General features: G+C 47.4%; 44 protein-coding genes, 1 tRNA gene and 1 pseudogene (2 of these 46 only partly in view). 14 read left to right on the forward strand and 32 right to left on the reverse strand.

All coding sequences use genetic code 11. The features are described from left to right. A protein-coding gene (locus ACN083_RS04045; RefSeq protein ID WP_419101538.1) for a hypothetical protein crosses the window boundary here: on the reverse strand, positions 1 to 47 show its start. The gene continues 505 nt to the left of window position 1, outside the view; only the first 47 of its 552 coding nucleotides appear in the window; the start codon lies at positions 45 to 47; its stop codon lies beyond the left edge, outside the window. A 153-nt stretch (positions 48 to 200) separates the two neighbouring features. Here ACN083_RS04045 and ACN083_RS04050 point away from each other — a divergent pair, with 153 nt between their 5' ends. Both ACN083_RS04050 and ACN083_RS04055 read left to right on the forward strand, forming a co-directional pair. Continuing rightward, a complete protein-coding gene (locus ACN083_RS04050) occupies positions 201 to 1,016 on the forward strand; it encodes a LysM peptidoglycan-binding domain-containing protein (protein ID WP_419101539.1) in 816 nt (271 codons plus the stop codon). Positions 1,017 to 1,065: 49 nt separating this feature from the next. Next, positions 1,066 to 1,578, forward strand: a complete 513-nt coding sequence (locus ACN083_RS04055) for an Rv3235 family protein (protein ID WP_419101540.1) — start codon at positions 1,066 to 1,068, stop codon at positions 1,576 to 1,578. Between the two features lie 68 nt (positions 1,579 to 1,646). Here the strand turns inward: ACN083_RS04055 and secA are convergent, their stop codons facing one another. The 11 genes from secA to ACN083_RS04110 all read right to left on the reverse strand — a co-directional run bounded on the left by secA (position 1,647) and on the right by ACN083_RS04110 (position 15,416). Next, a complete protein-coding gene (gene secA / locus ACN083_RS04060; protein ID WP_419101541.1) occupies positions 1,647 to 4,271 on the reverse strand; it encodes a preprotein translocase subunit SecA in 2,625 nt (874 codons plus the stop codon). Between the two features lie 308 nt (positions 4,272 to 4,579). Continuing rightward, positions 4,580 to 5,224: a ribosome hibernation-promoting factor, HPF/YfiA family gene (hpf, locus tag ACN083_RS04065; protein WP_419101542.1), complete on the reverse strand. Its 645-nt coding sequence runs from the start codon at positions 5,222 to 5,224 to the stop codon at positions 4,580 to 4,582. A 206-nt stretch (positions 5,225 to 5,430) separates the two neighbouring features. Beyond that, positions 5,431 to 6,204, reverse strand: coding sequence for a ComF family protein (locus tag ACN083_RS04070; protein WP_419101543.1), 774 nt, complete (start codon positions 6,202 to 6,204; stop codon positions 5,431 to 5,433). 113 nt (positions 6,205 to 6,317) lie between these two features. Next, positions 6,318 to 8,042, reverse strand: coding sequence for an LpqB family beta-propeller domain-containing protein (locus tag ACN083_RS04075; protein WP_419101544.1), 1,725 nt, complete (start codon positions 8,040 to 8,042; stop codon positions 6,318 to 6,320). Next, positions 8,043 to 9,752, reverse strand: a complete 1,710-nt coding sequence (gene mtrB, locus ACN083_RS04080) for an MtrAB system histidine kinase MtrB (RefSeq protein WP_419101545.1) — start codon at positions 9,750 to 9,752, stop codon at positions 8,043 to 8,045. It lies immediately after the preceding gene. Positions 9,753 to 9,760: 8 nt separating this feature from the next. Beyond that, positions 9,761 to 10,450 (reverse strand): MtrAB system response regulator MtrA, encoded by a 690-nt coding sequence (gene mtrA, locus ACN083_RS04085; RefSeq protein ID WP_419101546.1) that lies wholly within the window; start codon positions 10,448 to 10,450, stop codon positions 9,761 to 9,763. A gap of 79 nt (positions 10,451 to 10,529) precedes the next feature. Further along, on the reverse strand, positions 10,530 to 11,558 hold the full coding sequence (locus ACN083_RS04090; RefSeq protein WP_419101547.1) for a hypothetical protein: 1,029 nt from the start codon (positions 11,556 to 11,558) through the stop codon (positions 10,530 to 10,532). Between the two features lie 54 nt (positions 11,559 to 11,612). Continuing rightward, positions 11,613 to 12,431: a polysaccharide pyruvyl transferase family protein gene (locus ACN083_RS04095; RefSeq protein ID WP_419101548.1), complete on the reverse strand. Its 819-nt coding sequence runs from the start codon at positions 12,429 to 12,431 to the stop codon at positions 11,613 to 11,615. Between the two features lie 43 nt (positions 12,432 to 12,474). Next, positions 12,475 to 12,855: a chorismate mutase gene (locus ACN083_RS04100; protein WP_419101549.1), complete on the reverse strand. Its 381-nt coding sequence runs from the start codon at positions 12,853 to 12,855 to the stop codon at positions 12,475 to 12,477. A gap of 48 nt (positions 12,856 to 12,903) precedes the next feature. Further along, positions 12,904 to 14,106: a tRNA 2-thiouridine(34) synthase MnmA gene (gene mnmA / locus ACN083_RS04105; RefSeq protein ID WP_419101550.1), complete on the reverse strand. Its 1,203-nt coding sequence runs from the start codon at positions 14,104 to 14,106 to the stop codon at positions 12,904 to 12,906. 74 nt (positions 14,107 to 14,180) lie between these two features. Beyond that, positions 14,181 to 15,416, reverse strand: a complete 1,236-nt coding sequence (locus ACN083_RS04110; RefSeq protein WP_419101551.1) for a cysteine desulfurase family protein — start codon at positions 15,414 to 15,416, stop codon at positions 14,181 to 14,183. 151 nt (positions 15,417 to 15,567) lie between these two features. Between ACN083_RS04110 and ACN083_RS04115 the strand changes: the two genes are divergently transcribed. Beyond that, a complete protein-coding gene (locus tag ACN083_RS04115; RefSeq protein WP_419101552.1) occupies positions 15,568 to 16,035 on the forward strand; it encodes a tRNA (cytidine(34)-2'-O)-methyltransferase in 468 nt (155 codons plus the stop codon). A 101-nt stretch (positions 16,036 to 16,136) separates the two neighbouring features. Here ACN083_RS04115 and ACN083_RS04120 read toward each other — a convergent pair whose 3' ends face one another. Further along, positions 16,137 to 17,579 carry a S1C family serine protease gene (locus ACN083_RS04120; RefSeq protein ID WP_419101553.1) on the reverse strand — a complete coding sequence of 481 codons (1,443 nt, stop codon included), beginning with the start codon at positions 17,577 to 17,579 and terminating at the stop codon, positions 16,137 to 16,139. 376 nt (positions 17,580 to 17,955) lie between these two features. Between ACN083_RS04120 and ACN083_RS04125 the strand changes: the two genes are divergently transcribed. Next, entirely contained in the window at positions 17,956 to 19,812 is a 1,857-nt protein-coding gene (locus ACN083_RS04125; protein ID WP_419101554.1) for a TPM domain-containing protein, read from the forward strand. A gap of 132 nt (positions 19,813 to 19,944) precedes the next feature. Beyond that, positions 19,945 to 20,661 carry a PspA/IM30 family protein gene (locus ACN083_RS04130; protein WP_419101555.1) on the forward strand — a complete coding sequence of 239 codons (717 nt, stop codon included), beginning with the start codon at positions 19,945 to 19,947 and terminating at the stop codon, positions 20,659 to 20,661. A 92-nt stretch (positions 20,662 to 20,753) separates the two neighbouring features. Here the strand turns inward: ACN083_RS04130 and udk are convergent, their stop codons facing one another. Genes udk through ACN083_RS04145 form a run of 3 tightly spaced genes read right to left on the reverse strand, consistent with a single transcriptional unit; the run spans position 20,754 to position 23,361 of the window. Further along, entirely contained in the window at positions 20,754 to 21,455 is a 702-nt protein-coding gene (udk, locus tag ACN083_RS04135; protein ID WP_419101649.1) for a uridine kinase, read from the reverse strand. Positions 21,456 to 21,466: 11 nt separating this feature from the next. Further along, entirely contained in the window at positions 21,467 to 22,582 is a 1,116-nt protein-coding gene (nagA, locus tag ACN083_RS04140) for an N-acetylglucosamine-6-phosphate deacetylase (protein ID WP_419101556.1), read from the reverse strand. An 11-nt stretch (positions 22,583 to 22,593) separates the two neighbouring features. Further along, the gene (locus ACN083_RS04145) at positions 22,594 to 23,361 is read right to left on the reverse strand and encodes a GntR family transcriptional regulator (protein WP_419101557.1); all 768 of its coding nucleotides are present in this window, start codon (positions 23,359 to 23,361) and stop codon (positions 22,594 to 22,596) included. 72 nt (positions 23,362 to 23,433) lie between these two features. On the opposite strand from ACN083_RS04145, the gene nagB reads away from it, so the two are divergent. Beyond that, entirely contained in the window at positions 23,434 to 24,225 is a 792-nt protein-coding gene (gene nagB / locus ACN083_RS04150) for a glucosamine-6-phosphate deaminase (protein ID WP_419101558.1), read from the forward strand. 186 nt (positions 24,226 to 24,411) lie between these two features. Further along, positions 24,412 to 25,455, forward strand: coding sequence for a glycosyltransferase family 1 protein (locus tag ACN083_RS04155; RefSeq protein ID WP_419101559.1), 1,044 nt, complete (start codon positions 24,412 to 24,414; stop codon positions 25,453 to 25,455). 181 nt (positions 25,456 to 25,636) lie between these two features. Here ACN083_RS04155 and ACN083_RS04160 read toward each other — a convergent pair. Together ACN083_RS04160 and ACN083_RS04165 are read right to left on the reverse strand one after the other, a co-directional pair. After that, positions 25,637 to 25,713: transfer RNA gene (locus tag ACN083_RS04160), tRNA-Met, on the reverse strand. A gap of 177 nt (positions 25,714 to 25,890) precedes the next feature. Further along, positions 25,891 to 28,905 (reverse strand): UPF0182 family protein, encoded by a 3,015-nt coding sequence (locus ACN083_RS04165; protein ID WP_419101560.1) that lies wholly within the window; start codon positions 28,903 to 28,905, stop codon positions 25,891 to 25,893. Between the two features lie 239 nt (positions 28,906 to 29,144). Between ACN083_RS04165 and ACN083_RS04170 the strand changes: the two genes are divergently transcribed. Beyond that, positions 29,145 to 30,749, forward strand: a complete 1,605-nt coding sequence (locus ACN083_RS04170) for a helicase HerA-like domain-containing protein (RefSeq protein ID WP_419101561.1) — start codon at positions 29,145 to 29,147, stop codon at positions 30,747 to 30,749. Between the two features lie 105 nt (positions 30,750 to 30,854). On the opposite strand, the gene ACN083_RS04175 is transcribed toward ACN083_RS04170, so the two are convergent. Beyond that, positions 30,855 to 31,958, reverse strand: a complete 1,104-nt coding sequence (locus ACN083_RS04175; protein ID WP_419101562.1) for a PDZ domain-containing protein — start codon at positions 31,956 to 31,958, stop codon at positions 30,855 to 30,857. A 212-nt stretch (positions 31,959 to 32,170) separates the two neighbouring features. On the opposite strand from ACN083_RS04175, the gene ACN083_RS04180 reads away from it, so the two are divergent. Further along, complete coding sequence (locus tag ACN083_RS04180; protein WP_419101563.1) at positions 32,171 to 33,580, forward strand: zinc-dependent metalloprotease; 1,410 nt, start codon at positions 32,171 to 32,173, stop codon at positions 33,578 to 33,580. 8 nt (positions 33,581 to 33,588) lie between these two features. Here ACN083_RS04180 and ACN083_RS04185 read toward each other — a convergent pair whose 3' ends face one another. Together ACN083_RS04185 and ACN083_RS04190 are read right to left on the reverse strand one after the other, a co-directional pair. Further along, a complete protein-coding gene (locus ACN083_RS04185; protein ID WP_419101564.1) occupies positions 33,589 to 34,173 on the reverse strand; it encodes a M48 family metallopeptidase in 585 nt (194 codons plus the stop codon). An 8-nt stretch (positions 34,174 to 34,181) separates the two neighbouring features. After that, positions 34,182 to 36,008, reverse strand: coding sequence for an ATP-dependent helicase (locus ACN083_RS04190; RefSeq protein ID WP_419101565.1), 1,827 nt, complete (start codon positions 36,006 to 36,008; stop codon positions 34,182 to 34,184). A 217-nt stretch (positions 36,009 to 36,225) separates the two neighbouring features. Here ACN083_RS04190 and ACN083_RS04195 point away from each other — a divergent pair, with 217 nt between their 5' ends. Beyond that, positions 36,226 to 37,197 (forward strand): phosphotransferase, encoded by a 972-nt coding sequence (locus tag ACN083_RS04195; protein ID WP_419101566.1) that lies wholly within the window; start codon positions 36,226 to 36,228, stop codon positions 37,195 to 37,197. 74 nt (positions 37,198 to 37,271) lie between these two features. Here the strand turns inward: ACN083_RS04195 and ACN083_RS04200 are convergent, their stop codons facing one another. From ACN083_RS04200 to ACN083_RS04210, 3 genes and pseudogenes are all read right to left on the reverse strand, one after another. Then, the gene (locus tag ACN083_RS04200; protein WP_419101567.1) at positions 37,272 to 40,856 is read right to left on the reverse strand and encodes an ATP-dependent helicase; all 3,585 of its coding nucleotides are present in this window, start codon (positions 40,854 to 40,856) and stop codon (positions 37,272 to 37,274) included. A gap of 18 nt (positions 40,857 to 40,874) precedes the next feature. Continuing rightward, positions 40,875 to 43,235, reverse strand: a complete 2,361-nt coding sequence (locus tag ACN083_RS04205) for a PD-(D/E)XK nuclease family protein (RefSeq protein ID WP_419101650.1) — start codon at positions 43,233 to 43,235, stop codon at positions 40,875 to 40,877. A gap of 78 nt (positions 43,236 to 43,313) precedes the next feature. After that, positions 43,314 to 44,123 (reverse strand): annotated as a pseudogene (locus ACN083_RS04210) (UvrD-helicase domain-containing protein); the annotation flags it as partial. Positions 44,124 to 44,349: 226 nt separating this feature from the next. Between ACN083_RS04210 and ACN083_RS04215 the strand changes: the two are divergent. Beyond that, a complete protein-coding gene (locus ACN083_RS04215) occupies positions 44,350 to 45,036 on the forward strand; it encodes a 3'-5' exonuclease (RefSeq protein WP_419101568.1) in 687 nt (228 codons plus the stop codon). 64 nt (positions 45,037 to 45,100) lie between these two features. After that, on the forward strand, positions 45,101 to 46,453 hold the full coding sequence (locus ACN083_RS04220) for a threonine/serine ThrE exporter family protein (protein ID WP_419101569.1): 1,353 nt from the start codon (positions 45,101 to 45,103) through the stop codon (positions 46,451 to 46,453). Positions 46,454 to 46,567: 114 nt separating this feature from the next. Here the strand turns inward: ACN083_RS04220 and hemL are convergent, their stop codons facing one another. From hemL to hemE, 8 genes are all read right to left on the reverse strand, one after another. Further along, positions 46,568 to 47,899 (reverse strand): glutamate-1-semialdehyde 2,1-aminomutase, encoded by a 1,332-nt coding sequence (gene hemL / locus ACN083_RS04225; protein ID WP_419101570.1) that lies wholly within the window; start codon positions 47,897 to 47,899, stop codon positions 46,568 to 46,570. 55 nt (positions 47,900 to 47,954) lie between these two features. Beyond that, positions 47,955 to 48,953 (reverse strand): porphobilinogen synthase, encoded by a 999-nt coding sequence (hemB, locus tag ACN083_RS04230; RefSeq protein ID WP_419101571.1) that lies wholly within the window; start codon positions 48,951 to 48,953, stop codon positions 47,955 to 47,957. Between the two features lie 55 nt (positions 48,954 to 49,008). Beyond that, positions 49,009 to 49,815: a uroporphyrinogen-III synthase gene (locus tag ACN083_RS04235; RefSeq protein WP_419101572.1), complete on the reverse strand. Its 807-nt coding sequence runs from the start codon at positions 49,813 to 49,815 to the stop codon at positions 49,009 to 49,011. 5 nt (positions 49,816 to 49,820) lie between these two features. Beyond that, positions 49,821 to 50,780, reverse strand: coding sequence for a hydroxymethylbilane synthase (gene hemC / locus ACN083_RS04240; RefSeq protein WP_419101573.1), 960 nt, complete (start codon positions 50,778 to 50,780; stop codon positions 49,821 to 49,823). 5 nt (positions 50,781 to 50,785) lie between these two features. Further along, positions 50,786 to 52,099, reverse strand: a complete 1,314-nt coding sequence (locus ACN083_RS04245; protein ID WP_419101574.1) for a ferrochelatase — start codon at positions 52,097 to 52,099, stop codon at positions 50,786 to 50,788. Beyond that, positions 52,096 to 52,869, reverse strand: coding sequence for a hydrogen peroxide-dependent heme synthase (gene hemQ, locus ACN083_RS04250; protein ID WP_419101575.1), 774 nt, complete (start codon positions 52,867 to 52,869; stop codon positions 52,096 to 52,098). Before hemQ ends, ACN083_RS04245 begins: the two co-directional genes overlap by 4 nt. A 108-nt stretch (positions 52,870 to 52,977) precedes the next feature. Continuing rightward, the gene (gene hemG, locus ACN083_RS04255; protein WP_419101576.1) at positions 52,978 to 54,429 is read right to left on the reverse strand and encodes a protoporphyrinogen oxidase; all 1,452 of its coding nucleotides are present in this window, start codon (positions 54,427 to 54,429) and stop codon (positions 52,978 to 52,980) included. A 5-nt stretch (positions 54,430 to 54,434) separates the two neighbouring features. Next, complete coding sequence (gene hemE / locus ACN083_RS04260; protein WP_419101577.1) at positions 54,435 to 55,556, reverse strand: uroporphyrinogen decarboxylase; 1,122 nt, start codon at positions 55,554 to 55,556, stop codon at positions 54,435 to 54,437. 157 nt (positions 55,557 to 55,713) lie between these two features. Between hemE and ACN083_RS04265 the strand changes: the two genes are divergently transcribed. Together ACN083_RS04265 and ACN083_RS04270 are read left to right on the forward strand one after the other, a co-directional pair. Then, complete coding sequence (locus ACN083_RS04265) at positions 55,714 to 57,018, forward strand: glutamyl-tRNA reductase (protein WP_419101578.1); 1,305 nt, start codon at positions 55,714 to 55,716, stop codon at positions 57,016 to 57,018. 111 nt (positions 57,019 to 57,129) lie between these two features. After that, a protein-coding gene (locus ACN083_RS04270) for a TetR/AcrR family transcriptional regulator (RefSeq protein WP_419101651.1) crosses the window boundary here: on the forward strand, positions 57,130 to 57,671 show its 5' portion. Its footprint extends 121 nt past the window's final position; only the first 542 of its 663 coding nucleotides appear in the window; it begins with the start codon at positions 57,130 to 57,132; its stop codon lies off the right edge, out of view.

The raw sequence follows: 57,671 nt of genomic DNA on the forward strand, positions 1-57,671 counted from the left end.
CGCAGAGAGTCGAGCTGTGCTTCATAATCTCTAAAAATTTTTTCCATTGATACTTGTATATCCCATCTTCGATGTTACATGAGATTATTTTTCTATTTTCTATGAAAAATTATTTAAAACTCTTTACTTTTTGCATAAAAACAGTACATACTCTATCTAGATGTATCAAACAACATCAAACGATATGATAAGAGGTTTTTATGTATCAAGCGAGAACATTAGTTAAGCTTCCAACGAGCTGTTCAAAAACTGATTACCTTCTGAGCGTTGGAACACCTCTCCTGGCAGCATGCAGTATTTGTTGTTCTCTTCTAGCACTATCCACGACAAAGCCAACACGCAGTGATTATCTATATCTTCAACTCGTCCTTTGTCTAAGTGGCTTAGTTCTTCTTTGGTGGTGCACCAGTATCTTCTGTATTCTGCGTTCATACCGTATCCAGCAGAAAACTCATCAACGGTATCTCAACCTTCCATCGTGGATACCTACTTGTCTCAAAAATTGTTCACTAGCGCTTCTTGGTGTCAGCATTATATGCACTCCTGCACAGGCATATTCCCCCAACCCGACAGCAACCGCTATCACCTGTGTAGAACAAGACCATCTAAAACCTCTAGAGCACGAACCAGTTAGTGCACCGTTGACGACACTCTTTACCTCAAAGGCTTCCCAACACTATTCGCCAGAAAAAACGTCTTCTGTCCGCCACACCCAAAATAGCCCTTTGCACCATGTCGTACTCTCAACGTCAGAAAAAGAGTATGTCCCGCTCACACCGCTCTTTGGCGTCACCACATCGACAAGAAATGCAGAGCCTAAAAGCGATTCAAAAGATTATGTTGTTCGCAAAGGAGACACCCTTTGGAGCATTGCACAAACATATTTAGGAGAAGAAGCAACGCCTCGTAACACCATGGAGTATAGCTACCGCATCTACCAACATAATCAAGAACGCCTACGCGGTTATGAAGCACCCATATACCCCGGAGAAATACTCGTTCTTCCCAGCATCTAAAAGCACCCCACCTTACACCTATATACCAACGACGATATAAGGACATATCATGGCCATCCACCACCCCGAATCCACGCCAAACCAACAACGCTTTACCGTCATCTCAGCAGAAGAATACGAACGTTTCCGACAGGCCTTAGCTCAAGAAGAAAACATCAACTTCCGCCCTAAAAAACCTGTTCATCCAAGTAACGCAGAATGTAAAGCTATCGAGATTATGTGTGCAGGTATTAGCGTTGCAATCCTTGAAGTCTTTGCAGGGCGCCGACCACCGCAACACATTGCGCGCTGGCTTAGCCAAGAATGCTATCAACGAGTGACGCAAAGAGCGCAGCTCACCCAACAGCTCCTACGGCAGCAGAACACCAGAACACGTATCAAGCCTTTTGCTACACCCAAAACACAACTACCTAAACCCCGACGTGCTAAAGCACAAAAAGTACGGACAGATACCTTTGAAGTGTGTCTCATCATGGAAGATCTGACACGAGTACGAGCCATAGCCATGAAAGTGGAAAAAGTTTTCTCCAAATGGAAAATCACAGCTCTAGAAATTGCATAAAACAAGTGGTGGAGTGTTTGACCGAATACGGTCAAACACCCCACCACTTCTAATAATAAGAAATAACGTTACTTATTCTCATCGACCAGATCATTCTTACGAATCTCAGTCTCAGTTCCGCCATCTTCTGACGGTGCGGAATATTGTAAGAACTTTGGCTGAGCAGGAATCTTCATACCTAAAGGAGAAGACTGCGTACGCTGTTTTGCTAAATCAACATGATACAAATAGCTAACCGACTCTTCACGAATAGCATCCATCATCGTCTGATACAACGCATAACCTTCACGCTGGTACTCAATGAGAGGATCACGCTGAGCCATAGCACGTAAACCAATTCCCTCTTTAAGGTAATCCATCTCATAAAGATGCTCAGGCCAACGTTTGCCAATCACGGAAAGAACAATACGACGTTCAATCTCACGCATAGACTCAGAGCCAATACTCTCTTCACGCTCTTGGTACACTAGCTCAGCATCAGCAAGAATCTCTTTAACCAGTTGGTCACGAGTAATCTTCGTCCGGTCACCAGCATCCTCAGCCAGATCTTCAGCAGTAATCGTGACAGGATAAATACTCTTGAGAGTGTCCCAAAGCTTGTCGAAATCCCAATCTTCTGCGTGATTATCCCCTACCTGCGCGTCAATTGCAGAGGTAAGAACCTCACGAGTAAAGATTTGAATCTGTTCTTTAAGGTCATCCCCCTGCAAAATCTGGTTACGGTCCTTATACATTGCTTCACGTTGACGATTCAAAACATCATCATATTTAAGGATATTCCTACGCTGTTCAGCGTTACGAGATTCAACCTGCCCCTGAGCCGAAGCAACGACACGAGAAACCAGTTTCGAATCAAGAACAGTGTCATCAGGAGCATTAGCCATAAGACGTGCAGCTGCCTGACCATTGAATAGACGCATCAACTCATCTGATAGAGAAAGATAAAAACGTGATTCACCAGGATCACCCTGACGTCCGGAACGGCCTCGTAGCTGGTTATCAATACGACGAGACTCATGGCGCTCTGTACCAAGAACATACAGCCCGCCAAGAGCAATCACTTCGTCGTGTTCTGCGCGAGCGGCCTCTTCACATTCAGCAAGAACGCTAGGCCATTTCGCCTCATATTCTTCTGTATTCTGCTCTGGGTCTAGGCCAAGCTCTGTCATCTTCTCAACAGCATTAAACTCAGGGTTACCACCTAGCATAATGTCAGTACCACGACCAGCCATATTGGTAGCAACAGTAATAGCTCCCTTACGGCCAGCCTGCGCTACGATAGCAGCCTCACGTGCGTTGTTCTTTGCGTTCAACACTTCGTGACGGATACCTTCACGTTTGAGAAGCTTAGAGAGATACTCGCTCTTTTCCACGCTGGTTGTGCCCACCAGAACGGGCTGACCTGTTTCAAAACGCTCTTTAATGTCTTCAACAACAGCGTTGAATTTAATAATTTCGTTCTTATGTACACGGTCGGGGTGGTCTATACGTTGCACTTCTTTATTCGTAGGAATAGCAACCACGCCAAGCTCATAAGTGCTCATAAACTCTGCAGCTTCAGTCTCTGCAGTACCCGTCATGCCAGAGAGCTTCTCATACATGCGGAAATAATTCTGCAAGGTAATAGTTGCCATCGTCTGGTTCTCAGGCTTAACTTCAACAGCCTCTTTCGCTTCAATCGCCTGATGGATACCTTCGTTATAACGGCGTCCGGGGAGGATACGTCCAGTATGTTCATCAACGATGAGAACTTCACCATTCATGACAACATAATCTTTATTGTTTTTAAAGAGCTCTTTAGCTTTAATAGCGTTGTTTAAGAAACCGATCAGAGGAGTGTTTGCCGGTTCGTAAAGATTTTCAATTCCGAGGTGGTCTTCCACCTTGTCAATACCAGATTCGAGAATGCCGACTGTACGTTTTTTCTCGTCTACCTCATAATCTTTTTCAGGAAGAAGAGTCTGCACGAAACGCGCAAACTCGGCGTACCAGCGGTGCGCCTCCCCTGCAGCAGGACCAGAAATAATCAACGGGGTACGAGCCTCATCAATCAAGATGGAGTCAACCTCATCGACAATGGCAAAATTGTGTCCGCGTTGAACTTGCTCTTCAACACTCCATGCCATGTTATCGCGCAGATAATCAAAACCAAATTCGTTATTTGTACCGTAAGTGATATCTGCAGCATATTGTTTACGACGTTCTTCTGGAGTCTGGTTCGAAAGAATAACACCAGATTCCATACCTAAGAAACGGAATACACGCCCCATCAAATTTGCCTGATACTCGGCAAGATAATCATTGACAGTTACAATGTGCACGCCTTTACCAGATAACGCGTTGAGGTAGGCTGGCGCCGTAGCGACAAGAGTCTTACCCTCACCGGTTTTCATCTCTGCAATATTGCCAAGGTGCAAAGCTGCCCCGCCCATGAGCTGAACGTCATAGTGGCGTTTTCCAAGAGTACGTTTTGAAGCCTCACGCACAACAGCAAAGGCTTCTGGCAAGAGGGTATCAAGAGATTCACCATCTTTAATACGTGCACGGAACGAGTCTGTTTCTGCACGCAGTTCGGCGTCACTCATATTTTCAAAACTGCTTTCGAGCGAGTTCACTGCATCAGTGTACGCACGAAGCTGTTTGAGAATTTTTTTATCCCCTGCGCGAAGAATCTTCTCTAAGAAAGATGCCACGAAAACTGACTCCTTGAGACGAAAACTTTAAATACGGTACCGACACTTTATGTCAGCACATCATCACTATTCTAGGTTAAAAACCGGCTAATATGAGAACGCTTTTCGTATTACTCTCTCAGCAAATCCTTATTTTTAGAGGACATCCCCTAGAAATAAGGCTTTTAGAATACAAAACAGCACCAAATAACTCAACGCCACGTTTTATGAGCCGTCCAGTATTTGGTGCTGTTTCAGCTAGGCTAAAGCACCTGAGCAAAATCCCGAGGCACTCTAAACACTACTTTGATAAAGACTAAATAAGAATCTTACTCAGCATCATTCTCTAAGGAAATAACGCCGTATGTCCATCCTTTACGACGGTACACAGCAGACGGTGCACCCGTTTCTTTATCCAAATAGACGAAGAAGTCATGTCCGACAAGTTCCATATGATCCACAGCCTCTTCTGCTGTTAAATGTGTGGCAGGGAAACTTTTACGTCGAATTTCTACGGGTGAAGAGACTTCATCTTCCAAAGAATATTCTGTAGAAAATGCAATTTCTTCGACCGGCACATCATCTAAATGTATCTCAGAGACAGCAACCTGCTCCGTCACAACGGGGAGAGATCCGGTTGCTTCAGAAACTGAGATAGGACGTTTTGTTCCTGATTTGCTAGGTTTCCGTCGATCTCGAGCTCGCCGTAAACGTTCAAGGAGTTTTCCATAAGTGTCGTCAAAGACCGCGAATTTATCTTCTCCAGTAGCTTCTGCGCGAAGAACAGGGCCTTTGCCGATAACAGTAATTTCTGTACCAATAATTTCTGGGCCAGAATGCCCCTCTTTAGTGAATTTTATTTCGATGGTGCTAACACGGTCACCTAGTTGCTCAAACTTTGCAACTTTATCTTCAACATGTTCACGCAGACGCTCAGTAACTTTAACGTTTCGTCCGATGATGTTAATTTCCACAATTCCCTCCAGTATATTTGGGGGCGTGTACTTAGCTGCGACTCCATCCGAAGAGGAGCTAAGCCGAGGAATTCGTCTTTGATTCCCTATAACTACCCTAATTCAAAACATGTCTTGTGTCACGCAAAATATTCTTTCAGTTAAGAATAAATACACTACCCACAGGTAACATTCACCGTTCTTTCACCCAAAGACATGCCCTAGCGCTACCCATCGTAAGCGGAAGACTCACACCGATACGGGACGTAAGCGAGCGTCGCTGCTCCAATCACCTTGCCACCAGCTGCAGAGACAACACGGTATCCCTCTGCCAACGTCGCCCCTGTCGTCAACACATCATCGAGCAAAATACAGTACACACCACGAACGTCATAATAAGCACCCATAAAAAATAACGGTGGCAAAGCTAAACGCATAGAATGGGCTAAACGTTGATGACGCTGAGCACTTGTCAAAAGTTTCTGCCCAGCCTCGTATTTTCTGCCCCATCGCCTTTTCTTCGCCAAAAGACAATACGATGTACAAGATAAACCAGCGTACTCCTCTACCAGCTGGCACACACGTTCTGCTAATAGTTGAGCAGGAACATAACCGCGTCTTCGCGTTGCACTTGGCTCAGAGGGCATCGGGACAAGAACCACGCGATGAACAACACCTTCTACATGCTGAAGGCAGCTCATCACAGCACGCACCAGCCCCGTAGCAAAAGTATCAAGAAGATCAGTACGTGAACCGTTCTTATATGCCAAAATACTTCGAGCTAACTCATGTTCATAGACCCCAGCAGAATATATTGGACACCCGACGCCATCAGCCCTAGAGCAATGAACATGCACAAGTGAATGACGGACGCAAAAATCACAATGAGAGCATAAAGCTCGAGCAACAGCCTTCGCCCCATATGCCCCACAGCTCGCACAGACTCGAGGACGTATCAGCTCAAGAACATCCTCCCAGAGAACACGTATATAAAAACCCATAGAAAATAGCACACCATCAGTATCTCCCGATAGCGTTCACCATATCCTAGGACATCCGTATATCTGTGGATAAGACGACGAATCATCCTTACACCATGATGACCGTCTAAACGTTATCCCGAATAACTGACATCATGCAGTGGAATGTCGATACGAGACCAGCCACGGTCAACCAAGGTGTAAATACGCCCGTCCTTCGTCTGCGCGATAATCTGATTATTCCCTGCTCCAGAAGCAATAAGGGACAAACTATCTAAGCGTTCAACAGAAGTAATCTCTCCCGACAAATAAATAATCTCAGACTTTCCGGAAACCTCGTCTGCCGCAATGAGGCTCTGGTCGCTCGTCCACGAAACATCAGTAGTATCAAGGGTTGTCCCTAAACGGACAGGAGAGGTCAGCTCAAGTGGTTGATGGTCTGAACTACGGTGAATACCAGAGACCCACACATACGTTTCGCCGTCAAGAGTTGCAACAACCGCCGCACGCGCACCATCACGAGAGACACGAACAGATTTAACGTCGTATCCTTCTAACCATGGAGAACGAACATCAACCTGCTTTTTCTCCTGCGAATTCACGTACGAAACAGCACGCAATCGGCCTGTAGAATCAGCACTCCACAACCACTGGAATTGGTCAAAAGATGGATGGGTTAACCCAACACCATCAAACATATGGGTAACTTTCTGATCAGAGACCCAAAATAGTGACTGTTGCGAAGAATCCAAAAACGCAAAGTTCTTGCGAGTGTAATCCATTGCTAAGTCTCGAGGACTAGCTAACCCAACATCAACAATTTTTTGTTGATCTGCATCATTGAAAATTTCGCTACGAGTCACCAGCTGGTTCCCATCAAGAGCAACAATGTTACCCGATACACTGGGGTTAACTTGCGGGGCAACATAGTTATCAAGAGAGCCAGCTTTCACCTCTTGGTCGTCAAACGTCAATTTAACGGAGTCAATACCACCTAATAACGACAAGGTTTGTGTCAGCTGAGAATTAATCCGTTCAATATCTAACTGTGAAATATCCGCGTCTAGTCCATCTCCATGTAAGCTCACTTGAGCGACAGTCTGCTCAACCGGAACAGAATTGCGAGTTAGTGTTGTGCCCGCAGGAATAGCGCTACTGACAGCACCCTCAAGGTACGGTGCAGCACCTTCAAGAAGAACCTTCGTAATAGAGGTAACAACCGTCGGGCGATCAGCAAACCAACGAATATCAGGTACAGCATAGGTATAGGTGGGATCATAAAAATACAGGGTATATGTTGCAAAAACCTGAATAAAATCATGATGATTCATTACAGTTCCTTGCGGAGCCTGAGCAATACGCCACTGACCGTTGACTTGCACCACTTTAAACTTAAGCTCTTCTGGAGAGACTTCCGCATAAGATGTTGCAATTCCCCGCCGGTCAATAGAAGTTGCGACAGGAACCGTCACAGAATATTCATCGCCATGGTGGACGTCATTGCCTGCAGTATCTGGGCTTATATCTAATGTTGTAGAATCTCGATATACCAAAGTACGTTCATCAGGTATCCACGAATTAGAGAACTCTTCCGTCAGATACTCACGAGCCACCTGATAATCATCTTTCGCACCAGCACCAGCACGCAAAAAGCCTTGAATAATCTCCGTGGGACTTGCCCCGTCCTGAGGAGGATCAAGCACGATACTGCTCCGAGTGTCGGTATTTGTACTTTGAGAATCTGCATAGTGATTCACAGAGCCACTTTGTGGAATACTTGCACAGCCACTTACGCCAACAAGAAAGCATAAGCCCAAACCAAGATAACGAACCTTGGTAGAAGAATATATTTTTTTCATCTAACTTTCACCATGCTGGTTCTTATCATCAGCGTCAAAAACATCGGGATCGGTAGAAGTCGGAACGTCAATATCTAGATACTCATCGGGAGGAAGAGGATCCCCTGATAACCGTACGGGAGATTTTCCCATAGGTTCTCCTTGACGGAGAGGTAAAGTCATACGGAAACAGGCGCCTTCTGCCGGACGTCCCCAACATTCTAAAGTGCCACCGTGCAAACGCACATCCTCAGCAGCAATAGAAAGCCCCAAACCAGTACCGCCAAGAGTGCGTTTACGTGAAGGGTCTGCACGCCAAAAACGATTGAAAACCTGTGTTACGTGTTCTTCGCTAAGACCTACACCGTGGTCACGAACAGCAACACCTAGTGCCGTCTCAGAGGTTGCAATATATACGTCAATCGGCTGGCCTTCGCTATGTTCCACAGCATTAAACAACAAGTTTCTTAACACTCGTTCAATACGGCGGTGATCTATCTCTACAGGTATATCACTATGATCATGATGAACCCTTAGCTCAGTGCCAGTACGTTGCAGGTGAGGTTCTACCGAAAGAAGAACCTCCTCAAGTACTGCCATGAATTGTACAGGCACCGCATCCAACGTCGCAGATCCAGCATCAAAACGAGAAATTTCTAGAAGGTCGGCAAGCAGAGCATCAAAACGGTCTACTTGGTGATAAAGCAATTCGGTAGGACGACGATATGCTGCACCAAACTCATCACGGCCGTCATAAAGCATCTCTGCTGCCATACGAACCGTAGTCAAAGGCGTACGCAGCTCATGAGAAACATCCGATACAAAACGTTGCTGCATCGTAGAAAGTGTTTCGAGACGAGAAATCTGATTTTCAAGGCTATCAGCCATGCGGTTAAAAGAATTACCTAAACGAGCAGTTTCGTTATGCCCTCGAACGATGACACGCTGCCCCAAATCGCCAGATGCAAGCTTTTCAGCGGTGATAGCAGTAGAAGAAATAGGACGAATCACAGAACGCGTAATGTACCAAACAATAGTGACAACGATAAGCAACAAGATAAAAAAGGCCACCCATACCACAAGGTTGATATATTGCAGTGTGGTCTGCGAAGAGGAAAGATCATAGACCAGATACAAACCATATGCAGGATTTTGAGGGATACGGATACTCGTTCCCACAAAGATGACCGGCTGTCGGTGACCATCAATATCAAGACTTGCAGATTGCCAATAAATACCTTCGTTGCGACTTATCGTATCTCGTAATTCTGTAGGAATATCAGAAGTGCTAATCGTGTCATGCTGGCTCTGCTCAGAGATAAACCCTTGAGCAGATGTTCCTTTGTTAGGGGCAAGAACCCATTGTTTCTCAGACTCTTCTCCCCCAGCTTCGAGCACAGTCAAGAACCTCAACACGTTACGGTGGATCTCAGATCGTCCGGTAGCATCGGAGCTATCAAGAAGCGATTGCACATTTGAAAAGCCAGCCGCCGAGTCTTGTAGCGCTTGGTCTACTCTACCTCTAAATAACGAGTTCGCTATCTGCGAGGAGAGGAAAGAGCCAACAAAAATGAAGGTCACAATCAACAACACAATAGCGGCAGCAATTGCACGAAATTGCAAAGACTGATGCCACCGTAAACGAAAACGTCTCAGCGGGCGTGTCCACCGTGCAAAACTGCGGTACTGGCTGATGGTCGTGGGAGGGGCCTGAGGAAAATGTTTAGCCACAACAATGCCTAACGGCGCGTCCTATCGGATACTGCTTTGTATCCTACGCCACGAACAGTTAAAACAATCTTAGGGTTTTCAGGGTCTTCTTCAATCTTTGAGCGTAGACGCTGAATATGGACGTTAACGAGGCGAGAATCTACTGTTTTCTCATAACCCCATACGTTACCTAATAGTGTTTCACGGGTCAGAACCTGCCCCGGTTGCTGTGCAAGGTTAGCAAGAAGCTCAAATTCTAGAGGAGTTAAAGGAATCAATTCACTATCACGAGAAACGGTATGGCCGGCTAAGTCGATAGTTAGACCGCCTACGCGAAGTGGCTCGTTGCTATGCTCTTCACGCGGACGCAGGCGAGCACGGATGCGCGCTAAAAGTTCTGCAGGTTTAAAGGGTTTGGCAATATAGTCGTCGGCACCGGCTTCTAACCCGCGTACAACGTCTTCGGTGTCGCTTTTAGCAGTAAGCATGATGATAGGAACATCTGATTCTTCACGGATTCTAGAACATACCTCGATACCGCTCATCCCTGGAAGCATCAGGTCTAATAGAATCAAGTCTGGCTGGTTGATGTTAAAAGCGTCCCAAGCTTTATCTCCAGCTTCGCAAAAGACGGTTTCATAACCTTCTTGTGCTAGGACGATACCAACCATTTCGGCGAGAGCTTCGTCATCATCAACAATGAGAATTGTAGAGTTCATTTTTCTCCCATAGGGTCACGGCGTCTTCCCTAGTCTATCGTGTTCTTCTCACGAGGTGGGACATCATCATGGAACATTCTTATGAGTCTTGAGCTATCTCGCTCAGTGCCTGAGCTGTTTGAACGAGTTCTTTAAACATTCCGGTAGCATCGTCAACGCTCATGAGGTGAAGAGTTGCATTATCGTAAAGTGTTACCTGTGATAGGTAGTGAGCCGGCAGTCCGATAGTACGCCAACTTTTCCAGAGATGGTATGCATGAGGTGGGACGTCAAAGCTCATGTTATTTCCGGTGACTGCTAACCAGAGTTCTTTTCCTCGTTCGGCGTGAGGAGCAATTTTTTCCCAATCGTGTTGTGTGTAACCGGTGGTATCAAACCATAGCGCGTCAGGTATTGAATCTATTGTATGCAGAGTCTGTATATCGCATCCGGTGATAGCGAGTGAAATGGAACGTTGCTGTAAGTGTTTTTGGACGATGCTATAGGTTTCTTGAAGTTCTTGTTCCGGTAGGTGACGAATGGTTCGATACCCACTTGCGGTAGGGATATTACCTGTCAATGCTGCATTAAGATACGGCTCTTCAAGTTGAAGGTAAAGGTGTTGAGAGCCAGTTGCTGTATCGATGGTATCAATCCAGTTAAAAAGTCCGTTAAGGAAGGAGTCTCGGATATCTCGACGGGCTCCATAGTCGCTGATGGCTCGTTCCCCATTAGGCAAGTAGAGGGATACGGCAAGGGAAACAGGGCCCATCAATTGTAGTTTGAGGTTCTCTCCTCGGTCTTCTTCTTGTCCGATAATGTCAGCTAGTAGGTTGATATCCGAACGGAATGTGGAGCGGGCAAGTTGGCTTTCTCGAGAAGTACCATTACTTAGCTTCCACCCGTAGGATACCCCTTCTGCGTGGAGTTCATCGAGAGTGGCGATAGTTCTGGCAAGTGTAGTTGCAGCGTATCCACGTTGTGGCAATTCCGGAAGAAAGGGCAGGTGGGGGTCTCCAAGTTCTCCGCGAACGCGGAAGATACTGTCAAGTAAGTTTTCTCCGCTGAGAGTTCCGGTTGCGCTGGCGCGTACCCTAATAGGTGCTTCAGTGATGGTTAATGTTTTCAAAACTTGTACAGGGGTATTTAGAGTCTATAAAGTACAGATGCCTTATATCGTTCTTTAGTTCTTCCAAAGTTCTGAAGGAAAGGCTTGTAGTAGAGGTTTCTCATCCCAAGTTATTTTTGGTACAGGTCCAATACGCAAGGCTTCCTCAACAGAGTGTGCGAATTTGATATCAAAACGCCCAGTCCCTTCAAAATAATCTAGATATTTAAATAAAGGTTCTGCCTCTGTTACAAGAGGGCATACTGGAATCCCATATGCGTCAGCAAAAATAATCCCGTGCAAACTAGAAGCGATAATAAACTCACTACGACGAATCCCTGTTACGAAATCATCCAATGAGCAGAGAGCAGATAGAGACCTCTCATCATTGATAAAACGAGTGTCATTTAGATTAGCAATAATAGTTATCTCTCGGGTGGGAGAAAGCTTTTTATCTCCAGTAATATGCGGTAGAAGGAGCCCCGGGTCTCCAAAAATTTCTGGTACCTGGTATCCGAGATTCATAAGATATTCACGTGTACGCGGCCCTCGGACGGCACGAATATCAAGGTTCTTTGGAAGGCTAAGGTCTAGATGTTTGCCGTTAACTCCAGGACCCCAGACGACAGTACCTGCAGGCAACATATGAATAATTGACCCAATAGCGCCAAGGTTTGTTCGAACTTTACTGTTATGCCCTCCTGCTAACTCGCGATGCAGATATCTCACCACATCTACGCCGGCAATATCCCCAACATTATTTATGCGAGGAGCGAAAGGGAGTTTTTTCGTCCAACGGAAAAACCTCTGAGGACGGAGTTTTACCGCTCGTGGAGGGTTCCACCTCAGAACGTTCACTCCACCGACATCGACTGGTTCCATTTGTTGTGACATGAGGCAGCTTTCTTCCTAAGACTATTCTCAAAAATAATATATTTTATTTATCCGGTGTTCCGTTATTTTCTTGCGCGATTTGTTCGTGGTGCCGGATCACCTCTGAAATGATGAAATTCAGAAATTTTTCTGCAAATTCTGGGTCTAAATCAGATAGTTCCGCAAGAGAACGCAAACGTTTAATTTGAGCAGATTCTCGGGCAGGGTCTCCAGCTGGTAGCTGGTGTTTAGCTTTGAGATGTCCAACTCGTTGTGTCGCTCTAAAACGTTCTGCCAAGATATGCATCAGTGCAGCGTCAAGATTATCGATAATTTTCCGGATGCTGTAAAGCTCTTCAAGGACTTCTGGCTGAACCTGTCCTCTTAACGATGATGCACGCTGGTCGAATTCTTTATGTGCTTGGATGTCTTGTGCGTCAGACATGTTTTTACCTTTGGTGAGTTGTTGTGCGCTGTTATGTGATGACTATTTTTATGAAGCGTTAATATCTTCTCTTTCCGTGGAATATGCACAGTTGATAGTGGCTTGTCCAAGAACACGAGTTCCTTGGTACATCACCATAGTCTGTCCGGGCGCTACTCCGCGCAACCCCTCATTCAGGTGTACGACGGTTTCTAACCGTAATGAAGTTTTTTCTGTGTCTGTGGTGTTTTCATCGTCAAGAACCCACTGCATATATGCGGTTGAGGCAACAGGATCAGCGTGGGCACGTACTTGGGTTGTGACTTCAAAGCTATCGCTTCGAGCGTTCAGTTCGGGTGTTTTGTTAAGAAATTCTTGTACGCAATCAATGGGTAGCCCTGCCCAAGTAGTTCTAATACCACGGATACGATCGATAGCGAGTAAGTCTTTCGAACCGACGATGACTTCATTGGTTTTGGGGCGAATTTCTAGTACGAAACGAGGTTTTCCGTCGGGTGCTGGACGTCCGATAGCAAGTCCTTTACGTTGCCCTACAGTATAGGCTTGAGCTCCAGGGTGCTGGCCTAAAACGTTCCCTTGAGTATCTTTGATGTTGCCTTCGCTCATCTGGATATGGTCTTCAAGCCATGCGCGAGTATCACCTTCAGGAATGAAGCAGATATCGTAAGAATCTGGTTTTTTAGCGACGGAGAATCCTCGTCGTGCAGCTTCTGCACGGACTTCATCTTTAGACGGTGTGTCTGCGAGGGGGAACCATGCGTGTTTGAGTTGTTCGTGAGTAAGTACGCCCAAAACATAGGATTGGTCTTTTGCCCAGGTTGCGGCACGGTGCAGTTCTCGGTTTCCGTTTTCGTCGCTAATGACTTTTGCGTAGTGCCCGGTAACAACGGCATCAAAGCCTAACGCTACCGCTTTTTCGAGGAGTGCAGCGAATTTAATTTTTTCGTTGCAACGCATGCAAGGGTTAGGTGTGCGTCCGGCTTCGTATTCGGAGATGAAATCGTCAACGACGTCTTCTTTAAATCGTTCAGAGAAGTCCCATACGTAGAAGGGGATGCCTAGCTGGTCGCAGACTCTACGTGCGTCCATGGAGTCTTCGATAGTGCAGCATCCGCGGCTTCCGGTTCTAAGGGTTCCGGGCATGCGTGATAGTGCGAGGTGGACGCCGACAACGTCGTGCCCGGCTTCTACCGCGCGTGCAGCGGCAACGGCAGAGTCAACACCGCCACTCATTGCAGCCAAGATTTTCATAAAGATATTTTTCCTTCGTATTGCTGTGTGTGAATGCTCTGAACGTATAAGACAGTCTTCAACTTACCAAATTGCTAATGCCAGATGTGTTCATTCGGTACGTGCGCCGCTAAACCAGCTTTATGGGCTTGTTCATAAGCTCCGGGCAACGCTTCCATGAGGGCCTCAATGTCTTCGCTAGTGCTGGTATGTCCGAGGGTAAAACGTTGTGCACCACGTGCGTGTTCTTCATCAACTCCCATGGCAAGTAGCACGTGGGAAGGACGTGGAACTCCGGCGTTGCAAGCAGAGCCAGTAGAAGATTCTATACCGGCCATATCGAGGAGGAAGAGCAGAGAATCTCCTTCGCAGCCGTCAAAGGTGAAATGTACGTTATGTGGCAGCCGGCGGGTGGCGCCTTCTTGTTCCAGTTCTTCAATTGATTCGGGTTCTGCCCCGCGTAGTGTTGCGTTGGGTATCTCATGGCGGATACGTTCAATGAGAGTGTTCCGGAGTGTCCCAAGGCGCACCATTTCTTCAGCGAGGTGTTGGGTGACTTCTTGAGCAGCTACACCAAATCCGGCAATGCTTGCGGTATCTAGTGTTCCTGAGCGGACGGCTCGTTCTTGTCCCCCACCGTGGAGGACTGGCGTTAGTGCGGTAGTTCGGGTAGCAATCAGTGCGCCAATACCTTGAGGTGCACCCATTTTATGTCCAGATATTGCCATGCTGTTTGCCCCTATCTGGCGGAAGTTGATGGGGATAGCTCCGAAGGCTTGTACTGCGTCGGTGTGAAACGGAATATTGTAGGTGTCACTGAGTTCTGCAATTTCGCGGATTGGTTGTATGGTACCAACTTCGTTGTTCGCCCACATGACGGTGATGAGAGCCGTATTTTCGGGGTCTTCTTCGATGAGAGCTTTGAGTGCTTTCATGTCAATAAGGCCGTGTGAGTCTACGGGTATCCAGCATAGTTGCGCTTGTTCATGCGCTTCGAGCCATTCTGCTGATTCGCTCACAGCATGATGTTCTATGGAGCTGATGAGGATACGCCGGCATTGGGGGTTTATGTGAGTTCTTTTACGGTAGATACCTTTAATGGCGAGGTTGTCGGCTTCAGTTCCGCCTGCGGTAAAGATTACTTCTGCACTATCGCAGCCTACAGCTTGGGCGATACGTTCGCGGGCTTGTTCTACAACCGCACGTGCTCTGCGTCCTGCAGAGTGTAAGGCTGAAGCGTTTCCGCTGTATTTTAGGTGTTCTGTTACTTCGTCAATTACGGATGCTAGTGGTTGTGTGGTTGCCGCATGATCAAGGTATGTACGTTTCATGAGAACAGGTCCTTTGGTTTATCTAGCGGTACTTGGCCTCCACTATTTTACGCTTATCATCCTAGACGAGCACATGAGATGTTTCACCTTCTCTGTGGCGGGTCAATGCTGATGATGACAAAGGCGATGAGGGAAGGCATACACTAGAGGTGTGTTTAATATTCTTTTCTATACTCCTGAGATTCCGGGCAACACTGGAAATGTTATTCGTTTAGCGGCTATTACGGGGGCAAAGTTACATCTTGTGGAGCCTTTAGGGTTCAACTTTGATGATGCGCATTTGCGTCGTGCTGGTTTGGATTATCATGATCTTGCGGTTGTTCAAGTACATCAAAATATTGAGCAAGCGTGGGAAGAGCTTAAGCCTGAACGTGTTTTTGCTTTTACGACGACGGCGCAGAAGAATTTTGCGCAGGTGTCGTATCATCCCGGCGATGTTCTTTTATTTGGCCCTGAATCTGTTGGTCTTCCTGAGCATGTTCAGAACGCCCCGCAAATCACGGAGAGGGTTCGTATTCCGATGTTAGAAGGACGTCGTTCGCTAAATCTTGCAAATTCTGCATCTATTGCAGTATATGAAGCATGGCGTCAGAATGACTTCTCAGGGGCACTACTTTAAGTTGTATCTTCACGCAAGATAAACGAGTTTTTATTAGGAGGGACAGCAGGATGACCTGCTGTCCCTCCTAATTTTATGTATTTTTCGTTAAGGTATTGGTGTTATTTTTTCCGTGCGTCTGCGGCGTTGCCGAGAGTGATTTCTTTTTCTTCAGATGAGCCGTTGCGGATAATGGTTGCTTTGACGGTCTGCCCTGCGGCTGCTTCTCTGACGCTGGCGGTCAGTTCTGTGGAGTCGGTAATACGATGCCCGTTAAACATAGTAACAACGTCACCCTTTTGCAGACCCGCTTTTGCCGCTGCGCTATTGGGAACAACTTCTTCAATATGAGCACCGTCACCAAACATCTCGCTTTGGTCGTTATCGGCTGGTGAGGTAGAGACGTTAGCTCCAAGGAATCCGTGAGTTGCTACGCCGTCTTTGATAATTTCTTGAGCAATACGGTGAGCGTAGTTAATGGGGATAGAGAATCCAACGCCGATGTTGCCTCCTGAGCTTGATGAGGAGGGTCCTGATTGCGCTGAGGCAATGGCAACGTTGATACCAATGACTTCGCCTTTGGTGTTGACGAGTGCACCACCAGAGTTCCCGGGGTTAATGGCAGCATCTGTTTGAAGAACGTTCAAAGAGATAGTTTTCTTTGGCGCAGGTACTCCGTCCATATCTTGTCCGGGAATTTGGAATTGGAAAGGGAGGTCTTGGTTTCCGAGGTTGGGGCGTTGGCGTTCTTCTTGGGCTGTTTCTTCGGGCGCTTCTGATGAGGCTACCTGAATGGTTCGGGATAGGGTTGAGATAATTCCGTCGGTTACGGTGTTTTGTAATCCTAGCGGTGCACCAATTGCGATGGTTGTTTCTCCAACGTTAAGCTTTTGGGAGTTTCCTAGGGTTGCTGGCGTGAGGTTTAGTCCGTTGGGGTCTATTTTAATAACAGCAAGGTCACTGGTGGGGTCTGTTCCGACAACAGTTGCTCCAACGGTGTGTCCATTTGATAGTTGGACTTCGACTGTCGGGTTGTTAACTTTTCCATCAAGGGTCACAACGTGCGTGTTGGTTAGGATGTGACCTTCTCCATCGAGGATGATTCCGGAGCCAGAACCGGTAGCTCCTGGTGCAACAACACCAATGGTAACGACTGATGGCATCGCTTTTTCGACAGCGGCAGTAATGGCGTTAACGGAATCTGTGTTATTGACGATGGTCGTTCCGGCATTGGTGGTGGTGATAGTTGATGAGGTCTTTTGCGAGAGAGCCACAACGCCTGCTCCCACTCCTCCTCCGATGAGTGAGGCGATGAGTGCAGCACCGAGGAGTACGCCACCTGCATATTTTTTAGGTGTTTTTGACTGCTCCTCGAAGTAGGGAGCGTTATAGGAAGTGTAGTAAGGTGAGTCAGTTTGGTATGCGCCGGCATAGCCGTTTTGATTCGCCGCAGCGTTGTTATGGGTTTGTTGGTTTTGTGATGAGGGATTTGCGGAGGTGTAGGGGTTCTGTTGGTATCCGGAGTTGTGGGGATTATGTTGCTGGTTCCAAGGTTCTTGTGACATATTGCTGTTCTTCTTTCTTATCTCAAAGTTATCTGTCGATACCGTCAGTTTATGCCTGTTCAAATATCTACTATTTTTACGTATCTTTACTATCTATCATTTATCTGAAGTTTTATTGAACTTACTCTGGTTATTTTCTGGGAGGTTCTTGCAAGTTTTCTTGATGTTATTTTTTCTACGCTCAAGACGAATTGTCTTCCACTGCTCTACCAAAGAAAAAATAACGTTTTAGAATGAGCATAAGATTCTTCATCACCGTCAGATAAGGGGCACAGAGGAAGACATGGCAAAAAATCGCATTTTTCTCAGGACACTTCTCACAAGTTCCGTGGTATTTCTGGCATGTGTTCAGGTACCTGCATTCGCAGAAGAACCCATGAAAATCCCCGCCGGCACTCGAATCGTTGATGAAGCTCACCTCGTATCTCAGCATCAGGGGCTCTCCGAAGAAATTGAACAATTCTCTCAAAAAGAGAATATGAATTTTTATCTTGTTTTAGTCAAAGATTTTGAACACCCACACCAAGCTCAAGCATGGGTCAAGGAACTAGCACAGCTCAATAACATGGGAGCTAATGACGTTGTTCTAGCGGTCGCCACCGATTCACGTCAAGCTTATTTCCAAGCAGGTAGTTCACAGGTTCTCTCCGAAGAGCAACTTCAAGATATCTACCAGAATAAGGTATTTCCTTACCTCAAAAAATCTGACTATCAGCAGGCTGCTATTGCAGCAATGACAGCCATCGAACAGGCCAGAGAAGGTTCAGACAGTTCACTAGGAACCTTCGGTATGCTCGGTGGTCTGGCAGTATTAGGAGTCGGCGGTGCCGCATACTATGCTTCTCGAAAGAACTCTCGAAAATTACGCAGAGTCCCAGCCTCCTCATATGAAAGACGTACCTCTTCTACCCCGCTACCGCAGTTACGTGCCAACGCCGATTCCCTTCTCTTACAGGCCGATAACTCTATAGCTGAGGCAGAACAAGAACTCGAGTTTGCGCGCATGCAATATGGGGATTCTGCGGTTCACAGCTTCGTCGAAAGAATCTCTACCGCAAAAGATAGTCTTCAAAAAGCTTTCCAATTACAACGGCAGCTTGACGACGATATTCCCGATACCGAAGAAGACCAACGTCAGTGGCTCGAAGATATTATTTCTCGTTGCCAAGACATTATTACTCAGCTCCATCAAGAATTACGTAGCATTAGCCAGCTACGACAAATCGCTCGTAACGCTCCAGAACTCATTGCCACGTTACAGAAGTCTTCTCAAAGTCTTAGTACCCAAGAACCCAAGGCGCTAGCAGTGATAGAGCAGCTACAGAACCACTACACAGCATCTGCTTTAGAGCAGGCAACCGATAACTATCAACAAGCTGTAGAGCGTTTAGAGTTCGGTCGTCGTAGCCTAAAAATTGCTGAGGAGAAAGTCTCCGAGCAACAATACGATCAAGCTTCAGCAGACATCCACGCTACCCAAGAAGCATTCTCTCAAGCACAAAAATTGCTTGAGTCAGTCATGGCGTCGCCCGAACAGTTAAGACAAGCGCAGCGCTCTGTCGAAGACGCACTGCTTCTAGCAGAACGAGATATTGCCGAAGCACAAAGTTTTGCTCAGCACCAAGACCGTGCACACATGGCGAGCGCAGCGGCTGGTCTTCAAAGTGTTGTTCAGCAGATTCGTGCGCATCTTCAGAACCAACAGATTGATCCTTTAGCAATGTTGAGTCGTTTAGAGAATGCACGTACTCATCTTGATGATTCTCTCAAAGAGATTAGAGAATTTCAGGAACAGACGCAACGTGCCCGTGAGAGTCTCAAACACACTCTCTTCTCTGCCCAGACGCAGGTTCATAGTGCTTCTGAATTTGTACGAGCACGTCGCGGTGGTGTCAAAACGCCGGCGCGCACTGCCTTACAAGAGGCACAACGTTATCTTCAACAGGCTCAACAGTTACAGCATCAAGACCCTGTTAGCGCACTAGAACATGCGCAGCAGGCAATTCGTTTAGCAACAGAGGCAAAAGACCGTTCCTCGCAGGATGTTCAACGTTTCGGGCAGCAACAGCATGGGGATTATCCTTCTGCAATGTTGGGCGGAATCCTCTTAGGAACATTGCTCAACGGTGGAGGTTCTTCTTCTGGTAATACGAGTTTTGGCGGAGGTTTTGATAGTGGTTTTGACGGTGGCTTTGGTGGTTTCGATGGACCTGGTACTGGCGGAAATTTCTAAAGTTAATTTTTGATAAACCCTATGATTTTTAGGTGTTTTCTCGGTATCTTATGAAGAAACACTGACACAATATAGTTATTGTCTCCTTGTGGAGGCTCGATAATACTAGGAAACTTTTGAGGAAGTGACCCAATGGTAAAACAATCTATTTTTAGCCGTATCGCACAGTTAGCAAAAGCAAATATTAATGCTTTGCTAGATGCTGCAGAAGATCCCCAGAAGATGCTTGATCAGATGGTGCGTGACTATTCCGCTAATATCACCGAAGCAGAGCAAGCAGTAGCGCAGACCATTGGTAATCTTCGCCTCCTTGAAGAAGACTATGCTTCTGATGAGCGTGAAGCGCAAGAATGGGGAGATAAGGCGCTCTCTGCTTCACGTACAGCAGACCAGTTCCGTGCTTCTGGGGATACCGCTAATGCAGATAAGTTCGATAATCTTGCAAAAGTCGCTCTTGGCCGTCAGATGAGCCTTGAGCAAGAGATGGCCGTTGCTAAACCGCAGATTGAGTCTCAGACTCAAGCTGTAGCACAGCTCAAAGACGGTCTAGCAAAGATGCAAGAGAAGCTACGTGAGCTTTCTGCGAAGCGTGATGAGCTTGTTGCTCGTCAAAAGAATGCGGCAGCTCAAGCTCAGGTTCATGATTCGTTGAAGTCCTTTGACATTATGAATCCTCAGTCAGAACTTTCACGTTTTGAAGAGAAAGTTCGTCGTGAAGAAGCGCGTGTTCGTGGTGCGCAAGAACTAGCAGCTTCTTCTGTTGATGCCCAGTTTAATGAGTTAGAAGAACTCAGCAAACAAAGTGAGCTAGAGGCACGTCTAGCAGCTCTTAAGAACAAGAATTCTTAAATTATCGTATCGTTCAGATAATGCTGGGGTGCGGAGAAAACTTTTCGGTTTTCTCCGCACCCCAGCATTTTTCTGTGGAGAACGTTTTACGGTTAAGAAATAGCTAGTTGGTTCTGCACCCGATGAATGAGCATTTCTAAAGCGACGAGGTTGCTACCGCCTTCTGGGACGATAATGTCAGCTTGCCGTTTCGAAGGCTCCACATAGAGCTCGTGCATAGGCTTTACTGTGGTGAGATATTGTTGTTCTACCGATTCGATAGTTCTTTGACGTTCAAGAACATCTCGACGCATACGACGAAGAATACGAACATCTGCATCAGTATCAACAAAAATCTTAATATCGCAACGTGAGCAGATACGTTCTTCAGCGAAAATCAGAATACCTTCAATGATGATAATAGGTCGGGTATTGACAGACATCGTCTGGTCCGAACGATTATGTACCGTGTAATCGTATACTGGAGTTTCGATGTCTTGCCCGTTGAGTAGTTCATCAAGGTGCTCAATAAGAAGATCGTTATCGAAAGCTTCAGGGGCATCATAGTTGAGTTGGCAACGTTCTTCGTAGCTGAGCTCGTCGTGACGTTTGTAGTAGTTATCGTGGTATATCACGGCAACTTGACCTTCGAAGGATTCTACGAGAGCGTTCGTCAACGTAGTCTTTCCTGAGCCGGTTCCTCCGGCAATTCCTATTACAAGCGGTTTCATGAACGTCCCTAGGGTTTCCTCATCTGTGTATTCCTCGTATATTGTTTCATGTTTTTTATGTGCTCGTGCAAGTTCTTGAACAATATCCGAAGGTCTTAGACAAACGAACGTACAAGGTGCAACTCCTCATCCAGCAAGAGCAGACCATAATCGTCAGAAATTCCCAGGGCTTGAGCAGGTATGGTGGTTGCTGAAGAGAGTACTTGTTCTAGAGGAATCCCAAAGGAATACGCGGTACGAGTTGCTCGTCCAAGAGTGAGAGTACTTCCCGCAATAGCACCATTAGAATCTAGCCGTGCTACAGATTCTTTAACGGTCACGTCGAGGCTTCCTAGTTTATAGTTTCCGTCGCAGCAACCAGCAGCTGCCATAGCGTCGGTAATTAATGCGACACGTTCAGAGGTTTGAGCAAATAGCATTCTGACCATCGGTGCGTATACGTGGGTGCCGTCAACAATGACTTCGCAGGTTACCCCTGGGGTGTCTAAAGCGGCGGCTATGGGGCCGGGTGCACGGTGATGCAAAGGGCTCATTGCGTTAAAAGTGTGGGTGAGCAGTGTCGCTCCTGCGTCGAAAGCAGCTTTGGCTTGTTCATAGTTAGCGTCAGTGTGGCCAACAGCAACGCGAACACCATGTCGTACAAAAGTTTTTGTGGCAGCTAAATCGAGGTCAGTTTCAGGAGCTAAAGTGACTTGTTTAATGTAGCCTTGGCCAGCTTCAATCAGTTGTTCTGCGAGTTCTGGTGTTGGTGCGGTGAGGTAGTCTTCACGGTGTGCGCCTTTATGTAGGGGTGAGAGGAAGGGGCCTTCAAGGTGAATTCCGACAAGTGCTGCATGCTCTTGTGTTGGTTGAGCATATTCTTGGCAGCGTTGGGCTAGTGCGGCAACGGTATCGCACATGTCAGGAACTTGGTTCGTTACCAACGATGCGATAACACGTAGTGTGCCTTGTTCTCGATGCGTTTTTAATGCGGTATGGCATTCTTCGGGATCTTCGAAGGCTACTCCCCCGCCACCATGGCAATGAATATCGGTGTATCCGCGAGTTAGGATGTTTCCGGTACCATCGAGTATTTCGTGTTCTTCTTTTAGCTGAGGATGTTCTCCTACACCTTGGGAGGTGATTTTTCCGTTTTCAATAATGGCCCATCCTGTGGAGAGTTTTTGGTCTTGTGGGGAGAAAATTTGGGTTGAATGAATCAGTGTTTTCATGGTGTGTGTCCTTAAACGTTGTCTCGGTTAATTCGCATTTCGTAATCATATCGGTCGGCACGGTAGAGCGTCTGTGTGGATTCTACTGCGATGCCTCGTTCGGTGTATCCGATACGTTCTACTTTGAGCGTAGCAATGCCAAAGGGCTGTTCTAGAGCAAGTGCTTCTTCTGCGTTAAGGTTGGTTGCGCTGATTCTTTGGTGAGCGCTCACAATACGATAGCCCGTGCGTTGTAATTGTTCATCGAGGGAGGCATGAACTTGGGGTTGTTGTCCGGCGAAGGCTTCAACCAGGAAGTAGGCTCTCTCATAGGCCATAGGCACTCCATCAGCAGTCCGAAGACGAATGATTTCGTAGACCTCTTCTCCTGCTGAAATGTTCAAGTTGCGAGCGGTTGTTGCCGATGCTGGCACAATGCTACAGCTTTCGGTGGTTGAGGCTGGTACATGTCCTCGAGCTGTCATGTCTTCGGTAAAGGAGGTGAGGTGTGGTTTTTTAGTAATTCTTTGGCATTCTGCGATGTATGTGCCAGAGCCTTGAATGTTGTAAATGAGTCCGCGAACCGATAGTGAGTAGAGAGCTCGTCGGATAGTGTCGCGGGAGACGTTAAAAATATTTTGTAGCTCTCGTTCTGTAGGTAGCGTGTCATGTGGTTTACCTTCGAGAACGTAACGTTGTTCAATAATTCGCGCCAACGAACGGTATTTAGGTTCTGCAGGTAGGTTGTTAGCACCCTGCCGATGCAAATTGGTCTGCTTATTGGTCGTTTTGGTTCGCATATTTTCTAGTTTATACGAGAAAAAGATTTTATTGGTTCATACAAATAATCGTTTGTGGTTTATGCTGTAATTATGGAAATCATCATTCTCTCTACAGCACAAGAAGTTGGTACGTACAGCGCAGAAATCATGGCAGATGCTGTACGCCATAACCCGCAAGCTGTATGGGGGGTTGCTACAGGTTCTTCCCCCATTAAAACCTATGAGCACTTAGCAGAATTAGTACGCGACGGGCTCGACGTAAGCGAAGTCAACGCTTTCGCCTTAGACGAATATGTCGAAATTCCCGAAGGCCACCCAGAGTCATACCGCGCTGTTATCGACCGCGAAATTGTTGAAAAAATTGGTCTCAAAGCTCAGAACGTGCACGTTCTGAACGGGCAAGCACAAGATGTCCAAGCAGAATGCCTCGAATACGAACAACGCATTAAAGATGCTGGTGGAGTTGATGTTCAGCTTCTAGGTATTGGCGCTAACGGTCATATCGGATTCAACGAACCAGGTTCTTCTCTTGTCTCACGCACTCGCATTAAGACGCTAGCTCCTCGAACTCGAGAAGATAACGCACGTTTCTTCGACAACGACATTAAACAGGTCCCTATCCATTGCCTCACACAAGGCATCGGAACGATTATGGAATCTCAAAAAATTGTTCTCGTAGCTCAAGGGCAAAGTAAGGCACGCGCCATCGCTCAGATGGTGGAAGGACCTATTGGAACGTACTGTCCTGCTTCGATTCTTCAAATGCACCCTGACGTCACCATCGTTATTGATGAAGATGCAGCTAGCGAACTAACGTACACCGAGTATTACCGTTACGCTCAGCAAGAGAAACCTGAGTGGCAAAAACCTCGATACGATTAATAATTTCATCACCGCATCTATAGTTGAGGGGTGCTACCTATTGGCAGGTAGCACCCCTCAACTATATATAACGAAGGTTTGTAAGAATCAGATTATGATAGTGCTACTGCTACAAGTTTTCCACTTGCTTTTGACGGTAATGGAAAGCCACCTCTAAACGCAGTGCTCGCATATTTTAGGAGAAGAATGAAGTCTCTCGACCTGATTGTAGCTGTTCCCGATGACGCAGGGTGGGCTATTATCCGCAAAGCAAGTACTCTTTTAGGAGAGTACTTAGGCGTTACACCACATTTTGTTGATGTTCATTCATCACTGTCTCGAAAAACTAAACTCTTAGCTCAGGTTCCAAAGCCTTCTATCGGGAAGAAGAAAGCATTAGTCATTGCTTATGACCCGGGGCAGCTTAATGCTATCGCTCAATCACATCTTTTCTTGCGACGCTATCAAGAAGTCTACGGTTGGGTGATCGATAGTTTTTGGACAGAACGCATCCCCGCTATTGCAAAGCAGAACAGAGTATATAAAAAGATTTTTATTACTGATTTTGAAGATATTGTTGAATGGAATAAAGCTGGTGTTAAAAACGTCAGTTGCGTCCCTTGGGGTACAGATGTCTGGTCGAACATTGAAGAACGACTCAATATCCATAAAAGTACAGACCTCTTACGTGTAGGACGCCAACCTCAAGCATGGGACAATGACTCCATCACAGAGCAGAAAGCTCATTCTCATCACCTACATTTTGAGGGAAGACCACCCTTTGGAAAAAACGCTCAAGAATCAGAACGTTTTCTGCAAGAATCCTACCAAAGAGCAAAAGTTGTTTTAGCTTTCTCCAACAAAGTCAGTCCTGCACCGTACACGCATCCAACCAAAGAATATATTACAGGCCGATGGCTTGACGCATTATCTTGGGGATGTTTTGTTGCCGGCAGATTACCTAATACTGAGGTCGCGCGTCGCTTCTTTGCGGTAGAGAGTTGTTGGGACATTTCCCCTCATGACGTGGATGAGGGGCTTGAAACTATTTCCGCGCAGCTTCTAGGTAAAGACGACTCCTCGTACCACAAGAACATTATTCATGCGTTAAAGAACTTGGATTGGAGACACCGTTTTCAACAGCTCTGTCAGGAGATGAATGTACAGAGTCACACGTTAGTATATGATATCCAGAAAATAGATGATTTCCTGTGTCAGTATTCTTCTCCAGAAGACAAAACGTCATTGTAGAGGGGTAAACGGCACGTGCAGGAAGAATTCTTTTAGTTGCAGGTTCTTCGAGAATACGTGAAGTTAGCAATGTTTGAATCGTATTGTTGCTCATGAGGTGTCCATTTCATGAGCAACAATACGATATACATAAAAAAATCGTCTCGACTTGATATTTATCAAGTCGAGACGATTTTTCACTTGGTTGCGGGGACAGGATTTGAACCTGCGACCTCCGGGTTATGAGCCCGGCGAGCTACCGAACTGCTCCACCCCGCGGCGACTCATATAACTATACACACCTTGTCGATTGAACGCAAACCTAAAATGCTTTTTGTGAGAGAGGATACACTCAGGGGTTGGTTGTTAACTCTCGTTCAAGAACAACAACCAACCCCTGAGCAAAACAACGCCACAACCTTATAGAACGATTCAACGCTGTTTTCAAAACGCCTGTTAGCTATCAGTGGGCTTATCAGCAGATTGCTCCACTTCTACCCCATCAGCTTTCAACGCGTCTTTAATTGCTTGGTCAAGCTTCTTCTGAGCTTCACCATATGCAGACCAATCGCCTTTTTGTCGTGCAGCATCAGAATCTTTAAGTGCCTGATTTGCACGTTGAAGAGCATCCGCTAAAGTTTTTGACTCGCCGGATGAACTTCCTTCTGCTGTGTCAGAATCAACTTTCGAAGGATCCACCCCAGCGTCCGCAGCAGTCTGTGCGCCAGAAGATCCATCAAAGAGTTCATTCAACGCTTCATCGAGAGTAGGAGCAAATCCTACCTTCTCGCCGAAACCTACCAACACACGACGCAACGTCGGATACGCCGCATCCCCAGAAGACTCCACATAAACTGGCTGAACATATAAGATACCGTCACCCACAGGTAGAGTCAGCAAGTTGCCGTTGATAACGGATGAAGCGCCCTGCCGTAGCAGATTCAGCTCAGTTGATACTTCAGTATCAGAGTTAAACACGTTCTGCGCCTGACCAGGACCAGGAACAACAGAAGAACGAGGTAACTCCAGAAGAGTGAGCTTGCCGTATTCTTCACTCTTCACACCATCTTTTCCAGTTCCGGCATCACCGTTGGCAGCAAGGAACCCATACATCACGTTACGGGTATTAGAGTCCGACTGCTGAGGGATGAAGCTACTGGTAAGAGAGAAAGAAGCATCCTTTTCACCAGGCATCTGCAAAGACAGATAGTACGGAGGCAATGGACGAGCAGCTTTAACTGTTGGGTCGTTAGGAATAGACCATACATCGTCTTCAGCGTAGAAGCTACCAGCATTCGTCACGTGATATTTATTGAGAATTTCACGCTGAACCTTAAACAGGTCCTGAGGGTAACGCATATGAGCCATGAGGTCTGCACTCATCTCGCTATAAGGTTTGACCGTCTGAGGGAACACTCCCTGCCATGCTTTAAGTACTGGGTCTTGGTCATCCCACGCATATAAGGTAACAGAACCATCGTAGGCGTTGACTGTAGCTTTTACGGAGTTACGGATGTAATTCACTTTCTTCTGAGGCAAAGCTGCAGTAGCACCAGATTCTGTCTCAGAGTCAGTGGTGGCTCGTTGCAGCTCTTCTGCCTGAGAATACGGGTACTGGTCGCTTGTCGTATATGCGTCGATAACCCATAGCACCTGATTGTTAACAATCACAGGATAAGGGTTTCCATCCACCGTCAGATACGGTGCAACCTTTTTAACACGTTCAGTCGGTTTACGGTCATAGAGAATCTGAGACTCAGGGCGGATAGCGTCCGAGAGCAAAATATCAGAGGACTGATGTTTAATCGCATAGGACAGACGGTTAAAGAAGTTACCGATATTAGGTCCACCATTACCACTAAAAGTGTATTTAGCGTCTGCGTTTCCAGAATCATCTGAACTTTGTGGGCGGTCTAGTTCCAAAGGCTCATCATTTTGAGAACCGCCAACGATGGAATATTCAGGAGAGCTCATACCAAAGTAGATACGTGGCTCATAAGTATCGCTAATTTCACCTTGAGCTTGGATACCACCCTGCATAAATTTGGGCTTTCCATCAGCTTCTACTTGGTTACCGTATGCAGCGATTACCCCATACCCGTGGGTATACACCACGTGACGGTTAATCCACGAAGAACCTTCAGTTTGACGAGGATTCAGCTCACGTGCAGCAAGTACAGTGTCTTGCACTTTTCCATCAATCGTATATCGATCGACAGAAAGCGTTGGCTCAAAACGGTAGTACGGGCGGAACTGCTGCAACTGAGCAAAAGCACTAGAAACAACGTTAGGATCCAGAAGACGGATATTAGAAACTGTTGCAGATTCCCCTGTAAGTGCACCAGCATTTGTTGCAGTGGTTGCGTCATAGCTTTCAACTTTGATGTTGTCTAAACCGTATGCAGCCCGTGTTGCATCAATATTGCGCTGGATATAAGGAGTTTCAGATGCTTGTTCGTTAGGGCGTACCTGAAAACGCTGAATAATGGTGGGATATAAGTTGCCTGCAAGTAACGAAGCAATCACCAAAACGGCGGTTCCTACAAGAGGAATACGCCAACGTTGAGTAACAACAGTAATGGCAAAAAGTACCGCAACAAGCAATGTTGCAATCGCGAGGATACCTTTCACAGGGATGATGGCATTGACGTCAGTGAACATCGCACCCACCCATTTTCCGCTAGTGGTTTGGGTCGAGATATAACGTTCTAACCAGATTTTTGCCCCGCGTAACAGAAGATACAAGCAGGCAATAACGGCAGCGTGAAGGCGGAAAGCTTTGGTTGTTTCGATGCCTTTATCGAGAACTTTAATACCACCGTAGAAGTAGTGTACGGCTCCTCCAGCAATGGCAGAGAAAATCACGATAGTGCTCAAGAAGTCGATGAGTAATTTCCAAAAAGGAAGAGAAAAGACAAAGAAACCGAGATCTTTACCAAATTCTGGGTCTTCTTGAGAGAATCCGACCCCGTTAAAGAACAGTGCGATGGTGTCCCATTGTGCACTCATTCCGCTACCAACGATGATAGCTCCAACGAGGGGAACAACAATGAGAATCAGTTTTCGTAGACGCTCAACGGAGTCACGATAACGCCCCATGCTTTGTTCCCATAAATCTTGGATCTCAGCGAAGGGGTCTGGGTTGTTTCCAGAGTTTTCTGCTGTGGGGCGCGGTCTTTGAGGACGTGGCATTTTAGGTGGTTCACCGTGCGAGAAAGCATAGAACATGCTTGCCCACAAGCAAACTCCTGCGATGAGGGCAGCTACACCGAAAACAGCTATCTTATAAACGTTTTCGGTGATGAACACTCCAAGATAACCAAGCTGGTTATACCACAGTACGTCCGTGTAGATTTGGGTTCCTGCAACGAATAGGGCAATGAGAACAGCAATAATGGTTGCTGTTATAACAAGTGTGCTATTGCTACGTTGTGCAGGACGGGATTTTTGAGAGGTAGGTCCGGTACTCACATCTTCCTCGATGATGGTTGCGTCGCGAATTCAGTTCGCCGGTCGTAAGAGCTGTCCCTGTTATGAGCAGAAGACAAGCCCAAAGGTATGTATCTATTGTGCCAAATAACAAGGGCCTTTGGTACGAGAACATCCCGTGATGACAGGTTTTACATCCAACCTGAAAATACTCTGAATAGATTATGTTACAGCTGAATAGATGTGTTATATATGGCGGTTAATCCCGTTATACTAAAGCCATGTCTAATGATGCACAACAACTTGAAGCAATTAAAAATGGGTATTCCTTTGACGGGAAAACTATCCCCTTAGGCGTAGCAACCTGTGACGGCGTGGCCGATCCAGAAGCAAAAGTCTCGCTCCCCCTATCTATGATGAACCGCCACGGTCTTGTTGCCGGCGCCACAGGTACCGGAAAAACTAAGACTTTGCAGGTTCTTGCAGAGCAACTCAGCGCACAGGGTGTGCCAGTATTCCTTGCTGACATGAAAGGTGACCTCTCTGGTCTAGCGGCGCCGGGAGAAAATAGTGAAAAGTTAGCTGCCCGTTCTGCATCCCTGGGCCAACAATGGGAAGCAAAATCATTCCCTACAGAATTCTTCACACTCGGTGGCGAAGGTGTTGGTGTCCCTATCCGAGCCACGGTTGAGTCTTTTGGCCCAATTCTGCTTTCACGTGTGATGGATCTTAACTCCACGCAAGAATCTGCTCTGCAACTAATCTTCCATTACGCAGACCAAAAAAATCTAGAATTATATAACCTTGCTGACCTTCGTGCAGTGATTCAGTTCCTTTCTTCCCCCGAAGGTAAAGCAGAGCTATCTGGTATCGGTGGTATTTCCAGTGCAACAGCTGGCGTCATTCTTCGTGAATTAGTCACACTAGAAGCTGAAGGAATGGAAAAGTTCTTTGGTGAACCAGAGTTCGAGCCCCAAGAGTTCCTACGCACGGCACCAGACGGACGAGGCGTCATTAGTATCTTAGAATTAGCAGATGTGCAGGCTAATCCTAAACTATTCTCGACCTTCTTAATGTGGCTTCTTGCAGACCTCTTCTCAGAGTTGCCTGAAGTTGGCGATGTGGAGAAACCCAAACTTGTTTTCTTCCTTGATGAAGCACATCTGCTGTTCAACGGTGCCTCTAAAGCGTTTAAAGAAGCTATTACGCAAACGGTTCGACTCATTCGTTCTAAAGGTGTAGGTCTCTTCTTCATTACTCAAACACCTAAAGATATCCCCGCAGAAGTACTAGGTCAGTTAGCCAACCGTGTTCAACATGCTCTACGTGCGTTCACTCCAGATGATCAAAAAGCGTTGACTGCTACCGCACGAACCTTCCCAAAGTCTGCCTACGATATGGAAGAAGCATTAACCAGCGCAGGTATTGGCGAAGCCTTGGTCACGGTCATGAGCGAAAAAGGCGCGCCCTCACCGGTTGCAAAGACTAAGATTTTTGCACCAGAATCACTCATGGCTCCTGCCCCTGAAGCTATCAGTTCAGTAGTTGCGGCAAGCTCATTGAACGACCGTTATGCGACAGTCGTGGATTCTTATTCTGCATACGAAAAACTTACAGAGACTCAGCAGAAGCAGGAAGAGCAAACGCTCAATGCAGAACAGCAAAAAGAAGCTGAACGTTTAGCCAAAGAACAAGAAAAACTCGAAAAAGAACGAGCTAAAGAAGCTGAACGTATTGCGAGAGAAGAAGAACGTGAACGTCAAAAACGTAACGATGCAGCAATGCGTATCGGCACTAATATCGTCTCTACTCTAGGCCGTGAGCTGGTACGTTCTATCTTTGGAACCAAACGTTCTTCACGCCGTCGCGGTGGAGGATTCTTCTAAACCGCTAGATGCTTCTGAGAAGAGTTCTACATAAATAATAGGTGGTGTGCTCCAACATTATTGTTAGAGCACACCACCTATTATTTAACGACAATGGCTAAAATCTTATGAATCGGTACATTGTCTAAAACTATCTGCAGGTTTTCCCGCCGCGATGCCTTCTACTGCATGTACTGCTTCATCTAGAGTTGATACAGCAACAACAGATAGACCGTCAGGGATATGACCAATTACTTCACCACAATTTTTTTCGGGTGCGATAAACGTTGTTGCTCCACTCTGACGAGCACCTACCATCTTTTGTGCGATACCGCCAATTTCTCCAACATGACCTTGAGCGTCGATTGTTCCGGTACCAGCAAAATGTTTTCCACCGGTCAGATTCTTTTCGGTTAGTTCGTCAATAATTCCTAAAGCAAACATCATACCGGCGCTAGGCCCGCCAACTTCTTCTAACCCATAATTCACTTTAAAAGGGAATTCATAAGTTGCACCAAGAAATAACCCCAGAATATATTTTTGATTTTTTTCGTCATAGCTAGGTTTAAGAGAAAGGTGTTCTTCTTTCCCTTCTCTTTCGATAACAGCATCAAGAGTCTTATCACCTGTTCTCGACAAAATCTCAGCAATCTGCTCATAATGCTCAATCTTCTGACCATTTAAAGAGATGAGAACATCACCAGGTTTGATAAGGTCGCTATTGGGATTATCTTTAGTCAGTCGAGCTACCGTCATCTTTTCTTTAAACGGCTTCCCTAAATATTTGAGTGCTGCAGCCTGCGCAACCTCTTGAGAATTTGCCATATCAACAGTATTTTGTTCAGTCACTTCTTCACGAGTGAGCGTATGAGGATAGACCAAATCACTAGGGAGAACTAAAGTATCTGGCATCAGCCACGTCGATAATACATGTACTGCAGAAATATCAGTGTTAGGTCCACCAGCAACAGACACAGTTGTCATATCTAGAGCACCCGTTACAGGGTATGTTTTTTCGCCCTCGATACTGATAAGTTGTTGATCTTTATATGAACCAATAGTGTTAAACGTGGGTCCAGGCTCTTCCGTCACAAAATTGACAGGAACCCATAGACCCAAGAAAGCAAGTCCAATCGTGGAGAACGCACATAGATTCTGAACAGAATCACGGCGTGACCTCTTATGAGAAGAAAAAGAAGCGAAGGAAAACATTTTTTCTCGGAACTGCATTGTTCTAGAGTACCTGTATTCTTCCTACCAACAGTGATATGACGCAAAGATTCGCTGATTCTCAGCAGAGAGTCAGTTGTCTTTGAGTTAGCATAGAATTATGTCTCGCTTTGATATCTAACCCCCTAAAACATCGCACCACCGATATTCCTTAGGTAACGTAGTATGCAATAGAGATTGAACCCGTACTAACTCATTTTTGGGAGATGATGATGACTTCAAACAATAACCCGTGGGGAATGCCATCTGACGACGGCTCTAACCCTTTTGAAGAGTTCTTCAAAAAACTCTCAGAAAATGGTTTTCCAGGAGCACAAGGCAACCCAGCAGAATGGTCCCTTGACCCTGAACAGATGAAAAATATGGGGATTCCCATCGACCCCGCACAAATTGCGGCAGTCTTCTCAGGACTCACATCAATGTCTGCTAATACCTCAACAGACGAACCCGTCAACTGGGAACTTGCAAGAAGCCATGCTCATCAAACACTCGCTCAAGGTGAAGACCCACAAATCACCTCGGCTCAAAAATCTGCGGTCGCAGACGCTATTCAGCTCGCTCAACTATGGGTCAACCCCGCAACCGCTTTTAGCCCTACAGGGTACCCCACAGAATCATGGTCTAAAGCTGACTACGTCAATAACACTTTTGACATTTTTCAAGAAATTGCTGGCCCTATCGCCACCAGCCTTTCTGAAGCAATGAACCAATCGATGTCGGAGCAACTTCCTGAAGAAATCAAACATCTTCTCGGCGGACAAACGAACATTCTCTCTGGTGTTGGTGGCATGATGTTCGGCATCCAAGCTGGACAAGCCATCGGCAGACTTGCTCAAGAAGTCGTATCCTCAACAGATGTTGGTCTGCCCATGGCAGAAGGACGTTCAGCATTACTTCCTTCTGCTATTAAAGACTTTGGCGATGGGTTAGAAATTCCACCGCAAGAAGTCATGATTTATCTTGCTGTGCGCGAGGTTGCACTCACCAGATTGTATAAAGCAGCCACGTGGCTTCGCGAAGATATCATCGCTTTGATTAAACGCTATGCTCGCGGTATCCATGTTGATATTGAACGCATGCAACAAGAAGCAGAGCAGATTGACATCATGGATCAAGAAGCCCTACAAATTGCGTTCTCAAGCAATATCTTCACCCCTCAAAATACGGAAGACCAAAAACTTGCTCTAGAACGTTTAGAAATACTCTTAGCGCTGGTCGAGGGTTGGGTTACCATCGTCGCAGAAGATGCCACGAAGAACCTTCCGATGTCTTCTCAGCTAGCTGAGGTCATGAACCGTCGCCATGCAGTAGGTGGGCCAACAGAACACATTTTTGCTGCCCTCCTTGGATTAGAGTTACATCCACGTAAAAATAGAGAAGCCGCACAATTTTGGCGTCACTATACCCAAGAACACGGGATGGAAGCACGCGACCAACTATGGGAAGCACCCGAGATGCTCCCCACCTTAGAAGAGCTAGATAACCCAGAAGCATACGCATCTCGTACGGCATTAGTTACCGCCAGCGAAGATGAGTTTGATGCTGCTTTAGAGAAGCTACTTTCTGGAGGGTACGACCAGCCAGAAGATACCTCTGAAGATGACGATAAGCCACAAGCCTAGCCGGTTCGTCAGGTGAGTGGTGTCCGCTCACTTCTACTAGCAAACACCATTCCTGATAAGAACGCCGTTGCCTGCTCATAGTGTGGGTAACGGCGTTCTAGCATCCGGAAAGCAACACTATGATTAGGCTCTACAAAATGGCATAGCTCATGGTGAATCACCTGATCTATCACATACTCAGGTGCACCTTGTAACAGGTGAGAGATACGGATGCTCCGTTGCCTAACAGTTGCAGAACCCCAACGATGGTGCTGATTCTTGACCCAACGGATTGATAACGGTTCTTCAGACTCTGGAAGATAATTATCAAGAATATAACGTGCACGCTCGCGCAAATATTTATCGGAAGAGTAGTGACGTCGCTCTTGACCCTTACGCTGTATCTTACGCATCATCGGCTCAAGAATACGCTCTATATATTCATCAAGATCTTGTGCAGTACTATGTGCCGGAACAGAAAGTTCTATCTGTTGTGACTCCTCAAGGTAACGTGCACTAATCGTTTTCTTCCGACGATTAGAAAACCGTACCATTATTTCAGGGTGAGTTTCTGTTGCCGGAATAATCTGCCGTCGTTCTTGTTCCTTTCGCATACACATCCCTATTCGGGGATAGGCGCAATCGGCGCTAAGAATCGTGAACGGCGTCTATTTCCTCGTCCACCCGGTGTTCGTGAACGAGACCAGCTCAACGTCAAATAGCTTTTAGCACGTGTAATACCCACGTATAACAGACGACGTTCTTCATCAATGTCATCTGCGTCTTGAGCATAGCTAATAGGCATAAGCCCCTCATTCATTCCAGCTAAGAATACAGCCTCCCATTCAAGACCCTTTGCAGAATGTAAAGATGCCAGAGTTACACCATTGAGGATAGGGGCATCTTGGTGTTCCATTCGTTGATGTAGGCGCCCAACGAATTCTTGCAAGGTCAAATCAGGTAAGTCAGGGTTGTGCTCTTGAGCTTCATGACGTTCACGTTCCATACGTTCAGCCATAGAAACAAGTGCTGCCAACGATTCCCATTTTTGACGTACAGCACCCGAGGAACTGGGTGCTTGAGGTGTATATCCTAATGAATACAAAATATCGGAGACGTTCTGAACAACAGATCCGCTTTCGGCAGAGCTTGCTGCTGAGCGTAATTGTACGTAAGCATTTTTTACCTCTGGACGAGAGAAAAACTGTTCAGCTCCGCGTAATTGGTAGGGTACCCCCACATCGTTGAAGGCTTGCTCAATGGCTGCAGATTGTGAGTTTGTTCTGAAAAGCACCGCAATCTCAGAGGGGGCAATCCCGTCTTTGGTAATGAGGTCTTGAACATCTTCAGCGATTCCGCGAGCTTCTTCTTCGTCGTCGTTGTATCCAAACCATTGAGGCTCCGGCCCTCGTGGTTTGTGCGAAATCAGTTCTAGAGGTTCTGCCCACCGCCCAGGTGTTGCGTCAGGGAGTGCCCGTCGAGTTTTAAGCAAAGAGTTGGCAAGATGAACTACTTGTGGTGTTGAACGGTAGTCACGTACCAGTTTAACAACATGTGCGTGAGGGTATTTATGACGGAATCCTAGAAGATATCTGCTGGTTGCACCGGTAAAAGTGTAGATGGTCTGTGAAGCATCGCCCACAACGCAGAGGTCGTCTCTATCTCCCAGCCAAGCATCTAGTAGGCGCTGTTGTAAAGGTGAAACGTCCTGATATTCATCGACGATAAAGTGCCGGTATTGTTTATGTACTTCTGCAGCAATGGATGGGTCATCTTCGAGGATTCCAATGGTGAGGAGAAGAACATCTTCAAAGTCGATCATGTTGCGTTCGTCTTTGAGTTCTTCATAGGCACGGAAGAGACGCACCATCGTTTGTTCATCTATTCCGGCGGGTAGAGAACGCCCTTTAATCGCGCTGTTGAGAGTATCAGGGGTGTGTAGGTTGACTTTAGCCCATTCAATCTCTGAAGCAAAGTCCCTTAACGTTGCTTTATCGGTGCTAAGTCGAAGGCGTTGTGCAGCTTCACTAATGAGAGGTGCTTTGTGGCTGATAAGGGTTGGTTCAGTTCCGCCAACGGCTCTTGGCCAGAAGTAGCGTAGTTGTCGTAACGCGGCAGAGTGAAAGGTTCGTGCTTGAACTCCGTCAGCACCTAATGCACGGAGCCGAAGACGCATTTCGTCAGCAGCTCGTGCGGTAAAGGTCAGCGCAAGAACGCGTTGAGGTACGTACCGTCCAATAGCTATACCATATGCGATACGGTGGGTGATGGCTCGGGTTTTACCTGTTCCTGCACCAGCTAATACGCACATGGGTCCGTCAAGTTCACTACCAACTCGGCGTTGTTCGGGGTCGAGGTTTTCAAGAATTTTTTGGGAATCAGGAGCACCGTATGGTACGTGTTGGGGGGTGTTAGCTGTCGATTCTGCAGTAAAGGGGAGAAAAGACATCGGACTCCTGTGCGTTTTATCGTTATGGGATGGGGTGTTCTGTGTTCCAGTGTAGTTCAGTGTTTTTGCAGTAGCCACCGTTGAAGGATGCTATTGCGGTTCTTCGCTGTGGCATAGCTGATAGTTTTATAAAGTTTTCGTATAAAAGATGTCACTATTTTAGACTATCTGGCGATGTTCGTTCGAGGTGTTGGCATTTCTCTTGTACTCTTGTGATGTGACTGTTACTCCCCTTCAACTTGCTGCTATTGTTTCTGCTGGCGTACCAGGTTTATATCCTGTTGCGGCGTTGCCTTCTGCCGACGATACGACAGACTTTGATTCGGCTATTATCATTGATTCTGCTGGCAAACGCTGGCGTGTGCGTTCGCCGAAGAATCCCGAGGCAAGCGTTCGTCTTGAAGCTGAGCACGTCATCCTACAATCTTTTTCAGCAGGGCTCAGGGCACGTTTACCGTTTCTTGTACCGACTATTGTTGGTTCGGTTCTTGTTAACGGTATGCAAACATTTATTTATACTCATATTCCGGGTTCTCACTATGAGATTGATGAGTTGGCAGAGATTTCTTCTTATGCAAAAGAAGATACCGAAAACTTAGCGACCGCTTTAGGTCGTCTCATTGCAACCATTCATGTGATGCCTGAGACGATTATTGAGGATGCGAATCTTCCGGTGTATTCGGCGGAGCAGATACGAGAACGGCGTCGTGCAGAGTTGGATAGAGTTGAGGCTCTCAATAAGATTTCGCCTTTGCTCATTCAGCGGTGGCGTGAACAAATTGATGATGATGCGATGTGGTCATTTAGGCCTCGTGTGATTCACGGCGATTTGAACGAAGATAATCTTGTTTTAGACCAGAAAAAAGTCACCGCCGTAACCGGCTGGTCTGAAGTGTGTGTTGGCGATCCAGCTCTTGATTTTTCATGGCTTTTAGGGTGTGAAGACCAACGGTTCTCTGAAGAAGTTCTCAATGTATATATTGAGCAGATGCCGCAGCTTCCAGATTCTGCGTTGTCATTGCGTGCTCATCTTTATGCAGAATTTGCCTTGGCGCAGTGGCTTCTACGAGCTGTAGAGCGTGAAGATGAGGAGATGTTCCAGCAGGCGTTAGAGCTTCTTCGTGAGCTTGAAGATTCGCTTCTTGCCTCTGGTGAGTTACGTCTTCTTAAGATTGCGCCACCGCAATAAAAGTTCTGATACAAGCTGTGGGGTGTATACCATTGTGGGTATGCACCCCACAGTTTCTTATGAGAGATAGAACATTAGTTGGTGGTTCTGTTCCATTTCTCACGGATAATTTTTTCTAGCTCATCTTCAGCCGCTAAATGTTCGGGGCGGATGATGTCTCCTGTAGATACGTAGCAGAATGCTGTATCGATATCCGTAAGGTTAACGTTGTGAAGGCGTGAGAAAGCAATACGGTATACGGCAAGTTGATAGCTAAGGTATGCGAGCTGTTTGGTGTTCGGAACTCGCCCTGTCTTCCAGTCTACTAATTCCCAGCGTACGCTACCGTCAGGTTGTTCATGCCTAAAAATTGCGTCGATTCTACCCCTGACAGAAGTACCTGCTAAAGGAGTTTCAAAAGGGTACTCTACAGCCCACGGTTTGATATCGGCCCAGGGACTTGCGAGGAAGTTTTGTGTGAACTTCTCAAAATGGATAATTTCGTCGTTCTCTTCTTCTGCGTATTCCTCGTCGAATTCTAAGGTTGCCGGTTTCTCATAATAATTTTCAATCCATGAGTGGAAAAGATTTCCTTGACGTGCTGAAATAGTCGGCCGCTGCGGTATTGGACGCAAAGTATTGTCAAGAACCTTCTGCGGATCGTCAATGAGAGACACAACCGTTGACGTGTTCAGGTGTTGAGGGATGCCAAGAGGGTCTTCTTCCTCTTGACGTTGCAGAAGCGATAAAAGTAGCTTACTTTCTTCGCCCCATTGGCGGATGAGCGGGTTTTCACTATCAGATGCTTCAAGCGACGAGTGTTCTTCTATAGAGTTCGTTATTTCTTGGGCAGCATGCTCTACCCGTTGGCGGCGTGATGGTTTTGCATGTTGGTGTAGTTCTCGTATTTTTGGTTCGGGAGTTTCTTCGAGCTCTTCTAAAGAATCCCAGCTACATGTCACAGGTCCGTCGATGGGGTCAAACGGCCATAATGCGCTTAAAATTTTCTCTGATTGTGGGTTTGTTTTTTGTTCTTCAGGAACACTACTTGTAGAAAGAACCTCAAAAGCAAAATCTTCTGCCCCACCAGAGTGCCCTTCGGTCAGTCTGTACAACTCTTCCCAGAACGTAGATACCTTATTTTTAGTTTTGTTACTGCCTTTCCATACCGCATGAGTCAGCATGAGTAGTGAGCGAGCGCGTGTTACCCCCACATAGGCGAGGCGACGTTCTTCAGTCGTAGTGTATTCGAGAGTTTGCTCTTTATAAATCTCTAGTGATTCTTTGAGCTCTTTAGTATCTTCACATGTGCTAATCCACGGTGGCATAAAGTCTTTGTCTCCACGTAGCGGAGTAGGGAGTGAGTCAGAGCATTGTGTCCAGCGTTGGTCTTTTGTGATGGGGAAGTCCCCTTCACATAGTCCTGGAATATATACGTGGTCCCATTCGAGTCCTTTAGAGGCATGGACTGTCAAGAGTTGTATGGCTTCTCGGCTAGGAGGATCAACCATCATCTCTAGTCCAGATTCTTCTTGGGCTGCGGCTTCTAACCATGCTAAAAATCCGCTCACCATGCTGGTGCCGCTAAGCCCAGCATAGAGTGAAATTTTTTGTGAGGTTGATGGTGATTCTTTCTCGGAGTTGTGAGGTTGTTCTTGTGTTGCTCGAAGACTTGCCCAAAGGCGCGGTGCGGTGAGCATATAGTTTGCCACCGACTCGTAGAAAGCGTCGAGGTTACGCCGTGCATGGTGAGAGCTGATATTTGGTTTGACAGCTAACTCAATGTCTAACAGTATTTTCTGTTCTATCTCGTATAGAAGTGTGGTGAGGTCTTCGTTCATGTATTGACGGAGCTCTGTTAGTTCTTCGGCGCAGCGTTGTAGGCGGTTAAGTCCTTCTGTACTCAGCTGACGGCCTTGAGCAGATACCCATTCTTCTGGAGGCAACGTTTCGATGGCTTCAATTAGTGAAGCGTCATCGGTGTTATCAAGGCATGCTCGAGAAAGTATTGATTCAACAGTGTTGAGGGGGTGTTCGTCTCCTTCACTGCCGGCGGGTGAGGGAGTCTCGTCCGAGGTCAGTTTTTCACGGATGCCTTCTTTGATGGCGTGTTCACGGCGGCGTGCTAGATGCCGTGCCCAGTCCCCTAACGCTAAGAGGTCGTGGGTGCCTAGACGCCAGCGTGCACCGCTGAGGATTCGCATGAGCGCGTCAGAACGCCCGGGGTCAGAGAGTACCCTCAAGTAGCAGACCATTTCGACGACTTCTGGGGTATCTAGCAGACCACCAAGACCCACCACCTGATATGGGATAGACAACGCTTCAAGTTCTTTGCGGAGGGGTTCCATCATTGCCCGTTTTTTGCACAGAATTGCCATCGTTGGCATGCTGCCGTTGAGCGCAGAATATTCTGGTTTGTGGCGTTCTTCATAGATTTTTTGGGCGATAGCTTGGGCTTCTTCTTCGGTTGAGTTGTAGCCACCGAGGAGGACTTTTCCCGCTTCTGCGGTTGGACGTGGCTGAAGATGAGGAATAGGTTTGCCCAGAGGTTTTGCTCTCGACCAATCTGCAGGTTTTGATAAAGGTGTTGCGAGGGTATTAGCGCAGGTAAGAATCGAAACATCATTACGCCACGCTATTGTTAAGAATTTTGTGTCTTTGTTGGCTGTTGGAAAGTACTGGTAGAAGTTAAAGAGCTGGCCGTCAGAAGCCCCACGGAAACCATAAATGGACTGTTTCGGGTCGCCCACGGCCATCACAGCATGTTCGCGTTGAGAATCTTTCCTATGCCCAAAAAGGTCTGAGAAAAGTTGCATTTGAGCGTGGGAGGTGTCTTGAAACTCGTCTAGGAGAACAACTTTATAGCGTTCTTGTTCAGTTTTTGACACCATTGGAAATTCGTGTGCAATACGCGCAGCTAAAGAGACAAGGTCCCCGTAATCCATCACTTGCATACGTTTTTTAACGTTGCGGTATTCTTGGATGATGCCAGCATAAAAACGACGCTGTTGAAGACGTTTTAAAAGGTTTCTTTGTTCACTAGAGATTCTGTTTCCGCTGATATTGCGTACTTTTTGTTCTTCGTCCTCACACCATTGTTGTAATTTTTCAGGTGTGACAAGGTGTTCAGAACATTCACTGGCAAGGGTCAGCGCATCTTTGATGATGGTACTTTTAGACATGAGTTCTTCTAAAGCAATCTCTGGTTGGAGGTGCTCCACAATCTGTGCCATCAGCTGCCAGCTTTGGGCCTGTCCTAAGAGCTGTGCATCTTGTTCTATGCCAAGGCGTAGGCCATAGTCGGAGACAAGACTCTTCGCATATGAATGGTAGGTTGAGACAACAGGGTCGGTGATTTCTTCGTCTCGATCTGTTCTTTTGATGATGCCTTGATGACGTAGCTGATTCAGCGCGATACGGATACGTTCACGAAGCTCTCCAGCAGCTTTTCGGGTGAAGGTCACTCCCAAAATTTCTTCTGGTCTCACTTTTTGGTTCGCAACGAGCCAGATAACTCTATCGACCATGGTCGCGGTCTTCCCAGAACCTGCACCCGCAATAACGAGACAGGGGCGTAAATCTGAGCAAATAATTTCAGACTGCTCAGGGGTGGGCGCTGGTTTGCCAAGCAGTTTGGCTATTTCTTCTGGGCTGAAGTCTTCTTGAGTTTTTTCCGTCATGTTTATCGTCTCTTTTCGTTATTGCGTCACTTGTCTACCACGAGCACATAACGGGCAGATTTCGGGAAGTTTGCATTGGATACCGTAGCCACTAGCTTGGGCTGAAGTATGGCGTGCCTGAAAATATTCTTGAGCGATAAGCTCTGCTGCTTGTTGAATGAGCTCTACTGCCCATAAATCTTCTTCTGTGAGAGGCTCTTGTTGCTGTTCACGGTAAGTTTTCGTGTCGGTACCTAACTGTATGAGGAAGGCACCGCCAGAGCGTGATGTAAGCCCGCTAAATCTCGCTTCGGGTGAGTCTTCCCCCTGAGCAAGTTTTTCACCGATACCAGCTTCTAAAGCAACTTGGTAAGCTGCAAGTTGTGGGTGACGAGGTATTTTCTCTTTCTGAGAGGGTGCAGTTCTCCCCGTTTTCAAATCGATGATGGCGTAGCGTCCAGTTTCTTGATTTTTCTCTAAACGGTCAATTCTGCCGACCAGTAACGCGTCACGTGTTTTTCCTGGAACAAAAACTTTAAAACTGCCTTCGACATTACTCAATTCCCGCTGATGCTGGGATAACTCAGCCACATAGGAGGCAAATTTTCGTACCATCTTTTGTGCTCGTTCATAGATTTTTTGAGTTTCCCAGGTATCAGGAAGATTCATTTTTTGGAAGGTCTGAGCAAGTTGTTCTTCCAGAACATAACCTGGCCCGTGAGGGTACTGTTCTGCAAGTTCGTGTACAACGTTTCCTAAAGAACGTGAAGCATCGGTAGCAGCTTCTGCCCGTGATTCGGAAACGAACCATTCCAGCGGAGAACGGTGCACCGTCTCTAGTCGTGAAGGTGACATCGGAATAGGTGCCTCTTCTCCAAAGGCACTGCCTTGAGAGGAGAGCGGACTCAGCCCCCACCAGCTATTAGGTGAGGCACCGGGCACAATATACCCACGTGTTTGTCCTAGGTCGTTGAACTTGCGAAGAATCTGTATCGCATGGTGAGCGGGTTCGGGGCTTTGCTCATATTGTTCTGCCCACTGACGTAACTCTGCCACCAGCGCACGAAGAGTCATCGGACGTCGAACTTCAGTAGTTGTTCGTCCCTCATGAGAGCCTGGAACAACAAGGTCAAAAAACTCACTAGGAAATTCGTCTTCAGACATCACTGCTGTACACCGAACCTGTTTCTTCGCTCGTGATAGAGCAGTGGCAAACATGCGTAGTTCATCGTGACGGGTTTGTCGCACACGATCAGTGGAGGTTATGTGTCGTGCAGCGTCTAACCCGATATCAAGAATATCGGTGAGTTTATGCGTCTCAAGTAGAGAACCGCGCACAGTAGTGTTCGGCCAGATACCTTCTTGTAATCCAGCAATGTAAACGTAGTCCCATTCACGTCCTGCAGCTAAAGCTGGAGTCAATATTTCAACGTGCCCTTGTACGCGTGTCGTTCGGGTCAGTGTATCCATCGGAATGTCTTGAGCCATCATGTAGTTCAAGAATTGGAAGGCACTCGCACCAGGCATCTGCTCGGTATAACGTGAGGCGGCCTCGAAAAGACCAAGCATGGCATCTAAATCTCGGTGAGCACGTTGCGCGTTCAACCCCTCACCGTTTAATGATTCTTGACGCCAAATATGGGCAAGTTCTGAAGACTCCCATAACGCCCACAGAACGCTTTCAGCTGTTGCTCCTTCTTGTGAGAGTGCTTTGACACCGGCAGAGAGCACATGGTGAATACGGTGTACGGCACGGTCTGCTCCCCTAGCAGCAATACGAGGAGGACGGTAAAGCGCCTCAAGGAGCAGCTCATCGCTGGGGCGTGTTCCACCAGATTTTAGTTCTTCAGCGCGTAACTGTTGTCGTAAGCGACGCACGTCCATTGCGGTAGCGCCACCTAGGCGAGACTGTAATAACGACAAGACAATATCCGTAGATAATCCAGACTCACTAACAGGGTGGGCATCACTGTTGAGGTCCTGCTCTTGTTCGTATAGATGTACCGCTATAGCTAATGCGTCAAGGAAGGGGCGTACTGCAGGTTCTTGACTCAGCACGTTAAGGGTGCGAGCGCTCGATACAGGGATGCCGTGGCTCATGAGGGTACGCTCAATACGTGCTATTGCGCCGGTGTTACGCACAATAATGGCGCATTGGTGATAGGGGACGTTCTCATATAGGTGTTTTTCAAGAATCATCTGTGCTAACAGTCGATTTTCTTGTTGAACGTTCTGAACAAGATACCCATCCAGAGCAGGTTCTTGTTGAGAGGTTTCTTCCGCAGTTGCGGCAGGCTCGGCAGCTGGTGCGTATTGTGGTTGACGGTCGTAGCGCATTTGGGCAACCGGCGGAATGCGTTCTGTGACGGTGGAATAGGCACAAACAATATCTTTGGGCATCCTGTGGGAGAGGTTGAGAGATAGGGTCTCATAGTCTCCAAGGATACGAGGAAGCTCTTTTGCTTTATCGGGGCGAGCACCACGGAAACCTTGGACCACAGTATCGGTGCATAAAGCGATAACTGTTTGGGGTGCTGGAGCTGGTGAGGTTTCAGGTGAACAGAGCGTTTCGAGTAGACGGTAGATGGAGGGTGTTGCCTCTTGGAAATCGTCGATGAGTAAGAGTTTGAAACGTTCGCGTTCTTCTGCGAGAAAGGTTGGGTTGTGGGTCAGAATCTGTTGAGCTTCATGGATGAGGGTTGCGGGATCGAAAGCATTGGGCATCCGTAGACGACGAATCTGTTGGTATTCCTTATATAGTTGGGCGATCAGAGCCCATGTATGGATGTTGAGCTGTTGGGCGTAGTTTTCGATGTCTTGTGGGTCGATAGCATATTCTGCGATGCGGTCGAAGAAGTCTCGAATTTCGTGGCGGAATCCTTCAGTGTGTACGGCCTCTTTAAGCTCTTGGGGCCAAATAATTATTTTTCCGTAACCTTGTGTGTGTCCTTGGAGCAGTTCTGAGATGATGACGTCTTGTTCTGGTCCTGAGATAAGTTTGGGTGATAGTTCTACCCCCGGTAGTAGTCCTTGGATTTGGGCGCGTCGTAAGATATCGAAAGCATAAGACTGCCATGCGCGAGTTGGTACGGTTGAGAGGGTTCGTTGAGTGTGGTTGGCGATGAGTTCTCTCATCCTTGTAGCACTGGTACGGGAAGGCGTTAGGAACATCATGCCATCAGCTTCGGCACCAGAGTCAAGGTAGTTTTGGGCGTGTTCAAGGAGTTGGGTGGTTTTGCCCGTTCCTGCTGCACCAAGAATGATCCGTGGTGTGTTGCTCATCGTTTGGGTTCCTTCTTGCGTTGTTTATAGAGGTTTTAGTAATTAGCCTCTCCCCCATAAGTTTAATGATTTTTATGTTATGGGGGAACGATGTATCTCATAGATTTAAAAGATGTCGATGCTCTACGACATGTCTTGGGTGGAAGGAGCGTTATCACACTTGATAACGGCAAGTCTCCGATACATGGGGTGGGGTTATTAGGCTTATCAAAAAAGCGATATAGTGTGGAGTATGACTTCTTGGCTAGATAATCCTCGGGCAACTTTTGATTTAGAAACGACGGGGGTTGATCCTCGTACGGCACGTATTGTGACGGCTTCTTTGGTTCTGGTGGGGGCAGATGGACAGACTATTCGCGCTGGAGAGTGGTTAGCAAACCCTGGTATTGATATCCCAGCAGAGGCTTCAGCAGTTCACGGTATTAGCACTGAATATGCGCAAGAACATGGACAGGATGCTTCCACCGTTGTGTTTCAAGTGGCGTCTGCTCTGGGTTCTCTCTTTCATGACGGTATCCCCGTTATTGCTTTCAACGCTGCCTATGATTTTTCGGTGTTGCATTATGAGTTACAACGATACGAGTATCCAGAGCTCAAGTGTGAGCCGGTGCTAGATCCTTATGTTTTGAATAAGCATTTTCATCAGTTTAAACGAGGCAAACGTACTCTAGAGGTGCTCAGCGAAGAATATGGTGTGAGTTTAGAGAATGCGCATACATCTAAGGATGATGCGATAGCAGCAGAACGCCTGCTCACGGCTATGGCAGGTTCTTTCCCTGATCTTGCCCAAGATGCGAGGTTCTTACATCAGCAACAGATTCTGTGGGCGCAAGAGCAGGCTGCGGAGTTTCAAGAATATCTCAAGCGTCAAGGTAAGAATCAAATAATTGACGGTTCATGGCCTATACGCCATGGTTAGTGCGTTCTTGTGCGGTGTATTTTCACAAGTATTTTTACTCAATATATTTTTCTAAGGTGTCATGATGTCTGAGAATCTCTCTGCAGAGCCGCCCACTAATAGTATCTATTTAGGTTCTTCACGGCTACAACATCAATATCTTGTATCACAGTCTGCCGTGGTGATGAAGCTTGGACTGCTCATGCTTCAATCAGGTGCTAGCGCTTTTCGTGTGAAAGCCTCAATGGCACGTCTTGCAAGAGCAGTAGGGTTAGAAGAGCATCATTCGCAGGTGACGTTTACGGAGCTGACCACAACTGCTTATGCTGCCGGTAATTTTCGTACTGAAATTGGTGAACAACGGGCGATGGGTATTAGTGCTTATCGTATTGATTTACTCAGCGATTTTGTATCGAACCTTCCTGAAAAGATTTCTCCTTTTGAAGCAGGTCAGGAGATTGATCGTATTGCACGGTTACCGCACCTATACCCTCGATGGTTGCTTTCTCTTGCTGCCGCTTTTGCTTGTGCGGGGTTTGCTTTTCTCAACAATGGTGGGGTTGTTGAGTGTAGTATCGTTTTTTTCTGTTCTGGTCTGGGACAATTATTGCGTTCAGTTTTACTGGGTAAAGAAGTTAATCACCTCGCCATATGGTTCTTATGTGGGGTGTTCTCTGCGGGGTCTTATATTTGTGGGGTCAGTACGTTGACTGCTTTAGGGTTAACGTCTTCTGATCATCTTGTAGGTTTCATCTCTGCTATCTTGTTTTTAGTACCAGGTTTTCCGCTGGTGACTGCAATGTTAGATTTAGCTCGCTTCGACTTTTCTGCGGCTATTGGGCGACTTACCTACGTGGGGTTGTTACTTGCGAGCGCTTCTTTTGCAGTGTGGATTCTTGCCTTTACGTTTGAGCTTCCTCTACAGAAAGCTGTTCCACTGGAGTTTTCGCCTATCACGTTATATTCGTTGAGAGTTGCGGCGTCTTTTATTGCAGCGTATGGGTTTGCGATGCTTTTCTCGGCGATGCCCACGAGCTGTTTATGGGCAGGAATTATTGCTGCTGTGGTGAACCCTCTTCGTATCCTTGCTACTGATGTGGGTTTGGCCCCGCAACTAGCGGTATTTACAGGTGCTCTTTTAGCAGCAACTTTTGCTGAAATTATTGCGCCCTTACACCATCGGAAGTATTCGCGTGTTTCGTTGTCTGTCCCTGCGGTTGTCACGATGGTTCCGGGTGTGACGTTCTATCGTTCCATGGCGTATCTTTCTGATGGTGATATTGCAGAAGCTGCAGTTGGCATGGTGGAGGTATGGTTATTATTCTTCGCCATTGGTATGGGGCTTGTATTTGCTCGTTTTCTGATGGATAAGAACTGGTTCTATAACCGAGATTTGCAAAAAGTTCGTCGTTTTAATATTGACTATCATCTACGGTAAGGCGAATACGTTATCACCTATATAACATCAAAAAACCTTTGGGGTTGTATCCTCCACATCAGAGGATACAACCCCAAAGGTTTTTTCATTGAAGAGAACACTAAATAGTATTATTTATGCGGGTTGAGCCTGAGCAGCTTCTTCTAAGGCCTCAGGCAGTGCAGAAAGAATACGATCCATCGCCGTATCATTATGTGAGGCAGATAAGAACCATGCTTCGAAAGCACTTGGTGGGAGGTACACCCCAGAGTTCAACATGCTATGGAAAAATGCCTGATAACGGAACGTTTCACTTGCTTTGATATCGTCATAATGATGTACACCGTGCTCAGCTGTACCAAATGATAGAGAGAACAGGTTTCCGGCGCGTTGAATCGAGTAGTTCAAACCAAGTTTTTCGCCATAGGAGTGGATAGCTTTTTGAAGCTCTTCACTACGCTGATTAATAGTCTGGTAGACGTCTTCTGTTGCAGCTTTGAGCGTTGCGATGCCTGCAGCAAGAGAGATGGGATTACCAGAGAGCGTACCTGCCTGATAGACGGGCCCTAACGGGGCAAGGTACTCCATCACTTCTCGTTTACCACCCAGTGCGGCAATGGGCATACCGCCACCAATAACTTTTCCGAAGGTAAAGATATCGGGAGCCCAGCCTCCCTCATCTTCTGTGGTGTATCCCCAATAGCCGGCAGAAGATACACGGAAACCTGTTAAGACTTCATCAAAAATGAGCAATGCACCATTCTCATGGGCAGTATCGTGTAAGAACCGGTTGAATCCAGCCTCGGGTGTTACCACACCCATATTGCACGGTGCTGCTTCGGTGATAATAGCCGCAATCTGTCCATGATGCTGTTCAAAAGCACGTTGAACTGCTTGGGTATCGTTATAAGGGAGAACAATAGTTTCAGCTGCTGTTGCAGCTGTTACTCCTGCTGAACCGGGCATTGCTAAGGTTGCTACGCCAGAACCAGCTTCAGAAAGTAAAGCATCAACGTGTCCGTGATAGCAACCAGCAAATTTAATGATTTTATCACGTCCGGTATAACCGCGAGCTAGACGGATAGCCGTCATGGTTGCTTCGGTACCCGTAGACACCATACGTATCTGATCAATACTTCCTGGAATCACAGCGTTGATACGCTCAATAACAAGCTCAGCAAGTTCAGCTTCGGCTTCAGTAGAGGCGCCAAAAGATAAACCGTGCTCTACAGCTTCGTGAACTGCCTCAACTACAGACGAATCGCGGTGTCCTAAAAGTGCAGGGCCCCAGCTCATCACAAGATCAACGTAGTTTCTGCCATCAGCATCGGTCAGATAAGGGCCCTGTGCCTCAACCATAAAGGGGGGTACACCGCCAACGGAGTTGAAGGCTCGAACCGGTGAGTTCACTCCCCCAGGGATGACAGCACGAGAACGGTTAAATAAGTCTTCGGAGATACTACTCATAGGTGAGAACTTTCTTCATATCTGTTGCGTAATGTTTTCTCTAGTCTACAAAACATTATGAAAGCCAAGAGGCTACTTCTGTTGCATAGTACGTCAAAATAATGTCAGCGCCAGCGCGACGAATGCCTGTCAACGACTCAAGAATAATCTTTTCACGGTCGACCCACCCTGCTGCAGCGGCAGCCTCAATCATGGCATATTCTCCAGAAACTTGATAGGCAGCTACCGGTACTGGAGAGAAATCAGCGACTTCACGCACAATGTCAAGGTACGCCATCGCCGGTTTCACCATAACGAAATCTGCACCCTCTTCAATATCTAACCGTACTTCATGTAGACCTTCACGACGGTTAGCTGGGTCTTGCTGATAACTCTTACGGTCACCTTCTAGCGAAGAACCGACAGCATCACGGAAAGGACCAAAGAATGCTGAAGCATATTTTGCCGAATACGCCATAATAGCGACGTCGTAGAACCCTTCTGCATCAAGCGCCTGACGAATTGCTTGTACTTGTCCGTCCATCATGCCCGATGGGCTCACAATATGTGCACCGGCACGAGCCTGCGCCAACGCCATCTGAGAATAAGCATGCACAGAGGCGTCGTTATCGACAATCGGCTGACCGAACCGGTCTGTCGAAAGTGGCCCACAATGTCCATGGCTGGTGAACTCGTCAAGACAGGTATCCGCCATAATCGTGATGGTATCCCCAAAACGTTGACGAACCTGTGCAATAGCACGGTTCAAAATGCCCTCTGGTAACCATGCGTGAGTTCCATCTGCATCTTTGTCTTCTTTACGAGGAACACCAAAAAGATCGATACATTGAATCCCTGCTGATACGGCTTGTTCTACCTGCTCTAGCAGAGAATCTAACGTGTGCTGATATTGTCCAGGCATAGACGCGATAGGCTGAGGTTCCTCAATTCCATCTCGCACAAAGAGAACCTGAATGAGGTGCTCTGGGCGTAGTTGTGTTTCGGATACCAGTTTACGCAACGCAGGAGTTGCGCGTAGACGCCGTGGACGATACTGAAGGTTGAGTGCCGTCATAGGAGTTCTCCTCTCATAAAACATTTATTTTCTTTGCGTGATAACCAAAAAAAAATTACAAAAAATAATGATGAACCGCTTCGCATAATCCGTCAGGGGTTGGAGCAGGCGCAATATAAACATCCAAACCTAAACGCTGCGCATGAGATGCGGTTGTTCTTCCCATCGCAATAAGAGGGGGAAAAGATACCGGAGATTCCTCACCGTAAATATGGGTGACGAGTTCTTCTAATAGAGAAGGAGCCGTTGCGATAACACCCGCATATTCTTGCCAACGCTCTCGCACCTGTCCCAGAGCAAAAGATTTTTCGGGTGCTCTCAACGGCGTTAACGGGTTTGTAGCGGGGTAAGGTTCCATATCGTAAAGAATCACCGTTTCTGTAGGTATATTCCGTGATGCTAGAACATGGTTGAGAGTCGGCCGTGAAGTCTTTCCCAAAACACACAGAACAGGTTGATCGTCGTCATACGGAAGTTCTTGCCCCAAATGTTGAGCGTCCATCACCGAAGGAATGTAGTCCACCACAACACCGTTATCAGCCAAAACTTGTGCCGTGGAGGCACCAACAGCAGCAACTTTTGTTGTTGCTAGTAATTGAGGCAACGTACGCTGAGATTCAACAGCATATTTTTTCAAAGAAAGCACAGCATTCGCGCTACTGATAAGAGCCCAAGAAAATCCGCCATGAGGCAGACGACTCATGAGCTCACTATCTGGTGTATGAGCGACGGCTTGGCGGATAGGGGCACAATCGACCTCTACCGGCGCTAAAGACGTATGAGACAAAAGCTCAACAAACGGTTGTGCTTGTTCAAACGAACGAGTGATGAGCAGCCGAGTAGAGGTCATTGCGTTGGCCATGGACACTAACTATTCAATCCGTTTAAACGGTCAGCGCCCATTTGCAGGAGGTCTTCTGCTACTTGAATACCAAGCTGTTCAGCTGATTCTTGACTCAAAAGTACGGTTGCTGCATGATGTCTTAGCACCTGAGAACCATCAACAGAAGCCACTACAGCGTCAAGAATCAGCTGGTCTTGTTCATATCTCGCGTATGTTCCAATGGGCGAAGCACAACCTGCTTCTAGACGACGTAGCACAGCACGCTCAGCGATCACCGCGTAGCGTGTTGGTAGGTGGTCTACGGTAGCGACAGCTTGAGCTAGCTCAGTGTTGTTGTGGACGTCTTGTTCACGTATTTCTACAGCCAAGGCACCTTGCCCAGGGGCAGGAAGAACACGAGAAACGTCAAGATATTCAGAAATAGCAGATTCATAACCTAGCCGGTGCAAACCAGCAGCCGCAAGGATAACTGCATCGCAGTCCCCTACCGCTTCTGCATTGCCATAATGTTCTAGACCGGGGACTCGTGCAAGACGTGTGCCCACGTTACCTCGAATATCAACGATATTGATATCTGGGCGTAACGCCTTAATCTGGGCTGCTCGTCGAGGAGATCCAGTACCAACGTTTGCACCTTCTGGCAGTGTCTCTAAGGTGAGTCCATCGCGAGCACATAGTGCGTCTCGTGGGTCTTCGCGCTCAGGAATTGCCGCAATGTTGAGTCCAGGGCAGGGCTGGGTGGGCAAATCTTTGAGGGAATGAACAGCCATGTCGACACTGCCGTCCAGTACTCGTTGTCTTAACGTTGCAGCGAATACACCGGTACCACCCATCTGTGAAAGCGGACCGGTCAGGATATCGCCTTCAGTTTTGACGGTTACTCGTTCGATATTTTGGTTGCAGATACGTCCGATGGCGTCAGCAACCATACCTGTTTGAGTGAGTGCTAGCGCCGAGCCTCGGGTGCCAACGGTGTAGCCCATAGGTTTTAGTCCTCCGTAGTATTCATATGGTAGGTTGCAATCGTTGCTCGATGTTGTTGAGCACGTGCTGGTTTACAGCATTGAGGGTCGCATTCGTCGAACCATCCACGGTTAGAGCAACCACCGAAAAGTGGTTCTTTGGGGGCGGTAAACGGTGTTGCATTCGTTTCTTGTACACGTTCTTGGATGAGCTGACGCAAAGACTCAACGTATGCCGGATGAGTTCCGGGTGTTGGTGTGCGTACCGCTTCAAAGCCAAGGTTTTTACAAGTGTCTAGGGCTTCAGTGTCTAAGTCCCATTTGACTTCCATATGGTCAGAGACAAAGCCCAGAGGTACGAGGACGATGCCATCAACTTTGCCTTCAAGTGATTCTAGGGCGTCATTGACGTCTGGTTCTAGCCATGGCATAGATGGGGGGCCTGAACGAGATTGGTAGACCAGTTCCCAATCAACATTTTCGAGGAGTTTTGAGTCGATGTCGGAGACTTTTTCAAGAACTCGTCGAGCAACTTGAAGATGCTTTTCGACGTAGGCGGAGCCGCCTTCGTAGTCGACATCTCGTGGTCCGGCCTCGTTCGCTGCGCTGGTTGGTACGGAGTGGGTGCAGAACATGATGCGGATAGCGCCGTTTCCAGCAGCGGGGTTGGTGTTCTGCGCAATTTTTTGGTGGACTTCTCGTAGCCCGTCTACGAGTCCGTCGACGAAGGCTTGTACGAAGCCTGGTGCATCATAGAACTGACGGATTTTATCAATTTGAAGTTTTCCTTCTAGTTCAAGTTTTTCTAGTGCCATACCGTAGTCTTCACGGTATTGTCGGCAGGAAGAATAACCGGGGTAGGCGCTTGTAGCAAGTACCAAAATTTTTCGTGCGCCGTTGTCGTAGGCTTCTTGTACTACGTCGTTGACGTAAGGTTTCCAGTTGCGGTTCGCCCATGTGATGGGGATGCGTGGTCCTTTTTCTTGGAGAGCCTTTTCGAGGGCGTTGAGGAGTGCACGGTTTTGTTCGTTGATAGGTGAGATACCTCCGTTGGCACGGTAGTGTGTTGCGACTTCTTCGAGTCGTTCGTCGGGGATACCTCGTCCTGCCGTGACGTTTCTAAGAAATGGGATGACATCTTCTTGCCCTTCAGGGCCACCAAACGATGAAAGAATCACCATATCGTAGGGTTGTGGCGCTTTGTTACGAGGGCGTGAGATGTTTTCTTCACCGTGGAATTGTTCGATAGTTGTTGTATCGAGTATGGCGGGGCCATTACTGGCGGTGTTGTTGGGGTCGGTGACGTTGGGTGCTACGTCATGTGGTAGTCGGGTGTTCATGCAAGAACTCCTGCGATGTCGTGGGAGGGAATACGGCGTCCGGTGTAGAAGGGGGTTTCTTCACGGACGTGTAGGCGGGCTTCAGTGTTTCGGAAATGACGCATGAGGTCTACGAGGTCTACAAGTTCTGGCGCTTCGAGGGCAAGGACCCATTCGTAGTCGTTGAGTCCAAACGTTGCGATGGTGTTAGCTAGCACCTGAGGGAAATCGTAGCCTTTCATACCATGGTTTTTGAGCATTTCAGCACGCTTTTCGGGGTTCATGTAGTACCACTCATAGGAGCGAACGAAGGGGTATACACAGACCCAGTCTTGTGCTTCTTTGCCAAGGGCAAAGGCTGGAGCATGACGGCGTGTAAATTCTGCGTCGCGGTGTACGCCCATAGTGGACCATACAATCTTTGTTTCGGAGAAGACGCTGGTACGACGAAGTTTGCGGATAGCTTCTTGGAGGTCTTCAGGGACTTCGCAGTGAGCCCATACGAGAATATCTGCGTTATCGCGCATGGCTGATACGTCGTAGAATCCGCGAATGGTTACGCCTTGTTCTTCGAGTGCTGAGATTACTTGGTTGAGTTCTTCTTCAGCTTCAGGGGTCTGTGCTTTGGTGTTTGTTACTCCAGTACGTGCAAATACGGTGTATAGCGCGTAGTAGAGTTTGTCATCGCCGTCAGCTGGAGCACCCGGAACTTGACCTTGAATTTTTGATGAGGTTGCATCCCCACGGTGTGTGTGGGAGTAGTTTCCATGTGAGCCATGTTGGTGTGACATGTTTTCCTTCCTCAGAGGTTTCTCTCTATCGGGTGTGATGGAGAGTCACCTGTTGTTGTGTGTTGTACGGTGAACCTCTTGGGTTTACGTAGTTGTAGTGTTGAGGTTCTATCCGATGTTGTTTTGTTCAATAAAGTTTTTGAGGGTTTTGCGAGTGTCTGCGGTGACAGCAGCTAGCCCGTTTCCGCTCAGCCACGCGCCAACAGCGGTGACGTTCTCTAATTCGGTGAGTGCGCTGCGGAAGCTTTGCACTGTTTTGCGGTGTTCGGGACTTGCTGTAGGTAATGCGCCTTTCCATCGAACAACGTCTGCTGCGAGGAGCTGATTTCGTGAGATGGAAACGTCGAGAAGTTTTTGTGCATCGTGGATGGCTAAGGTAATGAGTTGGTCATCGTAGAGTTTGACTTCTTGTAGGGGGCTAGCGTCTTGTCCTCTCCCGTAGGACAGGCGTAATACGTGTCGATGTTGCCCTAGTTTGTCGCTCATCCACTCCCATTTAGCGCTGGCGTGGGTAAGTGCTTTGGCTCGTACTGAGGTCACTTCTTCGCTGACAAGTACTCCGGTTCCGCGTGGTCGGGAGTCGAGCTCTGCTTGTTCGATGATGAGTGTTACGAGGGCGACTTCTGGTCCTGCTGAAATTTGGGGTAGGTCTGCGCTACTCAGGTGTGATCCAAGCATTCGAAGAGTTGAGGGACCGTCTGAGGCCATGACGAGGTATTTTCCGTGGATGGCAGCAGCTTTTTCGCCAATTTCGGGTTGGCGTTGGATGAGTGTCCAGAGGTTATGGCAACGGTCGCGGTCGATGGCGATGGCATCATAGCCGGTAAGGATACGTACTTTGCGACGAAGAATATCGTCAACGAGTGCTTCAGATAGCTGGTGCATACCGCCGATGAGTCCTGCGACTTGTGCTCCTGCTGGAGAATTTTTACGTAGTGATGCGGCAGCGGTAGCAAGGGAGCCATAGGTATTTAACGCTTTTTTGAGTCCTGGTGCAACAGAATCTACGTCAAGGTAATCGGGGTGCGTGGAATGGACTCCAGATACGATGGGCGAGACGAGTCTATCGAGTACTTGTTGTCCCATACGGACACGTACGAGGTCGCCAAGGGTACGTGCATTTTCTCCTGCGGAGGCGGGTAAGAAACGGTCAAGTTTAGCGCGTCGTAGACCGCTTCTACTCATAATTTTTTTGAAGTCGGGGTCGTTGAGGTCTCCGGGGATGCCGAGGATTCCTGTTCGTGGTGCTTTGTGAACCCCGTTTGGTAGGCAAAGCCAGGATCCATCTTGCCGTGGAGTGACGATTCTTTCGGAGATATTGAGCTCTTCGAGTAGCTCGCTAACGGCGGTGGTTCTTGTTGCATAGGATTCTGCACCCGAGTCGAGGACAAGTCCGTCGATTTGGTGTGCGCCTACTGCACCACCGAGATGATCTTCTTTTTCGACGAGGGTTACTTTGAGCCCTTGTTGAGCAAGTTCTCGAGTGGCAAGTAATCCGGAGATTCCACCGCCTACAACGATTGCGGTTTCTTTAGGGGAACGAGTATCGACAGGTGACATTGTTCTTAGGCCACTTCCCGAGCAGTTTGAGTGTGAATGTATTCCACCAGGCGGGTGAGTATTTCGGGGTCTGTTTCTGGTGGCACACCGTGTCCAAGGTTGACGATATGGGAGGGAGCACATGCACCATCAGCTAGGACGTGGTCTACGTGTTCTTTGAGGACATCCCATCCTGCGCTTAGTAGTGCAGGGTCAATATTTCCTTGTAGGGGCACTCCCCCGCCAAGACGATGCTGAGCTTCTGCGAGGTCGAGACGGTAGTCTACACCGACGACATCTGCTCCAGCTTCGTGCATAGCTTTAAGTAGCTGCGCGGTTCCGGTACCAAAGTGGATTCTAGGAACACCGTAATGTGCCACGCTCTGAAGAACTTGGGCGGAGTGGGGTTGGATGTAGGTGCGGTAGTCGCTTTCGGAGAGGGATCCTGCCCAAGAGTCGAAGAGTTGGATGGCGCTGGCGCCTGCTTCGATTTGTGTTTGAAGGAATTGTCCTGCGGTTCGGGCGGCCCATTGTCCGAGTGCATGCCAGGTGTCGGGGTCTGAGTGCATCATGGTGCGTGGTCGTAGGTGGTCTCGGGAGGGTCCGCCTTCAACCATATAAGCGGCGACCGTAAATGGTGCTCCGGCGAAACCGATGAGCGGTGTGTCGCCGAGTTCTTTGACGGTTAGGCTGACTGCTTCTCGGATGGGGTCGAGTGCTGAGTCTTCGAGTTCGGGGAGGTTTTTGACGTCTTCAGCGGTGCGTACTGGTTGGGATAATACGGGGCCTTTGCCGGGGACGATGTCTACGTCTACGCCGGCTAGCTTCATGGGGACGACGATGTCGGAGAAGAAGATTGCGGCGTCTACGTTGTGGCGTCGTACGGGTTGCAATGTAATTTCGCAGGCAAGTTCTGGGGTTAAACATGCCTCTAGCATGGGAATACCTTCACGTACTTTTCGGTATTCGGGTAGGGAGCGTCCGGCTTGCCTCATGAACCATACGGGGTGGTGTGAGCCTTTTTGTCCGGTGAGGGCTTTGAGCATTGGTGACTCTGCCACGCCTGTAGTTTTGAGTGGGTGAGTGGTGGGAAGAGAATCTAGCTGGTGTGTGTTCAGTAGTTCTCGTTGATTCAAAGTGCTACTCATGTTTCCCATTGTGCCAAATTATTGCGCATTGTTTGCCGACACCATGTCATTCTTTGCTGGTATCTGCCGGTTGAGAGGGGAATCTACGAGGAAAAATAGTGATATTTCCCGTTTTTATTCGCGTCTGAGGGGCAAACATGTTTATGATAAGTCAGTCGTGACTATATTTACGCTCGTTGCATCACACAAGACTGTAGATTTGAACACCGTGGCATTATTGGCCAACGGTGCTAGTGTTGCGCTCAAAAATGTTTCGGCGCAGCGGGTTCGAGGAAGCGTTGTTCTTTCGACGTGTAACCGTTTAGAGATTTATGGGGAGCTTGCTGTATCCCCCGGCGCAACGTCTCAGCAAATACAGCTGATATTAGAAGAAACTTCACAGGAAATATATCGTGGCATTGCCGGCCAGTCTTCTTTAGCGTACGAACTTGTTGCAAGTAGTTTTGAAGTGTTCACTCAGCATGAGGCCGTCAAACACTTATTTACGGTAGCGGTTGGTTTAGAGTCGGCAGTGGTTGGAGAGCGAGAGATTACCGGACAGGTACGTCGAGCTATTGCTACTGCACGCGAAGAAGGTACAGCCACCGGTAATTTAGTGCGGCTTTTTGATCGTGCTGCTCGCACTGCTCGAGAAGTGGGTCAGCAGACTCTGCTTGGTTCTCAAGGGCGTTCAGTTGTTTCGGTCGCTCTCGATTTAGCGTATGAGCTATCAGAGTTAGCGTGGGATGCACGTCGCGCACTCATTATTGGTACTGGCGCTTACGCTGGTGCTACGGTTGCGGCGCTGAGAGAGCGCGGCTGCCAAAATATTAGCGTGTATTCTTCCTCTGGTCGTGCAGCTACTTTTGCCGACAAGCGCTCCATACGAGCTGTTCCTGAGGGTGCTCTTCACGAAGCTCTCAAAGAAGCAGATATTCTCATTGGGTGTTCTGGTTCTACCGCTCCGTTGAGCGCTAATGAGGTTCCTGCAGGAAAACGCATTATTCTCGATTTGGCGTTGAGTAGAGATTTCGCTCCAGATGTTGCAGACATGCCAGATGTTGAGTTGATTACGTTGGAGACTGTTCGTCTGGCTGCCCCCAACGAAACTCAAGATTCTATTGAACTTGCCCACGCAATTGTGGACAATGAAGCTGCTCATTTTGCGGTACAAGAGAAGGCTCGCAACGTAGATGCTGCTATTGTAGCTCTCAGGGAACATACGATGTCTATTTTGGACAATGAACTGCAGAAGGTTCGCAACCAGTATGGGTGTGGCGCTGCCGTAGACCAGTTAGAGCTTACGATGCGGCGTATGGTGAAGTCACTACTTCACACCCCTACGGTCCGTGCACGTTCTTTAGCCAAAGACGGTCGTGAAGCTGACTACGTTGCAGCTCTTGAAGCGCTCTACGGTATTGAGATAAATACCCCAGAGCCCTCTCATCTTCAGATGGAGCAAAAACATAAGGACGCCTCCTAACTGTCATGGCTGATACCTCTCATACAGAGGTTTCAGCCATTTACGGTAGATGTCTATGCCCTTATCACTCGTCCGTTATTTAGATAGATTCAGGAACAAGCGTTGAGTTCTGTGACCGTTGAGCCACTCCAAGAACCAGATTCACACGATCGACACTATTCCTCAGGGGACAAGCGTCTGCCGAAGGAACTACGACGACAACATCTGGTGCTAAGTGCACTACGTATTTTTTCTTCTCAGGGGTACCATACGACGACGATGAATCAGGTTGCTTCAGCTGCCGATGTCACAAAGCCGGTACTTTACCAGCATTTCAAATCAAAGCGCGAGCTATATCTTGCTGTATTAGACGAACAGATTAAAGAGCTCACAGAACGCCTAGTTCGCCCCTTATACGACACCCAAGATAACCGTGAACGTACAGAACGTGTTATTGGTGCTTTCTTCGAATTTACACGCACTAATCTGCAAGGTTACCGGCTCATTTTTGAATCTGATATTCACAGTGATTTGGCCGTTCAACAGCGTATTGATGACCTCCATCTATACATTGCTAACCATATTGCGCAAGTGTTAGAGCCTAATTCTGGTCTAGCCGCAAAAGAAGCAGTACTCATCTCACGCACGCTCACGGGAATGGCGTTATCGGCGGT

Source organism: Rothia sp. CCM 9418 (assembly GCF_048512825.1).
GTDB lineage: Bacteria > Actinomycetota > Actinomycetes > Actinomycetales > Micrococcaceae > Rothia.

Coding starts and splice junctions, on each gene's coding strand:
- ACN083_RS04050 (WP_419101539.1), top strand. CDS start 201: ATGTATCAAGCGAGAACATTAGTTAAGCTTCCAACGAGCTGTTCAAAA.
- ACN083_RS04055 (WP_419101540.1), top strand. CDS start 1,066: ATGGCCATCCACCACCCCGAATCCACGCCAAACCAACAACGCTTTACC.
- ACN083_RS04070 (WP_419101543.1), bottom strand. CDS start 6,204: ATGGGTTTTTATATACGTGTTCTCTGGGAGGATGTTCTTGAGCTGATA.
- ACN083_RS04075 (WP_419101544.1), bottom strand. CDS start 8,042: ATGAAAAAAATATATTCTTCTACCAAGGTTCGTTATCTTGGTTTGGGC.
- mtrA (WP_419101546.1), bottom strand. CDS start 10,450: ATGAACTCTACAATTCTCATTGTTGATGATGACGAAGCTCTCGCCGAA.
- ACN083_RS04095 (WP_419101548.1), bottom strand. CDS start 12,431: ATGTCACAACAAATGGAACCAGTCGATGTCGGTGGAGTGAACGTTCTG.
- ACN083_RS04100 (WP_419101549.1), bottom strand. CDS start 12,855: ATGTCTGACGCACAAGACATCCAAGCACATAAAGAATTCGACCAGCGT.
- mnmA (WP_419101550.1), bottom strand. CDS start 14,106: ATGAAAATCTTGGCTGCAATGAGTGGCGGTGTTGACTCTGCCGTTGCC.
- ACN083_RS04110 (WP_419101551.1), bottom strand. CDS start 15,416: ATGAAACGTACATACCTTGATCATGCGGCAACCACACAACCACTAGCA.
- ACN083_RS04120 (WP_419101553.1), bottom strand. CDS start 17,579: ATGTCACAAGAACCTTGGAACCAGCAACATAATCCCCACAACTCCGGA.
- ACN083_RS04125 (WP_419101554.1), top strand. CDS start 17,956: ATGAAAATCCCCGCCGGCACTCGAATCGTTGATGAAGCTCACCTCGTA.
- ACN083_RS04130 (WP_419101555.1), top strand. CDS start 19,945: ATGGTAAAACAATCTATTTTTAGCCGTATCGCACAGTTAGCAAAAGCA.
- nagA (WP_419101556.1), bottom strand. CDS start 22,582: ATGAAAACACTGATTCATTCAACCCAAATTTTCTCCCCACAAGACCAA.
- ACN083_RS04145 (WP_419101557.1), bottom strand. CDS start 23,361: ATGCGAACCAAAACGACCAATAAGCAGACCAATTTGCATCGGCAGGGT.
- nagB (WP_419101558.1), top strand. CDS start 23,434: ATGGAAATCATCATTCTCTCTACAGCACAAGAAGTTGGTACGTACAGC.
- ACN083_RS04155 (WP_419101559.1), top strand. CDS start 24,412: ATGAAGTCTCTCGACCTGATTGTAGCTGTTCCCGATGACGCAGGGTGG.
- ACN083_RS04170 (WP_419101561.1), top strand. CDS start 29,145: ATGTCTAATGATGCACAACAACTTGAAGCAATTAAAAATGGGTATTCC.
- ACN083_RS04175 (WP_419101562.1), bottom strand. CDS start 31,958: ATGCAGTTCCGAGAAAAAATGTTTTCCTTCGCTTCTTTTTCTTCTCAT.
- ACN083_RS04180 (WP_419101563.1), top strand. CDS start 32,171: ATGACTTCAAACAATAACCCGTGGGGAATGCCATCTGACGACGGCTCT.
- ACN083_RS04185 (WP_419101564.1), bottom strand. CDS start 34,173: ATGCGAAAGGAACAAGAACGACGGCAGATTATTCCGGCAACAGAAACT.
- ACN083_RS04190 (WP_419101565.1), bottom strand. CDS start 36,008: ATGTCTTTTCTCCCCTTTACTGCAGAATCGACAGCTAACACCCCCCAA.
- ACN083_RS04200 (WP_419101567.1), bottom strand. CDS start 40,856: ATGACGGAAAAAACTCAAGAAGACTTCAGCCCAGAAGAAATAGCCAAA.
- ACN083_RS04205 (WP_419101650.1), bottom strand. CDS start 43,235: ATGCCCAAAGATATTGTTTGTGCCTATTCCACCGTCACAGAACGCATT.
- ACN083_RS04215 (WP_419101568.1), top strand. CDS start 44,350: ATGACTTCTTGGCTAGATAATCCTCGGGCAACTTTTGATTTAGAAACG.
- ACN083_RS04220 (WP_419101569.1), top strand. CDS start 45,101: ATGTCTGAGAATCTCTCTGCAGAGCCGCCCACTAATAGTATCTATTTA.
- hemL (WP_419101570.1), bottom strand. CDS start 47,899: ATGAGTAGTATCTCCGAAGACTTATTTAACCGTTCTCGTGCTGTCATC.
- hemB (WP_419101571.1), bottom strand. CDS start 48,953: ATGACGGCACTCAACCTTCAGTATCGTCCACGGCGTCTACGCGCAACT.
- ACN083_RS04235 (WP_419101572.1), bottom strand. CDS start 49,815: ATGGCCAACGCAATGACCTCTACTCGGCTGCTCATCACTCGTTCGTTT.
- hemC (WP_419101573.1), bottom strand. CDS start 50,780: ATGGGCTACACCGTTGGCACCCGAGGCTCGGCGCTAGCACTCACTCAA.
- ACN083_RS04245 (WP_419101574.1), bottom strand. CDS start 52,099: ATGAACACCCGACTACCACATGACGTAGCACCCAACGTCACCGACCCC.
- hemQ (WP_419101575.1), bottom strand. CDS start 52,869: ATGTCACACCAACATGGCTCACATGGAAACTACTCCCACACACACCGT.
- hemG (WP_419101576.1), bottom strand. CDS start 54,429: ATGTCACCTGTCGATACTCGTTCCCCTAAAGAAACCGCAATCGTTGTA.
- hemE (WP_419101577.1), bottom strand. CDS start 55,556: ATGAGTAGCACTTTGAATCAACGAGAACTACTGAACACACACCAGCTA.